This window comes from Arenibacter aquaticus, from assembly GCF_003957295.1.
In the GTDB taxonomy this organism is placed as follows: domain Bacteria; phylum Bacteroidota; class Bacteroidia; order Flavobacteriales; family Flavobacteriaceae; genus Arenibacter; species Arenibacter aquaticus.
The window spans coordinates 115,344-173,014 of record NZ_RQPJ01000002.1; the positions used below are offsets into that span (position 1 = coordinate 115,344).

At 39.3% G+C, this 57,671-nt stretch carries 41 protein-coding genes and 1 tRNA gene (2 of these 42 cut by a window edge); 5 read left to right on the plus strand and 37 right to left on the minus strand.

What is annotated here, in order from left to right; genetic code table 11:
- The 27 genes from EHW67_RS03560 to EHW67_RS03685 form a co-directional block, all read right to left on the minus strand.
- Positions 1-344, minus strand: the beginning of a protein-coding gene (locus tag EHW67_RS03560) for a phosphoadenosine phosphosulfate reductase family protein (protein ID WP_126160989.1). The gene continues 760 nt to the left of window position 1, outside the view; 344 of the gene's 1,104 nt are visible here — the first part of the coding sequence; it begins with the start codon at positions 342-344; its stop codon lies beyond the left edge, outside the window.
- Positions 341-3,559 carry a hypothetical protein gene (locus tag EHW67_RS03565; protein WP_126160990.1) on the minus strand — a complete coding sequence of 1,073 codons (3,219 nt, stop codon included), beginning with the start codon at positions 3,557-3,559 and terminating at the stop codon, positions 341-343. Before EHW67_RS03565 ends, EHW67_RS03560 begins: the two co-directional genes overlap by 4 nt.
- Positions 3,549-4,424: a DUF4007 family protein gene (locus tag EHW67_RS03570; RefSeq protein WP_126160991.1), complete on the minus strand. Its 876-nt coding sequence runs from the start codon at positions 4,422-4,424 to the stop codon at positions 3,549-3,551. The genes EHW67_RS03565 and EHW67_RS03570 overlap by 11 nt, the downstream gene beginning before the upstream one ends.
- A 406-nt stretch (positions 4,425-4,830) precedes the next feature.
- Positions 4,831-6,417 carry a type IV secretory system conjugative DNA transfer family protein gene (locus tag EHW67_RS03575; RefSeq protein WP_126160992.1) on the minus strand — a complete coding sequence of 529 codons (1,587 nt, stop codon included), beginning with the start codon at positions 6,415-6,417 and terminating at the stop codon, positions 4,831-4,833.
- Positions 6,418-6,422: 5 nt separating this feature from the next.
- A complete protein-coding gene (gene mobB / locus EHW67_RS03580; RefSeq protein ID WP_126160993.1) occupies positions 6,423-7,454 on the minus strand; it encodes a MobB family relaxase in 1,032 nt (343 codons plus the stop codon).
- A gap of 11 nt (positions 7,455-7,465) precedes the next feature.
- Positions 7,466-7,846, minus strand: coding sequence for a BfmA/BtgA family mobilization protein (locus tag EHW67_RS03585; RefSeq protein WP_202911907.1), 381 nt, complete (start codon positions 7,844-7,846; stop codon positions 7,466-7,468).
- A 445-nt stretch (positions 7,847-8,291) separates the two neighbouring features.
- Positions 8,292-8,489, minus strand: coding sequence for a hypothetical protein (locus tag EHW67_RS03590; protein WP_009779478.1), 198 nt, complete (start codon positions 8,487-8,489; stop codon positions 8,292-8,294).
- An 11-nt stretch (positions 8,490-8,500) separates the two neighbouring features.
- A complete protein-coding gene (locus tag EHW67_RS03595) occupies positions 8,501-8,881 on the minus strand; it encodes a DUF6876 family protein (RefSeq protein WP_126160995.1) in 381 nt (126 codons plus the stop codon).
- Positions 8,882-8,959: 78 nt separating this feature from the next.
- Positions 8,960-9,304, minus strand: coding sequence for a single-stranded DNA-binding protein (locus tag EHW67_RS03600; RefSeq protein WP_126160996.1), 345 nt, complete (start codon positions 9,302-9,304; stop codon positions 8,960-8,962).
- A gap of 775 nt (positions 9,305-10,079) precedes the next feature.
- Positions 10,080-10,916: a DUF932 domain-containing protein gene (locus EHW67_RS03605; protein WP_126160997.1), complete on the minus strand. Its 837-nt coding sequence runs from the start codon at positions 10,914-10,916 to the stop codon at positions 10,080-10,082.
- Between the two features lie 17 nt (positions 10,917-10,933).
- Positions 10,934-11,095: a hypothetical protein gene (locus EHW67_RS20325; protein ID WP_158285064.1), complete on the minus strand. Its 162-nt coding sequence runs from the start codon at positions 11,093-11,095 to the stop codon at positions 10,934-10,936.
- A 260-nt stretch (positions 11,096-11,355) separates the two neighbouring features.
- Entirely contained in the window at positions 11,356-13,143 is a 1,788-nt protein-coding gene (locus EHW67_RS03610; RefSeq protein ID WP_126160998.1) for a ParB/RepB/Spo0J family partition protein, read from the minus strand.
- Positions 13,144-13,406: 263 nt separating this feature from the next.
- Positions 13,407-15,149, minus strand: coding sequence for an efflux RND transporter periplasmic adaptor subunit (locus EHW67_RS03615; protein WP_126160999.1), 1,743 nt, complete (start codon positions 15,147-15,149; stop codon positions 13,407-13,409).
- Between the two features lies 1 nt (position 15,150).
- Positions 15,151-15,633 carry a DUF305 domain-containing protein gene (locus EHW67_RS03620; RefSeq protein WP_126161000.1) on the minus strand — a complete coding sequence of 161 codons (483 nt, stop codon included), beginning with the start codon at positions 15,631-15,633 and terminating at the stop codon, positions 15,151-15,153.
- A gap of 20 nt (positions 15,634-15,653) precedes the next feature.
- Positions 15,654-16,364 carry a PepSY domain-containing protein gene (locus tag EHW67_RS03625; protein WP_126161001.1) on the minus strand — a complete coding sequence of 237 codons (711 nt, stop codon included), beginning with the start codon at positions 16,362-16,364 and terminating at the stop codon, positions 15,654-15,656.
- 1 nt (position 16,365) lies between these two features.
- Positions 16,366-16,953 carry a DUF2911 domain-containing protein gene (locus EHW67_RS03630; protein WP_126161002.1) on the minus strand — a complete coding sequence of 196 codons (588 nt, stop codon included), beginning with the start codon at positions 16,951-16,953 and terminating at the stop codon, positions 16,366-16,368.
- A 13-nt stretch (positions 16,954-16,966) separates the two neighbouring features.
- Positions 16,967-19,480 (minus strand): heavy metal translocating P-type ATPase, encoded by a 2,514-nt coding sequence (locus EHW67_RS03635; RefSeq protein ID WP_126161003.1) that lies wholly within the window; start codon positions 19,478-19,480, stop codon positions 16,967-16,969.
- Positions 19,481-19,482: 2 nt separating this feature from the next.
- A complete protein-coding gene (locus EHW67_RS03640) occupies positions 19,483-20,709 on the minus strand; it encodes a permease (RefSeq protein ID WP_126161004.1) in 1,227 nt (408 codons plus the stop codon).
- An 84-nt stretch (positions 20,710-20,793) separates the two neighbouring features.
- Entirely contained in the window at positions 20,794-21,249 is a 456-nt protein-coding gene (locus EHW67_RS03645) for a heme-binding domain-containing protein (RefSeq protein ID WP_126161005.1), read from the minus strand.
- Positions 21,250-21,846, minus strand: a complete 597-nt coding sequence (locus EHW67_RS03650; protein ID WP_126161006.1) for a DUF3347 domain-containing protein — start codon at positions 21,844-21,846, stop codon at positions 21,250-21,252. It abuts the gene before it with no gap.
- A 32-nt stretch (positions 21,847-21,878) separates the two neighbouring features.
- Positions 21,879-24,251 (minus strand): multicopper oxidase domain-containing protein, encoded by a 2,373-nt coding sequence (locus tag EHW67_RS03655; RefSeq protein WP_126161007.1) that lies wholly within the window; start codon positions 24,249-24,251, stop codon positions 21,879-21,881.
- A 60-nt stretch (positions 24,252-24,311) separates the two neighbouring features.
- The gene (locus tag EHW67_RS03660; protein WP_126161687.1) at positions 24,312-24,632 is read right to left on the minus strand and encodes a four-helix bundle copper-binding protein; all 321 of its coding nucleotides are present in this window, start codon (positions 24,630-24,632) and stop codon (positions 24,312-24,314) included.
- A gap of 86 nt (positions 24,633-24,718) precedes the next feature.
- Positions 24,719-25,285: a helix-turn-helix domain-containing protein gene (locus tag EHW67_RS03665; protein WP_126161008.1), complete on the minus strand. Its 567-nt coding sequence runs from the start codon at positions 25,283-25,285 to the stop codon at positions 24,719-24,721.
- 2 nt (positions 25,286-25,287) lie between these two features.
- The gene (locus EHW67_RS03670; RefSeq protein WP_126161009.1) at positions 25,288-26,505 is read right to left on the minus strand and encodes a TolC family protein; all 1,218 of its coding nucleotides are present in this window, start codon (positions 26,503-26,505) and stop codon (positions 25,288-25,290) included.
- Complete coding sequence (locus tag EHW67_RS03675) at positions 26,502-30,254, minus strand: efflux RND transporter permease subunit (RefSeq protein WP_126161010.1); 3,753 nt, start codon at positions 30,252-30,254, stop codon at positions 26,502-26,504. Before EHW67_RS03675 ends, EHW67_RS03670 begins: the two co-directional genes overlap by 4 nt.
- Positions 30,255-30,362: 108 nt before the next feature.
- Positions 30,363-30,782, minus strand: coding sequence for an HYC_CC_PP family protein (locus EHW67_RS03680; RefSeq protein ID WP_126161011.1), 420 nt, complete (start codon positions 30,780-30,782; stop codon positions 30,363-30,365).
- A gap of 268 nt (positions 30,783-31,050) precedes the next feature.
- A tRNA-Met gene (locus tag EHW67_RS03685) sits at positions 31,051-31,123 on the minus strand.
- A gap of 274 nt (positions 31,124-31,397) precedes the next feature.
- Here EHW67_RS03685 and EHW67_RS03690 point away from each other — a divergent pair.
- The gene (locus EHW67_RS03690; protein WP_126161012.1) at positions 31,398-32,726 is read left to right on the plus strand and encodes an MBL fold metallo-hydrolase; all 1,329 of its coding nucleotides are present in this window, start codon (positions 31,398-31,400) and stop codon (positions 32,724-32,726) included.
- Positions 32,727-32,852: 126 nt separating this feature from the next.
- Here EHW67_RS03690 and EHW67_RS03695 read toward each other — a convergent pair whose 3' ends face one another.
- The 4 genes from EHW67_RS03695 to EHW67_RS03710 all read right to left on the minus strand — a co-directional run bounded on the left by EHW67_RS03695 (position 32,853) and on the right by EHW67_RS03710 (position 40,902).
- Complete coding sequence (locus EHW67_RS03695; protein WP_126161013.1) at positions 32,853-34,583, minus strand: FAD-dependent oxidoreductase; 1,731 nt, start codon at positions 34,581-34,583, stop codon at positions 32,853-32,855.
- 118 nt (positions 34,584-34,701) lie between these two features.
- Positions 34,702-36,099: a sulfatase family protein gene (locus EHW67_RS03700; protein WP_126161014.1), complete on the minus strand. Its 1,398-nt coding sequence runs from the start codon at positions 36,097-36,099 to the stop codon at positions 34,702-34,704.
- A 213-nt stretch (positions 36,100-36,312) separates the two neighbouring features.
- Positions 36,313-37,722: a RagB/SusD family nutrient uptake outer membrane protein gene (locus tag EHW67_RS03705; protein WP_158285065.1), complete on the minus strand. Its 1,410-nt coding sequence runs from the start codon at positions 37,720-37,722 to the stop codon at positions 36,313-36,315.
- A gap of 48 nt (positions 37,723-37,770) precedes the next feature.
- On the minus strand, positions 37,771-40,902 hold the full coding sequence (locus EHW67_RS03710; protein WP_126161016.1) for a SusC/RagA family TonB-linked outer membrane protein: 3,132 nt from the start codon (positions 40,900-40,902) through the stop codon (positions 37,771-37,773).
- A 406-nt stretch (positions 40,903-41,308) separates the two neighbouring features.
- On the opposite strand from EHW67_RS03710, the gene EHW67_RS03715 reads away from it, so the two are divergent.
- From EHW67_RS03715 to EHW67_RS03725, 3 genes are all read left to right on the plus strand, one after another.
- Positions 41,309-41,512 carry a sigma factor-like helix-turn-helix DNA-binding protein gene (locus EHW67_RS03715; RefSeq protein ID WP_238389836.1) on the plus strand — a complete coding sequence of 68 codons (204 nt, stop codon included), beginning with the start codon at positions 41,309-41,311 and terminating at the stop codon, positions 41,510-41,512.
- A 211-nt stretch (positions 41,513-41,723) separates the two neighbouring features.
- The gene (locus tag EHW67_RS03720; RefSeq protein ID WP_126161018.1) at positions 41,724-43,520 is read left to right on the plus strand and encodes a tetratricopeptide repeat-containing sensor histidine kinase; all 1,797 of its coding nucleotides are present in this window, start codon (positions 41,724-41,726) and stop codon (positions 43,518-43,520) included.
- An 8-nt stretch (positions 43,521-43,528) separates the two neighbouring features.
- On the plus strand, positions 43,529-44,197 hold the full coding sequence (locus EHW67_RS03725) for a DNA-binding response regulator (RefSeq protein WP_126161019.1): 669 nt from the start codon (positions 43,529-43,531) through the stop codon (positions 44,195-44,197).
- A 154-nt stretch (positions 44,198-44,351) separates the two neighbouring features.
- On the opposite strand, the gene EHW67_RS03730 is transcribed toward EHW67_RS03725, so the two are convergent.
- Positions 44,352-44,579 carry a hypothetical protein gene (locus tag EHW67_RS03730; protein WP_126161020.1) on the minus strand — a complete coding sequence of 76 codons (228 nt, stop codon included), beginning with the start codon at positions 44,577-44,579 and terminating at the stop codon, positions 44,352-44,354.
- Between the two features lie 178 nt (positions 44,580-44,757).
- On the opposite strand from EHW67_RS03730, the gene EHW67_RS03735 reads away from it, so the two are divergent.
- Entirely contained in the window at positions 44,758-48,060 is a 3,303-nt protein-coding gene (locus tag EHW67_RS03735) for an amidohydrolase family protein (RefSeq protein WP_126161021.1), read from the plus strand.
- Between the two features lie 302 nt (positions 48,061-48,362).
- Here EHW67_RS03735 and EHW67_RS03740 read toward each other — a convergent pair whose 3' ends face one another.
- The 5 genes from EHW67_RS03740 to EHW67_RS03760 form a co-directional block, all read right to left on the minus strand.
- Positions 48,363-49,976, minus strand: coding sequence for a sulfatase family protein (locus tag EHW67_RS03740; RefSeq protein WP_126161022.1), 1,614 nt, complete (start codon positions 49,974-49,976; stop codon positions 48,363-48,365).
- A 401-nt stretch (positions 49,977-50,377) separates the two neighbouring features.
- Positions 50,378-52,489, minus strand: a complete 2,112-nt coding sequence (locus EHW67_RS03745) for a c-type cytochrome domain-containing protein (protein WP_158285066.1) — start codon at positions 52,487-52,489, stop codon at positions 50,378-50,380.
- Between the two features lie 4 nt (positions 52,490-52,493).
- Positions 52,494-53,948: a DUF1501 domain-containing protein gene (locus EHW67_RS03750; RefSeq protein WP_126161024.1), complete on the minus strand. Its 1,455-nt coding sequence runs from the start codon at positions 53,946-53,948 to the stop codon at positions 52,494-52,496.
- Positions 53,949-53,972: 24 nt separating this feature from the next.
- Positions 53,973-56,282, minus strand: a complete 2,310-nt coding sequence (locus EHW67_RS03755) for a PSD1 and planctomycete cytochrome C domain-containing protein (protein ID WP_126161025.1) — start codon at positions 56,280-56,282, stop codon at positions 53,973-53,975.
- Positions 56,283-56,408: 126 nt separating this feature from the next.
- Positions 56,409-57,671, minus strand: partial view of a hybrid sensor histidine kinase/response regulator transcription factor gene (locus tag EHW67_RS03760; protein ID WP_126161026.1) — the final stretch only. The gene runs 2,652 nt beyond the window's last position; the window shows 1,263 of its 3,915 coding nt (coding positions 2,653-3,915); the start codon falls outside the window, past its right edge; the stop codon is at positions 56,409-56,411.

Below are 57,671 nucleotides of genomic sequence, written 5' to 3' on the forward strand. Positions count from 1 at the left end.
TATGAAACCACTGGATCGTCACCAACATAGTTTTCAAAAGGGGCTAACTTCAATTTTTTAGTACACCAACGCGCATTAGAAGAAGGCAAAAATCCTCCATACATTTTTAAAAAATGGTCGAATGGGTCCTCTGAACTTTTTTCTGCTCCTTGTAACAGATTAATTTTTATCCCGAGATATACTTCTAAATTTCTAATTAATTGGTACGTTTCTTCCAATTCCTTTCCTGTGTCGCAAGAGTAAAATTCTAGCTCTATGGATGGATATTTGGTCTTGACGTAAATTGCTAGGGCAGCACTGTCTTTTCCTCCTGATATACCTAATACGTGTCTTATTTTGCTCATTTTAATAATTCTTTCAACAGATTCAATACTGCTGCTATATTCGAAGTATTGTCTTCGCCAAGTTTATTTTTTAACTCCTCTTTCAATTGCTCAATCTCTTTGCTCTTACTTTTAGGCATCCTGACTACCTTGGGGTCAATTTTACTGAAGAACGAATCAATTTTAACGCCAATTACTTCCTCTTTACTCTCATCTATATTAGTTTCGGAAATTTTCGTCAAACTATCTAAATCTAAAATCATTGACTTAAACTTCTCATATAGTAAAACTTCATCTTCATCGGAAAATCTTTCAAGGGTTTTTCCCATTATTGACTGTCCTATAGAATTTAACCAAGCCTTTTTGTCATCTAATGGCGAGTCAAGGCGTTGAATGAATGATTTTTGATTATTTAAAAGCATATGCTTTTTTAAACCTGAAAATCGTTTTTGAAGATATTCTCTATATTCCTCAAACTCAATTTTCTCACCAACAAACTCATTTATAATGAACTCCTCGAATCTATTAAGAAGACCGTCATAGGCTGTTCTTAACTCTTTAACTGCATTTTGAAGATTTACCGTGTAATTTTGAAGTTTTGACTTGTCTTTTTGCAAAGTGTTTAGAGTAATTCCTAAAGCACCAGGAAAGGCTTCAAAGAAAGTTATCTCAGGATCTTTACTATTCGCAATGGCTTTACGTATCTTCTTTGCCGAAGAAGATAATCTCTTGGTGTTTTTACTGTATTCCGGTAATTGTTTGTAGAAAACAATGAATGGCTTAATAGTTTCGATAAAAGATTCGTTATCAAACCTTTCTTGAGTACTAATATTTAGAAAAGTTCGGTAGCTATTGAAAATATCCAACTTTACACCTTCTATATCAAAGGATTTTATTGAATATTTGTCTGGGTATTTGGCAATTAACTCAAGATTTTCTTCGGAAAGATCTGGTATATAGCTATCATCGTTAAAAATTGCAAAATCATCTCGTTTTAGAAAGAGAAAAGTAGGAATCCAAAAGTCAATAAATCCTTGTTTAAGTTTAAATGGTCTTTTACCGAGCATATCGACCAATTCGGAAATTTTGAGTTGTTCAGATTTGGCGCTTTCTAAAAAGTCTTCGGAAGCTCTCCATAGTTTATTGAACGAAGAGTTTTCATCGACTTGCACAACACCTGTTTTGTTTTCTCTTATCGGTGATATTCCATTTTCTTTTAAAAGTGAAAGATAAATGGTTTTTTCCGGCGGAAATTTAGAATCTTCAAAACCTAAGTTATCCTGATCCCAGCAATTCGTTAAAGCCCTAAAATAGTTTCTTTTGGCTGTATGAATAGATGAAGAAATTTTATGCTTATTAACCAATTCATTTTTAAAGAGAGGCGTTGCGCCATAGACCAAACTGCAAATTTGAGAAAGTAGTTTGTTAAAGTCCTTTTTATCGGCAATAGTTTTTTCCTCGCCGTTGAAGTACCATTTAACGTCTTTGCCTCCTGAATATATACTGTCCGTTATATAGTGGTTAAGCAATCTTATTTGTGATTCTACAATGTTTTCAAGCTCCCTCTTTGCAACCTTATCATCTTTGTTTTCTTCTATTACTTTCTGAATTTTTTCAATCTCAAATAACAAGTTTTTTATCTCGCCAGAATTATTGAAAAAACAGTAAATTATAGCTTCTTCTTGAAGCTTAGATTTATTTTTAACATCATTTTCTTTCAGCTTATTATTAAAAACAAGATTTACAAAACCATCAACTTCTCCCAAGGGTATTTCTTGAATAGGGTAATCTGAAATAACAAACTCAAAATATCTTGGGGTGCCAGTTGTAAAAGAATACTGCTTTGCGAATACAGGACTAAAATGGAAATGCTTGTTTAAAAGCGTGGTTATGTCGACCACTTCTGAAATTTTATTTCCTGCTTCAATCAGTGCATTTTGAATATCCAAATCCGTCCCCTCGAACAAAATAAATCTTTTCGAATGCTCACGATAACGTATAATATTCTTCGTTTCTAGATTTTGAATCAAGGTTTTTGAATCCGTTATGCCACAGGCAATTTTCAAGTAATCAATTAAAAAATTAAAATCTAAAATTGACCCGCTAGCCGAAAAGATGTTCAAAAGCCCTATAACTTTAACGGTCTTGATATAATTGTTTATGTCGAAATCAAATGCTCTTTCTACTTCTTCAATTGCAGAACGGATAGAGCCCCAAGAAGAAAAGTCTGGGTTATACCTTGATATTAGAAATGAATAAAAATTAAAATTCAAATAGTCATAAACATTTGACAAATTGTAAAATGGATTTTCACGTTTATCAAATTTTGATAGACCGGTATGGTCTGAGGATTCAAGAAAGGAAAATAATGATCTTTCGTTTTGACCATATCTTTGTAGAGAAAGTGTCAGAATGTTTGCTGAAAGAATATCCAAAGGATATAACTTTGAAGCAATATCCTTGAGGAAATCCTTATTGAAGTTGAAAGCTTTCGTTTTGGTTGTCAACGTCAAGCACTTCTCAATATCTTTAACCGATGAATCGGTATCGAATTTTTCAACAAGATATTCTGATGCTAAAAACAACAATTGTTCAACTGGCTCATTAAAAGTGATTTCACGAAAACGACCTTTAATCTTAGTCCATTCTTGTTGTTGTGTTTTACTTAGCGAATAAGCATAGGATTCTAAACTTTGGTGAACTGTAGTAATAAGAACAATATTGTGTTCTGGATTGTTACAAAATTCAGCAAGTTGTTGAACAAAATACAATTCCCTCTCGGGATTATTTCTAGTAGCATATTCCAAAAATTTCCCGAACTCATCAATCAAAATAAATAAGACCTTATTTTGATCACCTAATGAATGATATCTATTGAATATTTCAGAAAGAATATTTTCTTGCTGATTTTTTCGAGGCGCAACATCAAATACGTCTTCAAATCGTTCTATGATAGACGAGTAAGTGCCAATTATTTTAACAAAATCTATATTAGGATTACTAATAAAATTAGGGTCAAAATAACGTCTTTCTCCTTTTATACTTTGTTCAAACGCTAAAAGAAAAGATGACTTCCCTGTACCATAAGTTCCCACTATATTAAAAGAACGAATACCTTTTTTAAAATCATTAACTACCTGGCTAACAACTTGTTTTGCATTTGGTGTTGGGATATAATTAAAATCCCTGTCAGTATCTCTAATGATATTAACTGATGTCGTGAAATTATTTGCCATAATATTTATCTAATACCTTGAATGCTTCAACCTTATTTTTGAACTGCAACTCTTTTATTCCCGCTTGATCTGTAAAAGTTATTCCATTAAATTCACTAACTATTTCGGAAATTTTATTCATCAAACCCAAACGATTCAGTGCAAAAATTGAACCTGGGCTATTGATATTAAACTCTAAGGAATTTAAACTGATGGAATCTCCATAATCTGCATTTTCTAGAATTGCATACAGAACAACGTATTCAGAGAGGTTATCTCTTTCGCTGTTCTCGATATAAAATTGTTCATCTTTTCCTTTTCCTGCTGTGCTCAGCAGTTCGATTTCTGATAGTATTCCTGAAAAGCTATCTTCTATATTCTTTCCTCTAGATTCATTTTTATACAAATTCGTAAAGACATTAAAATCTTTAGCGACAGTATTTTCATTGAAATTCAAATCATTATCACTTTCAGCAATCCTCTTCAAATAATTAACATATGTTTCTTTGTTAAAGAAAAGTTTTTCTTTTCTGAACTCATTGAAAATAATGCTATATATAGAAGCAAATCCAGTTTTTACTAGATTAAAGTGTAAAAGCCATAAACTTGCTTCATCTTCTAAAAATGGGTCATAGCCAATATCATCGTCAAAAAGTCTCTTTCCAAATTCCGTCGGCAAATCATTATTATCCACAATGTTGAATGCCTTTAGCCAAAAACGAATTGAAGAAACCATATTTTTACCAACTCCAAGCTGAACAACTGCGTCTTCATCGTTAAAGTTTCTATTCTCAATTACGTAATCGTAACCTTTTTTCAACCACAGCTGTCGACACTGAAAAGAATCGTGTCCTGAAAAAGTATATTTTGTATTTTGTAAACCCAAATTATTATATTCGTTTTGTATTGGCTATTGGCCATATGATTTTGATCTGATTACCCAGTAAATTCAAAAAAAGCCAGAAACCCTTAGTTTTCTAGCTAATTTATATCTTCAAACCATTAAAATCTTGTACTCATTTGATTGATTGGCTTAGGTAAATTTCATACCGTTGAATCTGAAACTCTAACTAAAATCAATCCATTCAATGAATTTTTATCCCGATAATAAAAGAATTTTGAAGTGTTAAATTTAACTTAAATTACAAATCTGTAAAGCTACAAAGAATCGATTCTGTTACCAAGTTTTTAAGGTTCAACTTTGACCAAAAAATATACTTCTTATTGAAATAAATCTAAAAATATTTTGGAATAGGTTAGTAAGCCTATAATCTACTTATTAAATAAGTATATCAGGAATTTTTAAATATCGACCGCACTTCTGCATAAACCCGCTCAAAATTTGCATTCATATCTGCACTTGAATATTGCTTGGCTTCTTTTGGTAGTTGCCTGTTGATTTTAGGTAGTTTGAATTGCACTTTCTTATCCTTCCCATCCGCATAGGTAATGAATTCGCCCTGCTTCAATCTAAAAAACACATCTGCTCTTATCTTTGGAATTTCCTTTTCGCCTGTTGTAATCCTTGTGTCAAAATCCAGATTATGTCCTCGACTTATACTTTTTGTAGGATCCTTGATAATTTCGAAAAAGCGTTCGTAATATTTGGCGGTGTCCGGGTCGTTGACCTTTCCGAAAAACTGGTAGGATAAATTGCTTAATATGGCTTTACTGGCTTTATCGCCATACATCATATCGTTTTGGATTTTGTCCTGCATTACGTAAATCGTAGCAATGTCATAACTTCTAAGAGTTGCTGGAATACGGTGCATATTTAACAATCGGATGGTTGGCGCTTCTTCCATCAGCAGAAAAGATGGTTTTGAACTACGCACACTCATCTGTTTTGTGATGGTGTGGATAATGGTAGCAATAACAGGCGAATATGATGTTTCAAATTTCGGGTTATTGACTATTGAAATGACCGCTGGATTTTCCTCATTATTTATATTGAGTGGCACTTCATCTGCGGATAACGCCATAAAAATGCGTTGTGTACTAATTCGCTTTAGCGCATTGGCCAGCGTGCTTTTGACACCTGCTGTCTGTCTGTCGGAATCCTTTCCACTTACAAAAGCATCTGCCATCGCCCTTGATGTCGTATTGGTTTCCAAAAATTGGATAAGACTGTCCGTGTCCAGATATTGGTAGATGGCAATTAAATGTGGAAGTGTGCAGAATTGTGGATAGGTGGTTTTCAGTTTCCAAATCAATCCGCCAATCAAACCCTCAGCTGCATCATTGAAAAATTTTGTCGTGCCGGTCGTACCACTTTCTCTTTGCTCTAATAGGTTCTCGATTAACACCCTTGACACTTCGTTTACGCTTTCCTCATTCTCTAAATAGCGTGGTGCAATAGGATTTACCCTGTGGATGATTTTGTCGAAGGAAATAACTTTAAACGGGATATCACTATCTCTGAAAAGCGGGTACGCCATTTCGGTCAGTTCAAAATCCTTATAGTCGTGGATAATTCCACAAAACCCTTCTTTCCGGAAGTGTTTCAAAAATCCATAGACAACGCTTTCGGTCTTTCCGCTTCCGGCAGAACCGATGATGGATGCACCACGTTTGATGTTGTCCAGTTTGAAATTGCCCTTGGTAGTCGAAAAGTTGACCCGATATTTGCTATCGCCATTTGTCGGTTTGTCAGTTTTATGCAGGAACACATACATTCCTATGTTAATTAATATGAGAGGGCAAACCAGATAGAGAGAAATCAGATTCAGTCGGTTTCCCTCGTCAAAATAAAACACCATCGCACCAAGCACGAGAAAATTGATGATAAAAGCATACCGACTTATCCGAAAAACTGCATAGAAAATACAACTGGTCAGACTAATAATTGAAAGTGTCGTTATGAAATTGTCTATCTGCATAACTATTAGATTCCTATGGAACTTGATTTGATGGCTATTTCAGCACCACGTCTTAACCGTTTAAGAACCCGAAGTGCAATCTGTGTTTGACTAACTGGAATATTTGGCACTATCGGCAATCCTGTTTTTGCTATCATTTTAAAAGCCAAGGCTTTTTCGTTAGCTGGTAGTTTCATCAAAGCAGCGAAATAGAGATTGGGATTTTTTACAAAATCCTTTCGGGCTTTGTAGGTCTCAGCAAAGTTTCGTTTATAGCCAAAAGTCTTATCAAAAGTTTTTTCTGCATTCTTAAAGAATTTATCTCGGTCAAAACCACGTTTCACGGTTTCCCCATTCAACTTCACGTCGGATGCTCTGTATTTGCTTCCTGGCGATAAACTGAATCTGTTGGACGCATCCTTACGGCTCACGATAATATGAATGTGACTTTGGTTTCCATCTTTTGCCATTCCTTGGACTATCCGTTTTCCGTTTAGTTGGTGTGGTGCTTGTCCTTCTAATTTGGTAATTTCTCTTTTCATTTTTTTAATATTTCCTTCAGCTCTTCCTGCTTCAATATTTCGGATATCCGTTTTTAGCTGCAATATTTTTGTAGCGAAAGGTTGGTTTTCTTTTATCTGAAAATCTGTTCCCTTAAAGGTGCGTTGATGTTCAATTTTCGCATAATATTTTATATCATCTATGTTAACCGGTCGCCCTTTGATTTCCCTATTGAAGGATGCCACATAATCCTTCATCAGCTCGCGAGTATATTTCTTTAAATCTTCGCTATTGTTCTGAAGGTTTCGCAATTCATATTTTGAAGGACTGACGGTAATTGAGTAAAATCTCGGTTCGTGTTTTTCCAATTTTGCGGTATTCCCATCGATTTCCCTAATGACTTCCTCAGCAGAAATCTCATCGCCGTATTGATTGAAAAAATGTTCCATATCCTGCTGTTCCAAACCTTGATTTTCTTTCTCTAAATACCCGACAAAATCTGCCGAACTTTTGGAAAAATTACCGCCCATTTTTTGAGGTGTTATTATGATATACATAGCTGAAAAAATTATAGTTCGTTCTTAATGTTCCGCCTTTCGCGGAAGCGTACTTCTTTCTTTTCTTCGGCGTATTTCTTTTCAACTATCAATGGCTTTTTGTTGGGTTCGTCCATCACAAAAAGGGATTGCAACATTGCCACCGTAGGCTTGGTTTGGGTTTTTTCTACATCACGCATTATGGCGATGACCGCATTGATTCTTTTCAAGAGCTTGGCTTCAATAGTTCTACCTGTAGGACCAAATTTTTCTCGTGGGGAAATCTCGTTATAGAGAAAGAAATCAAGGATGTTTTCCATCGCTTCGGTGTGCGTTTTAAAGTGCATTTTGGAAAATTCCTGAAACCGCTTGGCAGTTTTTCGTTTGAACCTGATAGTGATGAATGAATCCATTTCCTTTCGCTTTTTTTAAAGATTTGACGTAAATCCATCCCTGTTTACTGGTGTTTCAAGACCATTTGACGCAAATTGCTGGAATTTTTAAATCCTGATTGTTTTTAACTAATTAAAAATCAATGGATTAAAACGAAGATAGAATATGTAACGCGGCGCAGCCCGTTACCCTCTTGCTATTCCTTTTCGTCACGCGCAAGCGTGACAAAAATCCATACAATCCGGCTAAAAAGCCAATTGCCATTTTCAGGGAAAATGATTTTCCGATATGTTATTTTTCGATGTGTAAGGCTATCGGCGAAAGTCGAAAAGTGGATAACCTTACTTTAATTTGAATGCTGAATTTCAGCAAAATAAAGATAGTGATTTTTTCTTGATGTAGGTTTAATTACATACAAAAACACCTCTAAAATTTTAGAGGTGCTTGGTTCAATTTTGCTGAAAACTATATATTGAAAACGTAGGTATAGGAATATAAATTACGAAGTGCTTCCTCTTCAATCAACGTTTCAAAACAGCCATAATTTTCTTTTACGTATTTGCGAATGCTATCCCCAAATTTTCGTTTCACATCTTCTTTGGACGTTTCCAAAAGTCGGTTTTGAGCTTCCTCGCTCAAGTCTGTAAAATTGAGATATACCATAGCGATAGATTTTAATATTCACTTGGTAACATCAGCGTATCATTTACAAAAAACAACCGCAGTTCATCGAGCGGAAAATCGGTGGCACGATAGCCGTGTTTTTCTAAAATGTTATCGTTGCCATCGCTGTAAATGATTTCGGCTTCATAACCCGAATAATCCTGTTTTTCCTCGGGCAACCTTTTAAAGTCGATTGTGATAAATTCGCTTCGGTTCATCAGACTTTTTGCAATTACGGAAGTATCCGTAATGAGCCAAAAACATTCTGCTACTTCCGATAGATATTTCAACCCGTCTGTAAATCGTGTTTTCAATAGAGGGATTTGATAGAACATTTCTGTTCCCGTAAAATAATGCAACCGCTCTTTTATTTCGTTAACTTGTGCTTTCATTGTGATTTCTGTTTTATGGAATTAATAATGAAAAAGAGGGCGCAACTTCTCACGGGAACGCCCTCTTTAATTTTAAGATTACTTATCGCTTTTACTTCCAAGCAAAAGGATTTCATCGGCTACCACTTCGGTAACATAGCGTTGGTTTCCATCGTCGGTGGTGTAGGTTCGGGTCTTTAGTTTTCCCGTTATTCCTACTTCTTTGCCTTTTTCGACATATTTCTCGACGATTTCTGCGGTCTTGCCCCAAGCAACAACGGTATGCCAGTTGGTGTCCGTTTGCTTTTCGCCTTTGCTGTCTTTGTAATACTCGTTTGTAGCGAGTGAGAAGCGGGCTACTTTCTTACCGCTTTCAAGGTTCGTGATTGTTGGCTCCCCGCCAACGTTTCCAATCAACTGTACGTGATTTCTAATAGTACTCATAACTAAATGGTTTTAAATGCCCTTTACAGGCTTGATTAATATTTCCCTTTTCAATTCAGATTAAATTTTAAGGGGTGTTTGTTCTTTTCTTTCGTGCATCGCACAATGGATAGAGTGGGTTTTGTCAAGACTTTTAGGGAATAAATCAGGTGTGTTTGCGACGTAGTAATCCCGCCTTATTTTGCGGGATTCAAGGAAGTAGATACCTTATTTTTCACTAAAACTTTGTACAGTCTTGACAAGTTCCATAAGGGCATTAGCAATTCTTTTGAATCCGGTTACGATTTGAGCGTACCGACAGTTAAGCGAAATGAGTAGCTGGGTTTAATGTAGAATTGGTTATGTCGTGCCTGTTTTTCGATGCCCCGAAAAACAACAAAGGCTTTATCCATTATAAACCCCTTAAAATGTGTAAGACAGCGGTTCGGTTTTTAGGGATTTTCGAGTGAGGGCTCAAGAAGACCGCGCCGAAAATCCTGTTAAGAAAACCGAAGTGATGGCTTTCCGATGAGAAAAGCGGACTCTATTCACAATTTTGGCTCGGGAATGTAGTGTTCCTTCCCAGAGCAGCGGGAAGGGTTAACGGAATGGAAAGCTGAAATTGGGGATTGTGTCCAAGATATTTGTAGTGAAGCTCTTTTCCCGGAATGAAGTGGTTGCCTGCTTTTTTCGGCAGGTAAGCGTGGAATGTAGGGGAATGTGCTGAGTGGGAAAGTAAATGCTTGTGATATATTTAGTCATCCAGTTTAAGGTACTGGACAAACCGTTATTTAATTTATGCCATAGCATAGACTTCATCAAACAGCTTTTTATCCAACCGTTCTTGTTGGCCGAAGCTTTTCTTTAATACATTATGAAGTACAGAATTGAATGCATTGTAACCCAGCCAAAGATTTGGTTCTTCATTGAGCAACAAGGCTTCGTAGTTCAATATCTCAATGACTTCACGAGACTTTTTTGAAGGGTCGCTGTTCTTGTCGCTACATTCGTATCTGAAGAGTTTGGTTTTGTCGAGAATGGCTTTCACAAACTCTTGTGTGTCGATGATTTTAAATTCCTTCATCTTATCGAATTTCTTAGTAATGGTATAGAATTCATTATCCAGAAATTTATCGAACAGATTATTCAGCCTTGGCATTATAAGATGCGTGTTGTTTTTACTGTGCTTTATCGAAAACTCAATTTCCGCCTGAGAAACGTGTAAGCCATTGGAACATATTTCTCTATAAAACCCGAAGTGGCCAGAGGTCTTTTCACTACCGTCATACGAGTTCTTGAACCGAAGCATCGGCAGTATCAAATCCTTATCGTTCTTGACCGTAAACTGGCTTTTATCGTCGATGATAAAGTCAGTTATAAATGACCTGTCATTTTTATTGATGGTGCGCTTGTGAAAGTTCAGTTGGGCATCGGTCAGCATTTCCTCAGCTTTCTTGAAGAACAGTTGATTTGGAATGTGGCCATAGCTGTTCGATACCACATTAACGATTTTGCCATTCGAAATTATGGCATTTTCAAGCCCTCGTCGGGATTCCATCTGTGTCAGACTCTTTAAGGATTTCATTTCTGATGGAACGAAGATTTCATCCTGTTGCAAATTTTGTAAATACATAGCTTTTGAATTTTAGGTTAAACATTTTGTAATAGCAGAGAGTAGTACATCGGATGCTTTTCTCTGTAATAAGCCAAATGGCTTTCAGCACTTTCAATGGTGTAGTTTTCTTTACTCGATTGATAATGTATTTCAGCCTCTTGTGGTGAAATTTTAGGTGTTTCGGATACTCGTTTCATAATGATATATTTTGATTAAACAATATTTGAGCAGTACCCAAACGAAAGCTAAAATCACAGCTCAAAAGGAAACGGAATAAATAAGCGTAGGGTAAAGCGATGGCTTTATGCCGTAGTCTTTTGATGGGTGTATTTTACGAGTTTACCTTTGCGCCAACTATTGATTGATAACCCCTTCCTGATAAATACATTTTTTAAGCATTATCATAAAAAAGAAGAAGGACCAGCACGAATGCCGACCCTTCTTCAAACAACAAAAGTTAATCGTTGAGTTCTTGAATTTTCTTTTCAAGAACTGTGATGCGCTCTTTTAAACGTTCTTCACGTTTCTCTCGTTTTTCGGCATATTCTCTTCCAATGCTGGCAATCTTGGTTTTGTAATATCCTTGTATCGCATTGTAGAATGAAATATTCGTCAAATTATTTATGTGATTGCTTTCGCCAAAATGCACTTGCTTGGTAAGCATATAGCGTATCAGCTTGTGAAAGGTTTCCTTTTTAAATTTCTTCTTGAAATTCTCAACCATTTCAACTTTGGTCATCTTTGACGTGTCGCCCAAGAACTTTGAGAAATACTTTTGTTGGCTCAAATAATCTACATTATTTTCAAAAAGCGATATCGAGAATGCCACCATTTCGTCTGTGGAAAGTGTCTTCTTCGTATCGATGTATTTGGTCTCACGAATCATCTGAACAACTTCCTCAAACTGCTTGTTGTTCTCGATGTGCTTTTTACGAATTTCTCTTTCGTTGATTTTGATGATTTGTTCTTCAGGTGTACAATCCGCCATTTTTCTGTTGGCCAATGGTGCTGAATATTTCGTGGATTCATCCTTTGAGTTCTCAACGACCTTGACAAAAACTTCATTGTTTTGGTAAGTCTCAGGATGAAAAACGATACCATTTACAAATCCATTGTCCGAAGCTGAATTGTAATTTTTCAATTCTTCTTCATACTTCTCAATGGCTTCCTTAAGCTCAGCATTCAATTCGTCTTCAGAATAATCGTAATGTTGATATTCTATTTTGATGGCTTCTATTGTCGGCTTAATTGGATTTTCAATGATTTCAACATCATCCAGCAGATAGACCTTCAAGCCACTTTTTTCCAACTGCGAAATAACAAGCTGGTTGTTTTCGTCATCTGCCCAGTACTGTCGTATTTCAGGAATCAGAAGTATATTCTCTTTCTTGGAATTTTCAATCAAGTTCGAGAATGATTTTGTTTTCTTCGTTTCAAAACAAGCTGCTTTAGTACAGACCATTTTATCCTCGCCAAACAGATTACCTTGATTGGCCGCATTGAACGGACATTCTATACAAGACCCAGCTTTTGGCACTAATTTCTTATCAGCTACATCGAAAGATGCTTTTTCCAAATCATAGGTCTGGTCTTTAATCATTCTGTTGATTTGATGTGCATTAAAATCTTCGCCCATCGTTTCCAACATCATTTGTTGTTCCTCTGGTTCAAAAAGTGCGACACCTACACCTAGCGAAATTGTCATTTCGCCGTTGCGGACAAAGTGCTTAAAGCCTTCTATCAAACCTGCCAATTTTAGGCGTTGCCTGATAAAGTTGTCCGTTCTGCCCAGTCGCTTTGCAATTTCGGTAGGTGCATATTTCTCGCTTAGGTAAGCAATCGCCTCAGCTTCTTCGGTAGGCTCAACATCCTGTCGTTGTAGATTCTCGATGATTTGAACTTCCAAAACGTCATTATTCTTGTAAGTTCTCTCGATACAGGGTATGGTCTTTTTTCCTGCCAGTTTGCTTGCACGATATCGGCGTTCGCCCATCACGATGACATAATGACCATTTAGTTGCCTTACCGTGATTGGCTGCAATACACCGTGCTCTTTGATACTTTCTGAAAGTTGGTTCAACAACTTTTCATCAAAAGTCTTTCTAGGTTGGTCCGGGTCAGGCTTGATTTTGGCCAATGGTAAGTTCTGAATTTGAAGTACGGATGATTTCTTTCCATTCACTTCTTTTTTGGCAATTGCTTTTGCTCTACTGCGCTTCTTTGTGGTACTCGCTTTTGTTGTCATAATACTCAAATTTTTGATTAAACAATATTTGAGCAGAAACCAAACGGAAGATAAAATCTTGGCTCAAAAGGAAACGGAATAAATGAGTAGTGGAAGAAGCGTTGGCTTTATGCCGTAGTCTTTTGATGGAAGTATTTTACGAGTTTACCTTGCGGGTATATTGTATGATAATAAACCCCTCTCTATCGAAAGGGGTTATAAAAAAATTGAAAAGTATCTTAAAGGTTTTCGGTATTTAGCTTTTTAGAAGGCTAAAAATAAAATTACTCAATTTCCTCAATCACACTGCCACAAGTAAGCATCGCATCGCCATAATAAGGATTGCGGATTTCTTCTTCCGTGCTCAGCCAAACCGCGCCTTTATTATTATTTGCCATTGGGCATTTTTGAACGTACAGCATCGCATCGGTTCCATTTACACTCATCGCAATGGGCACCATATTTTCATTTAATATCACGAAATGGTCGCGTTGATTTTCCAGGTTGTCGTTCGCTGCAATGGCATCGAGCATTTCGATACTTTTCTTAATATGTGATTGTTCCATACTACCGAGACTTTTAATATCTGCGGATTTTAAGGATACTGATGTCGCTTTCGCGAAAGCGGAAACCAGATTTGCATCGCTCGCTACCAAAGCATCTTTCATCTGTAAATAAGGCTTGAGCGCTTGTTTAAATTGCCTTTGAAAATTCTCTGAAAATTCCATTTCCATTTCAGACATTGGCATCATAGCATCCTCTTTCTTTCCTTGATTCATCATAGAATTTTTCCCTTGTAGCTGTGCTGCTGCGTCTACTGTGAAAGTTCCATTAGTTACAATCTCATCGCCTTTTTGTAAGCCCTCTGTTATAGCATAATTTTCGCCATTACGATTTCCGATGGTTACTTCACGCATTTCAAAAACGGGTTCGTTGGGATTGGTTTTTATATAGACCAATGAGCGTTCGCCTGTCCACATTACGGCACTTGCAGGAACTGTTATCACTTCGTTAGTCATCATCATTTCCCCTTTGAGTTTACCCGTTACAAACATTCCTGGTTTAAAGAGGTCATCTGTGTTTTTTAGTGTTGCTCTTACGGTAACCGTTCTCGTTGCATTATTAAGTATAGGGTCAATAAATGAAACCGTGGCGTCAAATTCTTTATTGGCGTAGGCATTGGTTACTACCTTTATTTTCTGACCTACTTTTAAATCTGAAATTTGATTTTCATAGGCATCAAATTCTGCCCAAACCGAATTCAAATTGCTCACTTTCAAAATAGGCTGACCTTGTTTTACATAGTCGCCTTCACGTGCCATCACTTCTGAAACCGTTCCTGAAACGGTGGCATATACAGGAAAATTATCGCGCACGTTTCCAGAGGATTCTATTGCATCAATTTGGTTATCGGAAAGCTTCCAATTTTTCAATTTGTTTCGCACTGCCTTGTACAGTTCAGGTTGCGATTCTTTTAATGAAGCTGTTGTGAGCAATTCTTGCTGTGCAGCGACCAAATTTGGCGCATAAATGGTAGCCAATGTTTGACCACGATTTACTTTTTGGCCTTCATAATTGACATTCAAACGTTCGATACGCCCATCAAAATAGCTTGCTTGTACGGCATTGTTTTCTTCGTTGGTGGCGATTTTGCCCGAAAGCGAAATTATTCCATCATCTTCTGACATAGTGCCATTACCCACAATAGTAGTTTGAATGTTGGCCAGCGCCATTGCATTATCTGTCATTTTAATCTCATTCATTGCAAGGCCATCAGCACCAGATTCAGCAGGTATCAAGTCCATTCCACATATAGGGCAGTCGCCTGGTTCAGGTTGCATAATCTGTGGGTGCATTGAGCAGGTCCACATTTGGTTTGCAGATTCGCCAGAATGGTCGTGGGTATCTGACATTTCAGTAACGTCCTTGTTTGCATTTGCTTCGCTACCGGAATTGCCAAAAATGAGCCAACCCGCCAGTAGTCCCACGATTACTGCAATTGCTATATATAAAATGTTCTTGTTCATACTATTTTTCGTTTTGTAACCTATCAATCATTTGCTTCATTTCTTCAATTTCCTTTCGTTGTGCTTTGATGATATCTTCGGCTAATTTTTTTACTTCTGGGTCTTTGATGTCTGCACGCTCGCTTGTTAAAATTGCTATGGAATGATGCGGTATCATTGCTTTCATCCAAAGCACATCGCCTACAGTTGATTTTTGGTCACGTACCAGTCCCAACGCACCTACAAATAGAACGATACTTCCCAAAACAATGGCGATATTCTTCTTTTTATTTTGATACATCCCACGCATTGCTACAAACATTATAATGGCCATTGCCGCAATCCCTAAGCAGACCATATAAAAGCGAGTTAGACTGAACCATACGTGGTCCCACTCATAAGTGTTCAGGTACATTGTGATGTACATAGCTACGAAGGACGCTGCGAGCATTCCTACAAATTTTGTGTATTGATTTTTCTTTTTGTGTTCATTTGAATTTTCCATAATAGTCGGTTTTTTGTTACTTATTTACGTTTGTTTTTAATCAATTTTCTCACAGTAGGTGAACTTGTGTACCAAAGTAGAAATCCACTAAACACCGTTATCAAGCCTAAAAGCGAAAAAGCCCTTAGCACAATTGTATTAAAATTGTCTCGACCTTGATAGTCCATAGTGTGCGTCATCCAAAGAAAATCGAACCAACGCCAATCGCGATGACGTACGGTTTGAAAAGCTCCATTCTCAATCGCCACGTAGGCTTTTAAATTTTCATCGGTTTTATATGAAATCTCATAAGCCGGTAATGGTCTTCCACGGTACTCGTGGTGGTCGCCTACAGATTCAATCCGTTGTATTTGGTCAAATTCTAAATCGGCCAACATATAGCGTTCTGCTACTTTGATTGCTTCTTGTTCTGTGAGCTCGTCTTTCTTTGTTCCTGTAAGTGCATTATAAAGCACAGTCTCATTAATCCAATAATAGGGCTCATCCGCTATTTCAAGTAATTCTAATGATTGAATCGGTTCCTGAATATTTAGTTGAGAACTTCCCAGTAAATCTGAAAATGCAGTTTGTTCAGGAATCTCTTTTTTGAAATGGTCGCCGTGAATCTCATCAATATCTGTCCAGCTGAAATACATTCCACTAATCGTCCACATCAAGAACTGAATACCTAAAAAGATACCCAGATAGCGATGCGCTTTTCTTATTTTAAGTGCTGTTTTTCTTTTGACCATTTTATTTTACTTCAAAAGGAAATTCAACAAGAACCTTTTCCCAACTCAAGCTAATTGTTCCTGAATCATTGGTAGTCTTTGTTACCTTGTATTCTAAATGTTCCTTGATTTCTTCGGAAATTTTTGGGGTTACTTTAAATCTCATCACATCATCTTTCTCATTATATTCATCTTTACCGTGCTGGTTCCAGTTGGAATTAAAAATAATTGTCCATTCCTCTTGATTCGGAATAACAAAGAACCCGTATTTCCCTGCCTTCAACTCTTTACCATCAATGGTCAAATCCTTATTGGTTTCTATCCAAGTGGCCATATGTGCGCCCGCTTGCCAAACGGTATTATAAGGAAGTAAACCGCCAAAAATGATACGTTTACGAACTCCTGGGGATGAATAATCAATATGAATATGCGCATCGCCCACCATCGCCATTGCGCTTGTATGCGGACTCAATGATTTTTTTTTATTAGGTTCTGCACTTGTTGAATTTTGCTCTGTTCTGTCGGTAATTGGCACTTCTTGAGCTTCCTTTGAAGCTTCTTTACAAGAAGCTAAAAGGATAATACATAATAGAATGATACTTTTTTTCATTATATAGGATGGTTTAGTTAATTGATTTTGTTCTGAGCCTAAGTGCGTTTGCTATTACTGAAACTGAACTAAAACTCATTGCCAGCGCCGCAATCATAGGCGATAACAGAATTCCGAAAAATGGGAATAATACACCTGCCGCAATCGGTACACCCAGCGTGTTGTATATCATAGCAAAAAATAGATTTTGTTTTATGTTACGCATAACTTTGTGGCTAAGGTTTCTTGCTTTTACGATACCGTGCAAATCGCCCTTTACCAAGGTTATCATAGCGCTTTCTATAGCGACATCAGTTCCTGTGCCCATTGCAATACCCACATCACTTTTTGCCAGTGCTGGTGCATCATTGATACCATCGCCTGCCATTGCGACTACTTTGCCTTGCTGTTGTAGTTTTTTAACCTCATCCAGTTTGTTTTCAGGTAACATTCCTGCTTTGAAGTCAGCGAGATTGAGTTCGCTCGCCACAGCTTGGGCGGTGTCGTGATTATCTCCTGTGAGCATTATTACTTCGATGCCTTTGTCCTGTAATTCTTTGATTGCCTTAGCACTCGTTTCTTTTATTTTATCGCCTATGACCACGTAGCCTGAAACTTCGCCATCAATGGATAAGTAGGAAACCGTTTTTCCCTGTTTCTGAAAGGATTGTGCTTCGGTTTCCATTTCAGGTGATAGCTTGGCATTTGCATACTCCATCATTTTGGCATTTCCCAAATCGAGCTTCTTGCCATCAACTGTTCCTTCTACGCCTTTTCCGGTTACTGCGCTAAAGTTTTCGGTTTTTGATATTTCGACCTTCTGCTCCTTTCCATATTTCACGGTGGCTTCGGCAAGTGGATGCTCGCTGGAACTGTTTAGGGATGCGATAAGATGTAGAATTTCGCTTTCGCGAAAGCGAGATTCATCAAACGACCCAATTTTCTCAACCGTTGGTTTCCCTTCCGTAATGGTTCCTGTTTTATCAACGATAAGGGTGTCCACTTTGTCCATTTTCTCTAAGGCTTCGGCATTCTTAATTAGGACACCATTTTGGGCACCTTTACCAACACCTACCATAACGGACATCGGTGTTGCCAATCCCAATGCACAAGGACAGGCTATAATCAATACGGCAATGGCATTTACAAGAGCAAATACATAAACTGGTTCTGGTCCCCAAATCGCCCAGACAATGAAAGTGATGACCGCAATGATAACCACGACAGGCACGAAATAGCCTGAAACCGTATCTGCCAATTTCTGAATAGGGGCACGACTGCGACTGGCATCGTTTACCATATGTATGATTTGGGAAAGCAAGGTGTCGCTACCTACTTTTTCGGCTTCCATCAAGAAAGATTGATTCCCATTAATGGTACCGCTACTTACTTTATCATCTACAGATTTATTGACTGGAATCGGTTCTCCTGAAATCATTGACTCATCTACGGTAGTTTCGCCTTCGGTAATTTTGCCATCCACAGGGATTTTATCTCCTGGCTTTACTCGTAGGATATCTCCTTTTTCAATCTGGTCGATGGAAACTTCTTCTTCGTTTCCATCCACTACGCGTACTGCTTTGTTAGGTGCAAGCTTTAATAATTCTTTCACTGCTGAATTGGTTTTACTATGTGCACGGGCTTCTAAAACTTGACCCATCAATACCAATGTGAGGATAACCGTAGCGGCTTCAAAATACACGTGAACCGCACCGGATTCTGTTTTAAATTGTTCCGGAAAAAAGTCTGGAAACAACATCCCAAAAACACTAAAGAGCCAAGCCACGCCCGCACCTATACCGATTAAGGTGAACATATTGAGATTCCAGGTTTTAATACTTCGATAAGCACGTTCAAAGAACATCCAAGTGGCATAAAACACCACAGGAATGGAAAGCCCAAATTGAATCCAGTTCCACCATTTCTGCTCCATTACATCATAAAGTGGATTGTTGGGAATCATCTCGCTCATAGCGATTATGAAAATAGGAAGCGTAAAGGCTACTGCTATCCAAAATTTCTTAATCAGCTTATTATATGTTTTTTCTTCGGCAGATAAATCAGGTTCCATCGGCACCAAATCCATACCACAAATAGGGCAACTACCAGATTCATCCTTAATGACTTCTGGGTGCATTGGGCACGTCCATTGCTCTGAAGTCGTTGCTGACAAATTTTGCTCTTCGACTAAATCCATTCCGCAGACAGGGCAGTCTCCCGGCTTGTTATAAGTTTTATCGCCTTCGCAATGCATTGGGCAGTAAAAGGTGCCAGTTCCTTTGCCTTTAGGTTTTTGCTTTTTCGTGTAAGCGGAATCATCTTTATGATGATGCTCGCCTGGTTTGTGAATACTGTACGTACCGCCATCTTCTTTCAATGCTTTCTGAAATGTTTCGATGGGAATATGAGATTCCATTTCAATAGTAGCCTCTTCTTTTTCTAAATTAACCGAAGCATTGGTCACACCTTTCACTTTAGAAAGTGTTTGCTCAACGTGATTTCGGCAACCGTTGCAGGTCATTCCTTGTATTTGATAGGTGTGTTTCATTTTTATTGAATTATGAATTTTATAATCAAACCTCCTGCAAGCCATACATAACAAATGAATGCTGCATATTTTAAGATGGTTTCCAGCAATTGGCTTTTTGGTGCCATCTCGCTCATAGAATGCTCAACGTCTTTTTTCTTGTAAAAGCCCAAGTAAATCAGGAAAGCGGATATAGCAAGAAAGGCAATGTTCAAAAAGAAGGTGTAGTCAATCTTAAAATGTTCTTTATCCTGAATTTTTACCTGCGATGGGTCTGGCAGTATACTAAGCAAGTCGAAACTATAGTGTAGTGCCAGTGATGTACCAATCAAAGCCGTAAACAGCAGGAATAATATGAACAATGACATCTTCCATCCGTAGTATTTTGCATTGATTCGCAATACGGGAAAAACGACCAAATCGCTAAAAATAAATGCCATAACCCCTGCAAAACTTACGCCCTTACCAAAGAGTAAAGCTGCCAAAGGAATATTACCCATTGAACCGATAAACGTCAAAAACGCAGCAACAGGTCCGACTACGATATGTTCCAGAATTTCGAAAAAAGTAAACTCTGTATTGCCTTGACCACTATTGATAAACAAGGTCTGAAAAAAGGAATCGGGAACGAATGCCGCTACGATTCCAGCGATGGTAAAGCCTACGGTTACGTCCTTCCAGACCATCTGCCATTCCATCTTATATTTTTTAGCCACACGCGCCCAGCTCTCTTCCTTTTTAATCTGTTTTTTCCAATCCTTGGAATCGTCCATCGCATCATCGTCTTCGCTCTCAAGATTTTTTCTTGCTTTCTCAATGAGCTTTTTAGGATTGATAATGCGTATTAGAATCCAGCAAATGAGGATTAGCAATATGCCACCTACATACTCGCCCACAACAAATTGCCATCCCAGAAAAATGGAAATGATGATTCCCAGTTCTATAACCAAATTTGTAGATGCCAGTAGATACGCTATGGAAGATGAAAAACTTGCTCCTTTCTTGAAGATGGATTTAGTTCCTGCCAGCGCGGCAAAGCTGCACGAGCTACTTATAAAGCCAAAAAATGTACCCAAGAGCATACTTTTGCCTTCCTTTTCTCCCATTGCTTTTTGCATCCGCTTTTCGGTTACAAAAATCTGTATCATACTACTGATGATGTAACCCAATATGAACGCCCATAATGCCATCCAGAAGAATCCAGTGGTGGTATAGGCTGCTTCGCCCCATTGTTTTAAAAAATCATTCATACCTCTTAATATTTGTGCCTGAAATGGGAAGGGGTTCTAACTAACCAACCATCAATGAAAAAATTCCCTTCCCGTATCAGGACTTTACTCTAAGTCATCTTTTAAAGTTTTCATATAGTTCAATACTGCTTCCTTTTCCTCTTTTGAAAAAATAGCATCCCTATGAATAAGCGTGTAGCTATCTAAGGGCATCTCGCCGTTTTCTATCTGCTTAATGATAGAGCGCAGTTTACTGTTCTTTCTTCTGTTTGAATAGTTGGCCCATTCGTTAAAATTCAATTCTTCTTTTCCTTCTTTAATATGGTCTTCCAAAAACCAAGCAACAGGTTGCACCTTATTGTACCAAGGGTACTTTGTATTGTTGCTATGGCAATCATAGCAGGAAACCTGCAACGATTTCTCGACCGTTGCAGGCACTATATTGACAAGCATAAAATCCGTTTGCGGTACGGCCTCACTCTTGTTATAATCCATCGGAAACAACTGAATGACCACAAACGCAATTAATGCTATCCACGCTATGATTTTTAAAACTTTCAATTAGTTTATTTCTCGTTGTACTTTGCCACATTTCAACATTTGACTACCGAAATATGGATTTCTAATTTCTTCATTCATACTCAGCCAAGCTCCGCCTTCGTTATTATTGTACATAGGGCAGAACTGCTCATAGAGTTTTTTATCGGTTCCGGTAATGGCTACCATATCGGTAACGTCTTTGCTCAACGTCTTAAAATGCTCGCGTTGATGCTTGATATCGCTCTCTCCAATATGCTCTGCGTGTTCTGTGGCATCTTCAATTATGTCTTTTAATTCAGTTTGTTCATTATCGGAATAGTTGGATACATCAAAAGCTTTTAGTGATTTCGCTAATGTGTTACCAAGCTCCTTCGCTTTGCCATTGTCATCGCTTACAAGCGCATCTTTTAAGTTGAAATAATCATTCAGGATTGCTTCTGCTTTTGCATCTTGGTTGTCACTCATCGCCATATCGTCCTTGTCATCCATAGATTCTTGGTGCATCTCATTGCTCATCGGCGCAGCAGCCTCTTCTTTGTTTCCGTCTTTACAGGAAACTGTTAAAATCATTGTGGCAGCCAGTGCCATTGTACTCATTGTTCTTTTTACTGTTTTCATTTTGTATTGTATTTAGGTTAATAATTATTTTTTTAAAATCTAACTGATAGTCCACCACCTGCACCGAAACGGTTGTCATAACTCCCCATTAATGAGAAGTTTCTACCAAGGACATATTCAAGTCCTACCTGCCAAGTGGTCTCTTCTTCAAAATCCTGACCTTCTGGTAATTTACCATCCCAGCCAAAATCCATTTGGTATTCATACTCGCCATAGATTCCCAAGCGTGGGAAAATCATAAAGCCCGTACTAAAAGCAATTTGAGGACGTAATTTGCTATCTATCCTAAAATCTGAATTAATTAGCATTGGCATCAGCCATCTAACACCAGCGATTGCTGTGGTATTGATTTCTTTAAGGCTATCTTCTCCCTCGTTCTCCACATTAACACCACCAAAGACACGGAAATAATCATTGAGGTAGCGTTCATAGGTAAACTCAGCTTCCAGATTTTTGTTCCAGCCATATTCGCCCCTTACGGCAAACTGATTTCGGATATTGGTGGCAGTCGCATACAGTTCCGTCATATGGCTTGCGCCTGTGATTTCGCCCCACGTAAATATGTGGTCTGCTTCATTTGTGAGATTGGTTAACGGATAACCTTCTAAGCGGTCATCTCGTGGTGTATCATAGCTAAAAACCCTTGCCATACCACTCATCATATGGTATAAAATGTGGCAATGAAAAAACCAATCTCCAGATTCATCGGCTGCAAATTCAAAAACCACCTTTTGCATTGGCGCTACGTTTACTGTATGCTTTAAAGGCGAGTACTCGCCATTTTCATTCAGTACCCTAAAGAAGTGCCCGTGCAGGTGCATTGGGTGGTGCATCATCGTAAGGTTGTTGAGTGTGACACGAACCACTTCGCCTTGTTTGATTTTTATCTTATCGGTTTCAGAAAGGGGAACACCATTTATAGACCAGACATAGCGGTTCATATTTCCGGTAAGGTTGAAGAGCATTTCTTTTACTGGTTTATCATTTTCAAACTCAGTTTTTTCGGGCGACTTTAGATAATTGTAATTGAATTCTGGGTTACCGCCAGTTTTCATATTGTCGCCCACGACTTTATCTTTAGGTATCATATAGCCCATTTTCATTGCTCCCATTTCCTCATCTTTACCCTTCGACATCTGCATCTTATCGTGATTCATTTTACCGTGGTCCATTTGGGCAGAATCTTTCTTCATATCCATTCCATCCATCTTCATCTTATCATCTTTCATTGACATTCCGTCCATCTGCATACCGCCCATATCCATCTTGTATTTTTCCATCACTTGAATGGAATCGTTTTTAGAAGGATTGAATTTTGAAGCTGGCGCACCCATTTTCATTCCCATAGACATCATCTGTTTCATACTTTTTATAAGGTTTGGTTCTGGAATGCTCGGTGCTTCGAGTGTTGAACCAGTACCTATATATGCTGAAGCTTCGCCTGAACCATCTTGTGCAGTAGCTCTCACTTGAAGTTTACCATTTTCGGGAACCGTAACAATGAAATCATAGGTTTCTGCTACGCCAATCAAGGTTTTATTGTGGGCGACAGGAACCACGTCAAGGCCATCTGCTGAAACGAGCATAGGATCTTCTCCGCCAAAAGTCAACCAGAAATAAGAGGCTGCGGCAGCATTAACAAATCGTAAGCGCACACGTTCTCCAGCTTGGAAATCGGGATAATTTTGCTCAGAGCCACCATTGATGAAGAATTTATCGTAGTAGTTGTCTGAAATTGCCATATCAGGCATACGTTGCCAAGCCATTTTTAACTTTGCGCCTACTGCATTTTGAGCAATTAATTTATCGAGACTTTGTACTTGACCTTTTTTAATCAAGTACCATTCGTTTCCTCGTTTAAGATTTTTTAGTTGGGATTGTGGATTCTCGTCCACCCAATCGGATAACACCAAAACCAAATCTTTGTCATATTCCAAATCAGTTTCTTTTGGATTGATTTGGATGGAACCATAAACACCACGCTGCTCCTGAAGCCCTGTGTGAGAATGATACCAATATGTACCGGATTGTTTTAGCGCAAACTTGTATTGAAGGGTTTCGCCTGGTTTTATAGGCGGTGTTGTGAGATAAGGAACACCATCAAAAAAGTTGGGCAGTATCAAGCCGTGCCAATGTACCGATGTTTCTTCATCCATTTTATTGGTCACATTGATAATGGCAAATTCTCCTTCATTAAATTCAAGATTTGGGCCAGGAATACCACCATTAATGGTCATCGCTTGCACATCTTTGCCTGTGAAATTGACCGTCTCGTAAGTAATGGTTAGGTCGTAGACGCGCTCTGGCCAATTGTCCACATTTTCTTCGGACTCATTTGCAATTAACTGTGCATTTGCTCCCATTGAAATTAAAAGCATTGCGATCAGTAGTATCCTAATTTTCATAAATAATCGTTTTTTAAATTTTAAGGTAGCCCTTCCCTTTCGAGAAGGGCAATGAACTTCTTAAGCCAAATATGCCTCACAAGCCTCAGCACATTTTCTACAAGCTTCTGCACAATCTTGACAGTGTTTGTGGTCGTGTCCTCCGCACTCGTCGGCACAAGCGTTACAAACTTTTTGACAGTAGCGTACCAAATCATCTACATCTTCAAATTTGGTTGCCAACACCTGAGCCAAAGTGCTACATACTTCTGCACAGACACGGTCTGTGCGAATGCAGTTGACCATCATTTTTACATTTTCTTCTTCTAAGCAGGCATCTGCACAATAGTTGCAATGGTTGATACAATTGCCAAGGGCGCTAATTAATTCTGAGTTTCTCATCATTTTTTATTTTTAATTAAACATTTAATTTCCAAGGGAAATTACTGCTGAAAATCAATGTTTTGTGTTATAATTTTGGTTCATATCTATACAATCTTGTCTAAAGGATTTCTAAAATTTTTCTGTCCATCCCTATAATCGCTCAGGCTCATTCCTGTCTCACTTTTAAATTGTTTACTTAGATGATTCACGTTGCTGTAATCGAGCAATTGACTTATTTCTGTGAAATTATAATCAGGTGTTTGGATAAGTTCCTTGACCTTTTCTATCTTCAGTTTGATAAAATATTTTTCAATAGTGATGCCCTCGGTAATGGAAAACACTTTGCTGATTTTCGAATAGTCCCTTTGTAATTTATCCGCAAGAAAATCGGATAACTTTCCTTCAATCTCAAGGGGCGTTACATTCAATAACTTTATCAATTCAATTTTAACTTGCTCGGTTAATTTATCTTCGGTAGAAGTGATGAGTGCAAATCCATTTCTTTCTAAAATTTCGTTAAGTATGTTCAGTTGTTCTTTTTCATTCATATCCAATCGAAGCCTTCCCAACTCAATATCCAACAGACTAATATTTGCCTTATACAATTCATCTTTTAAGACCTTGATGCAACGGTCGCAAACCATATTTTTTATGTAAAAATCTTTTACCATTGCTATTGAATTAAATAATTGATTATGGATTGTTGCACGTAATACATCTGAACCGATTCTATCTGATTAATCTGAAATTTTAATTGCAATTCCTGTATATCGAGCACATCGTTGAAATCTATCGTTCCCGTTTCATAATTCTTGATTAGAATTTGCTCGGCATCTTTGGCCTGCTTTAAATTCTTTGCTTGGGTATTAAATTTAATTCGGGCCTGATTGCGTTGAGATATCGCTTTCGCGAAAGCGGATTCCAAAACATTCAATCGTTGTGATTTCTGCGTCTCAATTTCCTGTTGGCGTAGTTCATTTTGCCTTGAAATTGACTTGTACCTATTATTAAAAATTGGAATAGAAACCGAAACCATAGGCATCAATACATCTTTTCCATTGTCTATAGGGTTCATATCGGTACGCTCGCTTACCGGTAGATAATCCACACCAAAGCCAACCATAGGTAGGCTCTCGCGTTGATTGAGCAATTCTGATTGTGCTACGGATTCGTACAATTTATCGTATTTGAGCAGTTCGGGATTGAGCGATAGTGCGTCTGTTCCGTATGTGGGGTCATCCTCTGGAATTTCCATCGTTGCAACTATTTCAACCGTGCTATTTTCATCCCGATTGAGAAGATTATTGAAGGTTGTTTGTTCTGCGCCAAATTCCTCTTCCAATACCTCTCTTTGCTGCTGTAATTCATTTTGACGAATCTGTAATCGCAATACATCTACCGCAGATGCCTTTCCTACTTCTACCGAAGTCAGTGCAAGACGCTCATAAGTTTTTAATAGTTGGATGTTCTCGTCGAGTACCTTTTGCTTTGCTCTTGTTTCATACAACCTGTAATAGGATTGCGCTACTGAAAGCGCCAATTTTCGTTTGGCGATTGTGATTTCCACGTATTCAGCTTCGGCCATTGAAGTCGCATAATTTTCACGTGCGGTAACGGTACCAAACCAGGGCAACATCTGTTTTACGCCTATCCGTGCTCGTTGTGCGCCCACCCTTGTTTCTGGCTCACTTACAAAATAGCCTGCGCTTACTTCAGTATTGGGTAACCAGTTTGCTTCATTGACCTTTTCTTCGGCAATATTGTAGCGCAATTCAAAAGCCTGAATCTCTGGATTATTATTTTCTGCTTCATCAATATAGGATTGTAATTGTTGCGCTTTCGCGAAAGCGGAAACAAACAAAAGACAGATTATGATTTTTATATTTTTCATTTGTTTGCTCTTTTAAGTTGGTATTCTTTTTTCCAGCTATATAATACTGGTAAGAGGAAATAGGATGTGACGTCGATTATCATTCCGCCAAAAATGGGGATGGCCATCGGTATCATAATGTCGCTTCCTTTTCCTGTAGATGTGAGTACTGGCAACAATGCCAAAACTGTGGTCACGGTGGTCATCAAGCAAGGACGTATTCTTTTTCCTGCGGCTTCTAATGTGGCGAGACGTATGCCTTTTTTACTGTCTGGCTCGTTGCTTTTAAATGATTGGTCTAAATAGGTTGCCATTACAACACCATCATCAGTCGCAATACCGAAAAGGGCAATAAAACCGACCCAAACGGCCACACTTAAATTGATGGTTTTCATATTGAACAAGTCCCGTAGGTTCTCTCCAAAAAAGCTGAAATTGAAAAACCAATCCTGACCGTATAACCATATCATTATAAAACCACCTGCAAAGGCTACAGCGATGGCAGTAAAAACCATTAGCGACGTAGAAACCGACCTGAACTGGAAATACAAAATCAAGAAAATGACCAGCAAGCAAAGTGGCACAACTACCGATAACGTTTTTTCTGCTCGCAATTGATTTTCGTATGTTCCTGTAAATCGGTAACTGATTCCTTGTGGCACGACCAAATCGCCATTATCGATTTTCTGTTGAATGAGCGCTTGTGCATTTTCCACCACATCGACTTCGGCAAAGCCATCGAGCTTATCAAACAGCACAAACCCAATCAAGAAGGTGTCTTCACTTTTAATGACCTGTGGGCCTTGCTCGTAACGAATATCGACCAGTTCGCCCAAAGGAACCGGACTTCCAGTTGACACAGGAACATAGATACTTTTTAAGTCTTCTGGATTTGCACGCAGCTCACGTGGATAGCGTACACGCACACCATAGCGCTCACGTCCTTCTACTGTTTGGGTAAGTGGCATACCGCCCACAGCTACTTGAAGAACTTCCTGAACATCCATAATAGAGATTCCGTAGCGTGCCAGCTGGTCTCGTTTAATATCAATCAGCAAATAAGGTTTACCCACTATGCGGTCTGCAAAAACGGCTTGTTCTTTAACACCTTCGGCTTTTTTTAGAATGTCTTCCAGTTGTAGTCCAAAGTTTTCTATGGTTTTTAAATCTGGCCCTTTCACTTTTATTCCCATAGGTGCGCGCATTCCCGTTTGTAGCATCACGAGTCGCGTCTCGATGGGTTGTAGCTTGGGCGCAGAAGTCACGCCTGGGAATTTGGTCACTTTTACGATTTCATTCCAAATGTCATCTGGACTACTGATTTCTGGTCGCCAGTTTCGATAATATTCCCCATCGTTATCTTTAATCAAATCATTGCGTGTTGCACTTGTTTTGAGTTGTGACGCTTCATAATTTGCATCATCATCGATTTCATTATTGGGGTTAATAATGAACTTGTCATTTTTCAGCACAAATAGACCATCGTCGTTTACACGGTAGCGTTGTCTCTCGCCATTTTCATTTCGCATATATTCAGACTTGTACTGAATTACATTTTCATACATCGAGAGTGGCGCAGGGTCGAGAGCAGATTCTGTTCTACCCGCTTTTCCTACTACCGTTTCAATTTCAGGAATGCTCGCCACAGCCATATCCAGTTGTTGTAGCACCCGTTTATTTTCTTCCACACCGGCGTGCGGTAAGGATGTAGGCATTAATAAGAATGAACCTTCATTAAGTGCTGGCATAAATTCCTTTCCCGTGTTTCGCATTATGACCACACCTAAAATCAGCACCGTGGTTGGAATGATTAAAAACAGGTATCGGTTTTGAAGTGCCCAACGCAAAATGCTGTCATAGTATCTTCGGAAAACTGTAAACACACCAAGCAGTCCAAAGCAGATAATCGCTACAAAAATCAAATTCATTAGAATGCTGCGGTCAAAACCAAGTGGTCGCCAGTATTCGGCGAGTAGGAAAACAATAGCAACACAGGAAATAATAATATGGATGAGATTAGCTCGTTTTTCTGTAATTCTATCCCTTACGCTCAAAAGCGCAACAACACCGTAGGCAATCAAAATGAGACCAAGCCAATAGCCATAAAAGATGGCTGTGATACCAAGGACAATGAGAACACCATTAATAATGTACTTTGAGCGTTCCATTAGGTTACTTTTCTTAAAAAGAAACGCGGCAAAAGGCGGTATTAAAAACAGCGCGATTACAAGCGATGCAGCAAGTGCCATTGTTTTTGTAAAGGCGAGTGGTCTGAATAGTTTTCCCTCAGCACCTATCATTGTAAACACAGGTAGAAAACTGATAATCGTTGTGAGAACTGCGGTCAAAATTGCACCAGAAACTTCCGCAGTTGCGTTGTAGATAATTTCGTTTGTGGTGTATTCTATTCCGCTTTCGCGAAAGCGTAATTTTTTATCTTCCAGATGCCTAATCATATTCTCGGCGAGTATGACGCCCACGTCAACCATTGTACCGATAGCAATGGCAATTCCTGACAAGGCAACAATGTTAGCATCTACATTAAAGAGCTTCATTGTTATGAAAACCATTAAAACGGCAACAGGCAACAGACCAGAGATTAGAATGGATGCACGTAGGTTAAACACCATTACAATGATGACCAAAATGGTTATCAGGATTTCAAGTGTAAGGGCTTCATTGAGCGTGTGAAGTGTTTCCTGAATAAGTTGCGTGCGGTCGTAAAAGGGAACGATAGTCACTTGTGAAGTACGACCATCTGCCAAGGTTTTTGTGGGTAGTCCAGATGATAATTCAGCTATTTGGTCTTTTACATTATTGATGACTTCCAATGGGTTAGCACCATAACGAGCTACCACGACTCCGCCAACCACTTCGGCACCTTCTTTATCTAAAATACCGCGGCGGGTCTGTGGTCCCAAATGAACATTAGCGATGTCTTTGATTCGTATAGAAGTAAAATTTTCAGAAGCGACTACTGCATTTTCAATATCTGCAACAGATTTTACATACCCTAAACCACGAACAAGGTATTCGGCTTGATTAATTTCCAAAGTCTGCGCACCGATGTCTTGATTACTTTCCTTGACAGCTTTTACAATATCGGTCAAGCCGATGTTGTATTGTCGCATTTTTTCAGGGTCAACATCCACTTGGTATTCTTGGACGTAACCACCGATTGATGCTACTTCAGAAACACCGCTTGCCGAAGACAGACCATATTTTACGTAGTAATCCTGTATGCTTCGTAATTCCTGTAGATCCCAACCGCCAGTTACGTTGCCATCTTTATCACGACCTTCCAGCGTGTACCAAAAAATTTGACCTAATCCCGTAGCATCCGGACCCAATGCAGGGTTTACACCATCGGGCAATAAGTTTGCGGGAAGGGAATTGAGTTTTTCGAGAATACGGCTACGTGACCAATAGAATTCTACATCTTCTTCAAAAATGATATAGATACTTGAAAAACCGAACATTGAAGAGCTTCGGATGGTCTTGACCCCAGGAATTCCCAACAATGAAGTTGTAAGTGGATAGGTAATCTGGTCTTCGATATCCTGCGGTGAACGCCCTTGCCACTTTGTGAAAACGATTTGCTGGTTTTCGCCGATGTCTGGAATGGCATCAACCGCTACAGGATCAGTTGGTAAAATGCTTGTTTCCCAATTGAAGGGTGCATTGACAATGCCCCAACCTACGAATAGGGCGAGTAGTATAACGGCAACAAGTTTATTTTCTATGAGAAATTTTATGCTCTTATTTAGCATACGATATGATTATTAGATATTTGAAATTGTGCAAAGTAGAAAATACTGTACACGAGATTTAGCCCACTACAGCGTAACTGTTGGGCTTTGTTTCAAAAGTCTAATAAATCAAATTAAAAAAGTCTGGTGCAACACTTGCACATCCCGTTTGACAAAGGGGGGCGGGTAATCGATGAAAGGAACATCGTTAGATTCAATTCCTTCAAAAAGACTTAAATACGAATATGTAAATGAGGCAACAAAGAATTGTTGCTCTAAGGTAAGTTGATCAAATGAAACTTTTAAATCATCCTTTCCTTCTTTAACGACTTGCTTATCCGTACAACACGTTTTTTCTGAAAGGGTTGGGTTCTCACAACTGGTAGTAGCCTGAGCTTTTTCCATTCCACAAGTTTTCACTTTCTGAACGAATGAAAAATCTACCAAAGAATCTCCGCAATAATGCATATCAATAGTAAATGACATCGTAGTCATAAGAACTACGGCTGCCATAAAAATTGCCATTGATTTGTGAATAAATTGCTTCATTTAAATGCAAAATTACAAAAATTTAACAATTATTATTAAGATTAACATTTATTTGTTTTGCTAATGTAGGGCAAGAAAACGCTTTTATTCTTTATTAGAAGCTATAAATGCTATGGAAATAAGGCATAAAAAATGTTCTTTATATTCATTTGATACCGTATAGTATCATTATGAATTAGGGACTGGAAAACTGTAAAATGTTGTACCTATGTTGTACCCAAGGCATAAAAAAAGGCTTCCGATTTCTCGAAAGCCTTACTCTGCTTAGTAGCGGGAACTGGACTCGAACCAGTGACCTTCGGGTTATGAGCCCGACGAGCTACCTACTGCTCTATCCCGCGATGTGCGTTTCCAAAAAATTCAACTTGGCTGCAAACCCTCAGTTCATAATGCTGACTGAATTATTTCGGACTGCAAAGATACATGCTTTTTACGATTTCCCAAATCTATTTCAAGAAATTAAATAAATATATGTAATAAGTATGATAAAAAAGTTGATTTCGTTCCAATAGGTCCAAACTCCCACTCATTTGATTCAATTCTTATATTACTAGAGATCATGTTATTGCATATTTTTTTTGAAATTATATGGCTGTTCAACTAAAGAAAACCATCATGAAAATAAAACAGTTTAAATACGAGCCTTTAGCGCATTATTCCTATGCCTTGGTCAGTGAGGGAAAAATGGCCATTATTGACCCAGAGCGCAACCCCATGCAGTATTATGCTTTTGCCAAGGCAAATAAAGCCGAGATAATTGCAGTAATAGAGACCCATCCGCATGCCGACTTTGTAAGTTCGCATTTGCAAATCCATCAAGAAACAGGGGCTACCATTTACAACAGTGAAAAATTGGGAGCAGATTATCCGTACAAACCTTTTGATGAAGGGGATAGCCTTACTATTGGCAAAGCCACATTAAGCGCCCTTAACACCCCCGGTCATTCGCCAGACAGTATTACCATAGTTGCTACAGAAGAAAATGAGACCGTATTGTTTACGGGCGACACCTTGCTCATTGGTGATGTAGGCCGACCAGACCTACGTGAAAAAGCCGGCAATATGAAGGCTAAACGCCAAGAATTGGCCGAAGCCATGTATCATACCGTACAGCATAAATTTAATAAATTGCCCGATGAGGCCATCGTGTATCCCGCTCATGGGGCCGGTTCTCTATGTGGAAAGAGTCAGTCCGATGCCAGCAGTAGTACCCTAGGAAATGAGCGCAGGGACAATTGGGCATTTCAGGAGCAAACCCAAGAACAATTTGTAAATGAACTGTTGGACAGTCAACCCTTTATTCCTTCTTATTTTGGGTATAATGTCGATTTAAATAAGCAGGGAGCAGCAGGGCTTCGCAATGCTATGGCCAAAGTGCCATTTAAATTAAATAGCACCACGAAAGGATTGATAGTGGATGTGCGGCAGGAATCCGATTTCAAAAAAGGACACCTAGAAGGAAGTATCAACATTCAGGCCTCCGCTGAAGATGCCCCTTTTGAAACATGGTTGGGTGCCATCATAAAACCTGAGGAAAATTTTAGCTTGGTCATAGAGGCCCCGGAAGATTTAGAAACGATCCTGCACCGCGTAAGCAAAATTGGATACGAAAAGCAACTGCAGCTGGTTTTGACCCTTCCCGAAAATGAGCTGGTTAAAACCCCGGCATTGGATTTGGAAGATTTTAAAAACAACCCTGACCACTATACCATCGTAGACATTCGCAACAAGAGCGAGGTGGATGAGGGCAAAATCTTTGACAATGCATTGACACACCCTTTAAATGATTTGCGGGAAACGGTAGCTAAAATCCCGTCTGCCAAGCCTATTGTGGTACACTGTGGCGGTGGGTATCGCAGTGCGGCCGGAAGCAGCATTCTTGAAAGCCAATTGGATGGCGCTACCGTATTTGATCTGAGTGATGATGTGACCAAATTTAAGTAATGAGCTAAAAAACAACCTGTTGCCACACAATGATTGTGGTGACCCGGTTAAACAGCAGAGGAAAATATACTGCAAAAGGTTCTTCCCTATGAAGGCCGGAATACACAAAAGCACTAGTTACTTCCCTTACATTCTTTCGTATGGCCAATGGGTATCTACCCCTTGACTACGAATAAGACCTTGGAACTTGCGGACTGCAGCGGTGTCTTGGTATATCTCTTGTGGACTTCTACCTGTTTCCATTAAAAAGGGAACAAACATACCTATGGCCTCCCCTATGCTCCATTCTACAGGATGAAGTCGGTAACAGCCATTGGTAAGGTGGGTAGTGCCAATATTTTTGCTCACTGGAAATATATTTTCCATACGTTGTGGAATTAATGCGCCCAAGGGTATTTGAAAGGGAAGGGAAGAAAAATCGATATAATTGTCTCCGCCACTACTGGGGTGCAGGTCTATATGATAATACCCTATACCAACACTATCCTCAAAGTTTTGGGCATGGGCTTCCGATTCAGGTACACCCTGGATACTTGCCCTTTGGGTTCTTCCCACATGGTGTTCGGTGATTCTAAACAATGGCTTTATTCTCCTGGACTCCCGTATATAGGGATACTTTGCCAATCCGTCTGTCGTCCCCATTACATCATGTCTTAATCTAATTCCCGGCCAGCCTTTTCCTCCATCGGCCCTTGGTGCTTCTGTTTGCAACCAGTACAATAAAGACAGACTTAATTGCTTGGCCCTACTAACATGATGTTTTAGTTCCTTCTCACCAACATCCACTATATTCCCTAAAAAATAATCGTTTTGGGGGTAATTTACCAAGGTAATATCTCCTGTTAGAAAACCCTCTTCAAAATTATCCTTGGCCAATATTCTACGATAAATCCACAGGTTCAATACATCCTTCATGGGATTTCCCCTGGGATCAAAACCTAAGTTCTTGGGCGCTAGTGTGCGGGGATTGGAGTAGTTAAGCTCCAACAATTTTCCTGCCCAAGGCGATTTCATTTCAGGTCTATAGTTGCGCCAAAATCCATATTCCTCGGGTCTTTCTATAGTCCAATCCTCATTGGGTCTGTAATCCATAGCAAAGCAGACCGTAAAGGCCTGATTATTGGTTGGGTCGGCTATTGCCGCGGCGTGCAACTCCCCTGTATCCGATTTAGCTTCAGCTCCGGTAACATACTCGGCCCCGGTTAAGGGCAGTAAATCGCCCAATTCCGTAGCATCTGCAAAATAGGGGGCCACCAAATTCCTGGTCTCCCCTGTGGAAAGGTTTTTAACTCTAACCGATTGAACCTTGTTCCCCTGGGTTGAGGCGTCCACGGCCACCGTTTCTTTTAAAAGGACCAGTTTCCCGGCACTGATATAGGGGTCGAACATGGTTTCCAACACCCGTAATGAAATTTTTGGCTCATGGCTAATTTCCGAAACACTGGCATTACCGGGATTAAACCTTTCTTTTTTTGCCAGCTCCGCCTTTAAAGGGTAGTTATTGCGATAATAGGCCCTTACTTTCTTTCTAAATTCCCGATATAAGGCCGTAGCTCCTATGTCGTTGATCCATTTATGCTCATCTGGCGGCACCCCTTGCTGCGTTAATTGTCCCCCTATCCAATCTGTTTCCTCGGTCATAATAACGGTGAGACCATTGCGAAGTGCCCCCAAGGCAGTGGCACAGCCACCAGTTCCGCCGCCAATTATTACAAGATCTGCCTTTATGGTCCGCTCCCCTATATGAATTGTATTTACTTTTCCGGTATTAGTTTTACCATGGGAGGCATAAATAGGGTTTAATAGCAGCAACCCACTACCTGCGGCCAAATTCCCAAAAAAATTTCTTCTTTTCATAAGTATTATATTATAATAACAGCCAACTTGTAATAGGATGGACGGATACCGGTATCAACAGAAAACTAAACGATCTATAATTAATTTAAAACTATCCAAGATCAATTAATACAATTGCCTACTGCTTCATTTCAGAGCGAACCGATTTTAACCAAGAGGTATGCAATTGCAATAGTTGGTTCAACTTTTTTGGATTGGATTTAGCCAAATTGTTTTTTTCACTAATATCGTTTTCCAAATTGACCAAGTACAGTTTATCTAAATCTACTTTCTTCCCTTTGCCTGTAGGTTCCCTTACATTTCCTATAAGTTTCCAAGGACCTTTCCGTACTGCCCACTGGGCCAATTTGTCATCATAATCACCTAACTGCCAATGCACCTCCTCATGAAGGGATTCCTTTTTGTTATCAAGAATAATGGGCATAAGACTTTTCCCGTCCAAATTATCGGACACTTTGGAATTGGTCAATTCTGCTAGGGTAGGAAACCAATCCATTTCCATACTAAGCTGATCCCTAACTTCATTTGCGGGGATTACTCCTGGATAGCGAATAATGGCCGGCACACGGATTCCTCCTTCAAAAAGACTGAATTTGCTTCCCCTATAGGGTCCTGCATTACCACCACCCCAAAAGGCCCTTTCCTCTAGTGAATGTCCATGATCGGATTGAAAAACAACTATAGTATTATTCGCTATACCCATTTCGTCCAAATAATCCAGTACTTGGCCAATTTTTTCATCGGTATTGGACACAAAGGCGGCATATTCTTTTCTAGGTGTTGGAAGATCCTTGTAATATTCCAACCACTTTGTAGTTCCTTGGTAGGGATAATGCGGTGCATTAAATGCCCAATATATAAAAAACGGCCTGTCCTGTCTGTGGTTGATTACCTGCTTGACTTCTTCCACCATAAGATCGGAAAAATGTTGGCCATCATAATAAACCTCTTCTGCATTTCTATACAAGTCGTGCTTGTTTGGACCGGCCCAATAAAAGGTATGGGAATAATTATCGATACACCCCCGCTGATGACCAAAGAAATAATCGAACCCCTGTCCATTGGGCAAGTTTTGTTTCCTATGCCCAAGATGCCATTTACCAATTAAAGCGGTGTAGTATCCTTGGGGTTTAAGCATCTCTGCCATAGTAATCTGTTCTGTGGGCAGGCCGTATTCTCCACTCATTTCAGCGTGTTCCGGTATAGGGACATTGCCTTCCAGACCGGCACGTAAATTGGTCTTACCGGTCATAAGGGCAGCGCGTGATGGCGAACAGACCGGCGCTCCTGCATAGAATTGGGTAAACCTTACCCCCTCATTGGCCAACCTATCCATATTTGGAGTGTACAGATCCGTTGCCCCGTAAGAATTAAGATCTATGGAACCTTGATCATCGGTCATAATAACAATGACGTTGGGCAGACTTTTTTCGGGGGTTTGGGAAAAAACCCCTTGGTAAAAAATTAGAAAAAGCAATGGCAATTCAAAACCTATAGATTTTTTAATTACGCTCATTTGGTGGTTTTGGTTATTTTAATTTTTAGCTGATGCATAAAGATTGTAAAAAATAAATAAAATTCTATAAAGAAATTAAGGATTTCTTATGGTGTTCATTACCTGTTTAAATAATCTGGAAATTGGTTAGTAAAAAAAAGGGTTCCTGTACATTAGGAACCCTTTTTCAACAACTAACATAATTGTAAAATGTCTGTTATTTACATACATAATCTAATATCCATCGTTCTGGGTTAGACTTGGATTACGTTCAATCTCTGTCTGTGGAATAGGAAATCGAACACGAAAATCTTCAGCGGACTTACCTCTTTCATTTGCAGACTCAATAAATTTACCGTGTCTTATTAAATCTTGTCTCCTTAAGGCCTCTGTATGGAATTCCCTTCCTCTTTCATCCAGAATAAAGTCCCTAAATGCTTCTTTAGTAGAAAAATCATCAACAACAAAAGTGTCTACCCCTGCAGCATCCCTTACCAAATTTAAGAGATCTACAGACACTTGATTTGGCCCATTAAGCTCATTTAAAGCCTCAGCTCTAGATAAAAGTATGTCTGCATATCGTAAAAAAGGAAAATCATCGGATGCTCTACTGATATCTTGATTTGGGTATTCTGGAAATTTTAAACTTCGGGCATCATCTTCTCCGAGTATAATAGTTTCTCCATCTCCATTTACAAACTCAAATAGAAATGCGTCCAATCTTTCGTCTTCAGGTTCAAAAAGTTCAAGAAATTCTGATCTAATTTTAAATTCTGCCGCGAATATCGCTCTTGGAGGATATTGCCATTGATAGCCTCTTGGAACCACATGACTCAACCAACCGTTACCTGTAACATCGTTTGGAGTATCGGACATGTTGGCAACAAAAATAAATTCGTTATCACGCTGATTTTCAGGACTAAACAATTCAATTCTATTTCCATCCGTAAAAAGGTCGTACACGCCAAGATCCATCACATCCAAGGCAGTATCAGCTGCCTCATTCCATTTTTTATTCATCATATAAAATTTTGACAGGATCCCAAGTGCAGCTCCTTTTGTAGGTCTTCCATATTGATTTCTCGGAGGGCTCACAGGAAGAATATCGCTGACAGCGATAAGTTCATTTTCTATAAAAGAAACCATTTCTTCTTCCGTGGCACGTGCAGGACGATCCGTTACGGCTGTTTCACTTGAGACAATTAATGGAACTGGTCCAAAGAAGTCATACAATAAATAATAGGAAAAGGCTCTTAAAAATCTAGCTTCCGCCAACACTTCCTGTTTCCTAGTTTCGTCCATCTCAACATCAGGAACATTATCCAACACTACATTTGCATTGTAAATTGTTCTATACCGACGTTCCCAAGAGGACTGCAAATAACTATGAGAGGACGTCCAAATAAACTCCTCCATAAGCTCATTGGCCGCAAAAATACCTCCATTCCTCTCTATATGTATATCTGTATTAACCTCATTTAGAGTAATTGCGTCACGGGTTATGTCACTGTATCTTAATTCTCCATAGACTGAATTAAGCAGCACTTCCACATCTTCTGCATTCGTCAAAAAATCGTTCGGACTTAAGGTAGTATATGTTTTTTCATCCAACCCATCTTCGCATCCTACCAAAGCTAGCCACACGAAAACAAATGAAAGGAGTGTACAAAAATTTAATATTTTTTTCATCTTTTAAAATTTTACGTTGATTCCTAGTGAATAAATGGTTGCAAGAGGATATGCATTATAGTCGATTCTTACATTGGACGTTCCCAACGCGTTTACGTTTGGATTAAATCCTTTATAATTAGTAAACATTGCCAAGTTCTGGCCCGAAACATACACTAATAATGAAGAAATATTATTCATTTTTAAATTAGGAAAAGAATAACCTAACCTAACATTCTTCAATTGAACAAAAGACGCATCTTCCACTATTCTGCTGTTAAAATCAAAAGTTCGGGATGGACTAATAAATGATGGGGTAACATTTGATGGATTTTCTGGCGTCCATCTGTCCAAAACATAGCGTTGTCTATTCCTTAAATTATCAATCGGATTTTCAGAATCGATGTTGGTGAAATTTGCCAATTCAAAACCTAACTTACCTTCCATAAAGACATCCAATGAAATTCCTTTATAGCTAAAACTATTGTTAAGTCCGAAGGTAAAATCTGGGAATGGATCTCCCAATACGGTTCTATCCTTGTCATCAATTACCCCATCCTCATTAATATCCTTAAATTTTCTACTGCCAGGAGCGGCATTTGCCTGGCTAGGATTATTATCTATTTCGTCTTGAGATTGAAAAACCCCGTCAAAAACATATCCGTAATACGAATTGATAGGCTGCCCTACCTCAAGTAAGGTAAATTCTTGAATAAACCTTGTGCCCCCTTGTAATATCCTAGGCAGTTCCCCCAGATTTAACACCTCATTACGTACCGTGGCCATATTAAAGTCCGTTGTCCAAGAGAATTCATCCACAAAATTATTAGATGACACATTAAACTCAACGCCACTATTCTTAGTATCACCAACATTTTGTAAAGAGCTAGAAAAACCTGTTGTAGTTGGCACGGGCAATTCAAGCAATAAATCCCTTGTCTTATTATGAAAATACTCTAACGAACCGGAAATGCGCCCATTAAGAATCCCAAAATCCAACCCAAAATTAAGTGATTCTGTAGTCTCCCATTTAAGGTTTGGATTCGCCAATTGAATGGGTGCAATGGATTGAAATTCTTGACCATCCATAACAGCGATTGGTCCACTTCCCAACAAAACTAAAGATCTTGCGTTGTTAATTTCCTGGTTTCCACTTAATCCATAACTAGCCCTTAGCTTTAAATTAGAAACGAGGCTTTCATTAGAATAAAACGATTCATTGGAAACATTCCAACCAAAAGCAGCCGATGGAAAGTAGGCTACCTTGTTATTTTCCCCAAACCTTGAAGAACCATCTGCCCTCAATGAGCCGGTTAACAGGTATCTGTTGTCATAATTATAATTCAACCTACCGAAACCAGATATAATTGTATTCTCATTCCTCGAAGACCCTACGATATTTTGACTCGTATCTCCAGCCCCAAGATTATTGGAACCAAAAGAAGAACTTGGGAAATTTTGTGCCGACGCTCTAAAACTAGAATTTTCAAATTTTTGATACGAATAGCCCAATAGTGCATTAAACCTATGTTTATCGCTGAATGTTTTGCTATACTCATTGATAAATTCGAAAAGGTAGCTATTGTTTTCTGTAGAACTTCTTGTGGCCCTGCCTTCAAAAAGAAGGCCTCTTTGTGTCTCCTTGTTTAACACCTCATCATATTCAGTGATCATATGATCATACCCCAAATTTACTCTTGACTTGAAATCCTTGGTAATTTGATAATCAATGAATGTATTGCCAAACATACGTGTGCTCTTTGAAAATTGTTCAATTGTCCTCGCTTGTGCCACAGAATTACTCAAATCCTGTAAGCTAAAAGCATAGTCACCGTTGTCATCATAAATTGGCATCGTAGGAGGCAATTGAATGGCCGTGGCAATTACACCAGCATCCCTGTTTGTACCTGTCCCGGAGGGCACGCGATCTTCCGTAAGTAAACTATTGCTAAAGTTTATACCTACCTTTAATTTATCCCCTATAGAATGGGTTAAGTTTACCCTTCCCGTTATTCTCTCAAAACCAGAATCTATAACAATTCCATCCTGATCAAAATAATTTAGAGACAAATAAAATTGTGTATCAGCTGAACCTCCGGAAAATGAAAGGCGATGTTCCTGCATAGGAGCTGTGCGCAAAATTTCATCCTGCCAATTAGTCCCCGCCCCTATAGTATTTATATAATCTTGACTAAACGGAGCCTCATCTCCACGGTCCAGACTTAGGGCATTGTAAAATGCCATGTATTCACTGGTTGTCATTAAATCCAAGGTTTTGGATGCCTGCTGAAGTCCAGTTGTTAAATTATAATTTATCTCTAGAGCCGTATCCTTCCTACCTTGTTTTGTAGTAATAAGCACTACACCATTGGACCCTCGTGCTCCATATATTGCAGTAGCTGAAGCATCTTTTAAAACTTCAATTGATTGCACATCTGCTGGGTTTAATGAGCTACCTGGGTTTGCTCCAGGTAGACCATCTATTACATATAAGGGTTCATTGCCAGCGGTAATTGAATTTGTCCCTCTAATTCTAATTGAAAAGGCGCCCCCCGGTTCGGCACTGGTTTGAGTAACCTGTACACCTGCAATTCTACCTTGAATTATCTCATCAATCGATGCCTGCGAATCCGTATTTAAATCTTCTCCCTTTACTGAACTAACGGCACCCGTTAAATCGCTCTTTTTTACTGTACCATAACCAATTACTACAACTTCCTCCAATCCGGCAGCACTTTCCTCCAATACAATTTTTATGTTCTCCTTTCCTTCAACGGCAATCTCCTTAGTAGCAAATCCTAAATAAGAAACCACTAGAATAGCATTTTCATCACTTAAAGAAATAGTAAAATTTCCATCAAAATCGGCAATTACCCCGTTTGAAGTTCCTTTTTCTAAAATGCTAGCCCCAGATAATGGCTGTCCATTGGAGTCTTGTACTACCCCATTAATTTCTGTTTGAAGCTTAGATTGTTCCACCATCGTATCTAAAGTCTCGTAGCTCGCAATTTTGCTGCCTACTTTTAATTCCGAAGCGTAATTTCCACTCGGAAAAGCAACCATAGCACTTAGCAAGAGTGTTAACGGCGGTTTCAGGACCTTGTCAAATTTAAACTTCCGGGGTAATTCTTGCTTAAGCATGTTTTTTTTCGTCATTCCGTAAAGTGTTTAATGTTAATCTATATTCCATTTTTGTCTAATTATTTATTAGCATCTAAGCGAATACTCAGGATTAATGAATTACCATTTTCCCTATATGGCCGGTTATATCGTGGATTTTTTTTGTGGTTCTTTTAGGAAGAAAGGAATTTAACCTTCATAATTTGAAAAGGAACAGGCAGATTTAACTTCAAGTCCCTATTCTAGATATTGAAGATTTAAGTCTTAAAAATCCATTATTAAATAGTGAGGGTAAATTTAATTTTTATTGAGGGCTTTTAGGATTCTATAATTAGCACAATCATATACAATATTAACAAATGGTTAAGTTTAGGTTATGAGAAAAATAAACATGTACGGAATTGAGCGTTGATAAAAAGTCATGCTAAATAAAATCATAAAAATGAAACAGGTCATTGATTCCCTTCCCCCAAAATGCCGGGAAATTATCATTATGAATAAACTTCAAGGGGTAAAGTATAAGGATATTGCGGAACATAGGGGGATTTCGGTAAAAACCGTGGAATCTCAAATGCGAATCGCTTTCAACAAGATAAGGGAAGCCTTTAAGGAAGACTATGCCCTTATGTTTTTAATGTTCGGTTAAACTGTATTAGCTTCTTTTTCTGCATAGGCTTTAGACAGACCATCTATAATTTCAACTTACCTTTTCCCTTCTAGCAACGGTAACTAAATAAAAAGGCTTCCTTTAATGTAAACACTTTTTGTATTTTGGAGGGATGAAAATAACATTTCGTCTTCCTCTCCTATTGGTCCTAGCTACCAATTGTTGCCTAGCCGTTGCCTTCCATAAAAATGTGAAATTAATTAAGGATATCCCACTTTCCCCTTCTCTAGTACAAACTACAGATTCATTAGAGCTGATTAAAAAACAGATTGGTGGTTATGCAAAGAAGAAGGACTACAAAAATGCTATTATTCTTTCCAAAAAATTACTTCAGAGAGCGCAACAGCAATTAGACAGCAACTATATTTCCAATGCCCATTGGCGACAGGGCTATTACTTTAAAAAAATGGATCTATTGGATTCCGCCTACTTCTATTATGATAAATCCTATGCCATCAATTTAAAATTAAAGGATAGCATTGCAGCCGGGGACCGACTTATGGATATGGCCAATATTCAAAAAAGCCTAGGGGATTACAACGGCGGCATGATTACGGCCACCGAGGGTTTAAAATATTTAGAAGGTTCCATGGAAGTGGAATCTATCAGCGGACTGTATCAAACCATTTCGGTTTGTCAAAAAGAACTGGGTCACTATGATGAGGCCCTACGTTGGAGCAACAAAATTTTCGACCTTTTAAAAAAACACTCCACCGCTAACATCACCATGGCAAATCTCTATGTTCTAAAAAATACCAGGGCCAATATCCTGGCTCTGCTTGAAAAATACCCAAAAAGCTTTGACATTTTAAAAAGCATTGCCCAGGACACCCAGAATAGTGACCCCACTCAATATGCACGGGCCATTTGTAATTTGGGCCATTATAAGTGGATGCAAAACCCAAATAACCCTGAAAGCGAGTCCCTCTTACTAAACTCCTTACAAATACGACAAGATCTTAATACGGCAACAGGTCTCATCTCCAGCAATGTGCACTTGGCGGAATACTATTTTGAGACCAACAAGTCCAAGGCTTTGGACTACGCAGCACAAGCACTTGATAATTCGATTAAAATAAATAATTCAGTCGCCATTTTGGAATCCTTGGATCTCCTGCTGCCCCTTAAAAAAGCCTTGGGCCAAGATGTTTCCGATGAGGCCATTTTATATTCCAAGGTGCAGAATAACCTAGAAAAAACGAAACAGACCGTACGGGCCATATATGCAGCTACAAAATATGACAACGACAACTTGGAAAAAAAGAACCTTACCCTACTGGCCCAAGTGGCCATAAAAGAAAAACAAAATATACTGGCCTTATCCACTGCGCTTATTTTAATGATCCTCATCGTCTTTGTAATATATTTTAAGAACCAACAGAAAAAAAGGGAACGGTTGGAAACGGCCTATAAAACCGAGCTACGCCTATCCAAAAAATTACATGACGAACTAGGGAACGATATTTTCTATCTTATGACCCAGCTACAAAAAGAAAATCCGAATATCACAGATACACAAGACACCCAAATCTTGGAAGGCTTGGATCATATATATAAAAGGGTAAGGGATATTTCCAAAGAATATACTGCCATTGATACCGGAAAAAACTATGGCAAGGAATTTTTTACCCTGTTAAATTCCTATGGCAACCATAAAACCAAAATAATAACCAAAGAATTGCCCCCTGACTTTTGGGAGGATGTAACTGCAGAAGCCAAAATAGAAATCTATAGGGTTCTACAGGAGTTACTGGTAAATATGAAAAAACATAGCCAGGCTACCTTAGTGGCTATCAGCTGTAGCAAAAATCAGAAACAGCTCTCTATTAAGTATGTAGACAATGGGGTAGGTTTTTCCAAAAAGGAACATCATTTAGGAAACGGACTTAAGAATGCGGAAAACCGCATGAAAGGTATAAAAGGAAATATTACTTTAGATTCTAAACCGAACAAAGGGGTTACTGCTATCATAACCTTTGCTATGTAATAAATGATATGAATTTTAATAGGATATTCGTTTCCGAAGATATAGACAGTAATAATCTTGGGGTCATCACCATGCTGGAAGCTGCAGGACACTGCAATATTGGACATTCCCAATACTGTGACGAGGCATATTTAAAACTTAAAAAAGCCGTTGTGCAAAGAGAATCATATGACCTATTGATAACGGATCTGTCCTTTGAAAACCCTAGGAGCAAAGTAAATATTGAGAACGGTCAAGAGCTTATTTCGGCCACCAAGGCAATCCAACCAACAATTAAAGTGATTGTTTTTTCGGTGGAAGATGACCCTGGCACCATTAAAACCTTATTTGAGGATCAAAATATTGATGGTTATGTCTGTAAGGGATTAAACGGACTCAAGGAACTTAAGAATAGTATAGAGGCGGTTGCCAATGACCTAACTTATACCTGTCCCATTGCAACCGAGGCCCTTAACCACAGGAACACTTTGGCATTAAATGAATATGACCAACGGCTGCTGACCCTCTTGGCCAAGGGCCATAAACAGAACGAGATCAGCAGGCTATTGAAAGGAGAAGGGATTTCTCCCAATAGCATACGATCAGTGGAGGCCAATATAAGTAAGCTTAAGGATTATTTTGATGCCTCCAACACCACCCAGTTGGTATACTTGGCCACCAGTATGGGACTTATTTAAATACCCTATCACGATACGGATTCCTGCCAAAGAAGTCTCCTCACCCGCTGCCAGGGTGAGCCCACTATAGTCTGAAGACAAGCATCACCTTTCTATAGGGTATACAAGCGGATACCCCCAAACCATTTGATTCCTACAAAGGATGGTCTCCAATTTATAGCGTATTCAAAAACTGGTTCAGATTAGTCTCCTTATCCAGTCCCAAGTTCTTCTTAAGGCGGTATTTGGATTTTAGGATAATATCTGTCAACACATTTAAGGTGGCTGCAATTTCTTTGGTGTTCAGTTTCATTCGCAAAAAGGCAGTTAGGCGTATCTTCTTTTCCGAAACATTTGATGTTAGGGTCTTCTGTTTTTGATCAAAGTCGTTATGCACTTCCATAAAATAGGTTTTAAATAACCACTTCACGAAATCTCCCAACTACCTGAACCACACTCAAATCGAGCCGGGCCTACCCTTCAAAGTCACATTTCCATAGTGCAATTTAATCCAAAATGCTATCTTTAAATTTTTATTTTTAATCTAGGCGCTTAACCTTATTGAACAAGCAGCACTTCTTATGAAAAATCGCATCCTTTTTGCCCTATTATCACTTATTTGCTACACCTCCTTCTGCCAGGAAAAGAAAGAAACCAAAAAAGAAAAATGGGAAGTTTCCAATCCTGCACTACCCTATAAAACCGTTACCATTACCACGGATGAAGGCTCGTGGATGAGCCTTGACGTGAGTCCAGATGGCAAGCAGATTGTTTTTGATATGCTGGGCGATATTTATACCCTGCCCATCAGTGGAGGCACCGCCACTCTAATACGGGGGGGACATGCTTTTGAGGTACAGCCCAGGTACAGCCCTGATGGCAAGCACATTAGCTTTACCAGCGATGCCGGTGGGGGCGATAATATTTGGATTATGAATACCGACGGTACGGAAGCCAGGCAAATTACCAAAGAAGATTTTAGATTGGTAAACAATGCTGTATGGTCTGTAGATGGAAACTATATTTATTGTCGCAAACACTTTACTGCCACACGTTCTTTGGGCGCTGGTGAAATTTGGATGTATCACAAATCGGGCGGAAAGGGCATACAACTAACCAAAAAGAAAAACGACCAACAAGACGTTGGGGAACCTTGGGCATCGCCAGATGGTAAATATGTGTACTACAGTGAGGATGTTTATCCTGGAGGCTCCTTTGAATACAACAAGGACCCCAATAGTCAGATCTATGCCATAAAACGTTATAATCTGGAAAATGGGAAAACCGAAAAGGTAACCGGGGGCCCTGGTGGGGCCATTCGCCCCGTTATTTCCCACAATGGTGAGATCATGGCCTTTGTTAAACGGGTAAGGGAAAAAACCGTGCTATATCTGCACGACCTCAACACTGGTAGGGAATGGCCTATATACGACAAACTCAGTAAAGACCAACAAGAGGCATGGGCCATTTTTGGACCCTATACCGGCTTCAACTTTACACCAGACGATAAACATATTATTATCTGGGTAGAGGGGAAAATCAAAAAAATTGATATCAATTCCTTAAGCACTACAGACATCCCTTTTGAGGCTTCTGCAGAGCATAAAATTGTTAACGCCCTAAAATTTAAGAATAACCCAGCACCGGATAGCTTCACCGCAAAGGCTGTTCGCCACGCGGTTACCTCCCCTGATGGTAAAACTTTAATATTCAACGCTGCTGGTTATTTGTGGAAGAAATCACTGCCCAATGGAAAACCTACTCGACTAACTAATGGAACCGATCTAGAATTTGAGCCCTCCTTTTCCAAAGACGGCAAATATCTGGTATACGTAAGCTGGAACGATAAAAATATGGGTGCCATACAACGATTAGACCTAACCTCTTATAAAAACAAACCTGTTAAACTCACCTCGGAAAAAGCCATTTACAGAGAACCTTCATTTTCGCCCTTGGATAACAACCTTATTGTATACCGTGAAGAGAGCGGAAATGGACATCAGGGTTATGTACATACAAAAGAGGCCGGGATATATACCTTGAAAGTAAAATATTCCAGAAAAGCAGGCTACAGCTCCACAAAAAAATTGCTAAGCAAGGAGGGCGAATTTCCTGCCTTTAACAAGGATGCCAGTAGGGTCTATTACCAAACTGGAGGATACCTTTTTGGAAAACTGACCAAAACCTTAAAATCGGTCAACCTGGATGGTAAGGAGCCTAGGGAACTGGTAAAGTCCAAATATGCCCAACGACTGATTCCCAGCCCAGACGACAACTGGGTTGCCTTTACCAATTTATACAAGGTGTATATTGCAGCCCTGCCCAAAACGGGGAACACCATTGCATTGGATGGTAAGGCCACCAATGTACCAGTGGCCCAAGTGGCTCGCGATGCCGGAATTAATCTACACTGGTCCAACGATAGTAAAAAAATTAACTGGACCTTAGGCGATGCCTATTTTAGCACACCTATCAATCAACGTTTCTCCTTTTTGGAAGGCGCTCCGGATAGCATTCCTGAGATAGATACCTTGGGCCTTAAAATTGATCTTGACCTTAAATCGGACAAGCCAAAAGGAAATATTGCCTTTACAGGAGCCAGGATCATTACCATGGATGGAGACAAAGTTCTGGAGAATGCCACCATTTTGATCCAGGACAACAAAATTGCCGGTATTGGTTCCGAGGATGCTGTAAGCATACCCGACGATGCCAAAGTATACGATATGAACGGGAAGACCATAATGCCCGGATTAGTAGATGTCCATGCCCACCTAGGCCATTTTAGATTTGGTATCAGTCCGCAAAAACACTGGCAATATTACACCAACTTGGCCTATGGGGTCACCACCACCCACGATCCTTCTGCCAATACCGAGATGGTATTCTCCCAATCGGAAATGGTAAAGACCGGAACAATGGTGGGACCTAGAATTTTTTCCACTGGGATAATCCTATATGGAGCAGATGGAGATTTTAAGGCCACTGTAAACAATTTAGAAGACGCCCGTTCGGCCATTAATAGGACCAAGGCGTTTGGGGCTTTTTCCGTTAAAAGTTACAATCAACCTAGACGGGACCAAAGACAGCAAATTATTAAAGCCGCCCACGAAAAGCAAATAGAAGTAGTACCGGAAGGGGGATCCACCTTTTTCCACAACCTCTCCATGATCTTGGACGGACATACAGGAATTGAGCACAATATCCCTGTTGCCAATTTACATAAGGACGTTGTGCAATTGTGGGCAGCCAGCAAAACAGGATACACCCCAACCTTGATTGTTAATTACGGCGGATTGAACGGAGAATACTATTGGTACCAGACTACCAATGTGTGGGAAGACAAAAAACTCCTTAAGTATACCCCTAGAGGTATTATAGACTCCCGATCCAGGCACCGCACCATGGCTCCAATGAAAGAATATGAAAATGGTCATATCCTGGTCTCCAAAAGTGGCAAGAAATTGGCAGACGCCGGAGTAAAGGTAAACTTAGGTGCACATGGACAAATACAAGGTATTGGAGCCCATTGGGAACTCTGGATGCTGGCCCAAGGGGGAATGAGCAATATGGAGGCCCTAAGAGCCGCCACTATTAACGGGGCCAATTATCTGGGAATGGAAGATCAGCTGGGCTCCCTGGAAGTTGGAAAATTGGCCGACCTAATTGTTTTGGACAAAAATCCTTTGGAGGATATCCAAAATTCCAATTCGGTTAGCTATACCATGATCAATGGAAGATTATATGACACTGAAACCATGAACGAGATTGGAAACTATGACAACCCTAGAAGTGAATTCTATTGGGAAATGAACGAATACGCCCCCGGGTTCGACTGGCATGGGGAAACCCGTACGGGGTGCTCCTGTGAAACGAGTCATTAATTTAGGAGTTCATAGAAAATAGATGACACTAGGAACCCCTTGGTTGTATAGTGCCACTTATAGACTGGCCTTACCGACTTTTCTGCCATTAGCTGAGAAGACGGTAGGGATTAGTTACCCGCCTCTTAAAAAGTCAATAGATCTTAAAAATCAGCTCATGCAGAAGTGAGTGGAGAAATCATAGATTCAGCACAACTATAAAAAAGGTTAACGAATATATTTTTAATAGAAATGAATGGGTTAAATGGAACAAATAGCTCAAACCAAACATAAATTGTATTCCCAATACTATTCGATTGATCCTATTCAGCCTGATCATGAGGTACATAAACCACTTTACCGGCATCTATGTCAAAAACTGGAATCCCAACTACAGTTGAGTCCACCAGTATGCTTGATTCGCCCTTTAAATAATTCAAGGAGCCCCCAAGATCAGGATGTTTTTTTCTAAGCGCATCATATTCAGGGTTTACACATGCTTCACCCCAGATTCCCAACATAAATTTTAGGCCTGCTTCAGGCTCACCATACTGCCCTTGGTCATCGGTATCAAGAATCCATTGCTGCAACACGGAGCGGTAATTTTCCAATACTGTTAAATATTTCGGATTGTCAGCCAAATTATTCAATTCAAAGGGATCGGTCTTCAGATCGTACAGTTCTTCGGAGGGGCGTTCCGCCAACATAAATTGGTCCTGCACTGGGTTAAGCTTGTTTTCTGCTTGTAATTGCTTCATTACCTTAACAAAGGGCACCCCATCGTAATCCATATAGGTTGGCTGGGTATAGGGTCTGTCCGTCATAAAATTACGAATATACTTGTACTCTTTGGAACGTACCGATCTAATACGATCTATGGTAAAATCACATCGATCCCGGGTAGAGACGACATATTCCCGTGCGGCCATAGTATGGTCCAAAAAATTTTTGCCCTCCATATAATCAGGGATAGGAATACCCGCCAGACCCAGGGCAGTGGTTCCCAAGTCCAGACCGGCGATAAGATCGGTATTGACACTTCCAGGTATAAAAATATTGTGATCCTTCCTAAAATCGGCAATGATCAAGGGCACCTGCAGCCCCCCGTCATAAAGAAACTGTTTATTTCGTGTTAGACGCATCCCGTGGTCCGAAAAGAAAAAAACAACGGTATTGTTAAGCAAATTATTTTGTTTTAGTTCTTTTATGATACCTCCAACTTTGTCATCCGTAATTTGAATGGCATCCAAGTGATTGGCATATTCCTCAAGGATAACAGGATGATTGGGCAAATAAGGTGGCAGTTCTATTCTAGATCTATCTACAGGATGAACGACATTATTTTTGAATTTGGAATTAAAAATCTCCTTGCCCCCGTATAATTGAATTTGACCAAAAAATGGCTGTTTTCTTGGCAGGTCTGCTAGCAGTAATCGCACCCCGCCTTTACCATATAAGGGATGATAGGAATAATCCTGGTCATACAGCTCCCTCCTATCATACATAAAATTATAGTCGTCCTTCCCATTGTTAAAGGTAAAATAGCCTTCCTCTTTAAACAGTTCCGGGACAGTCTTTATATTCCCTGGTAAATATATTGCTCCTTCCGCATTGCGGGAACTATGATGGTTATGAGCCCCAATAGTAGTAGACATCATCCCGGTAATAACACTAGATCTACTGGCAGAACAGACCGGAGCAGGCATAATTACATTGGTAAACAAGACACCCTTCATGGCCAAGCTATCTATATGTGGGGTAGCAACAACCGAATTCCCATAGCAGCCCATTAGTGGGGCAGTATCCTCTAAATATATCCACAGAATATTGGGTTTATCGCCAATGCCTAATCCTTCTTTTTTATTGGTGGTTCTATCTTTACAGGAAAAAAGTAATGCAATAGAAAATACAATCAGCAACAAGTATTTATTCATCATAATAGCGGTATGGTCTATTTATTGTTCATGTTGGAAACATTTTACCATTTATCCCACGCAAAGGAAAACTGCCCAATGCACTGGGCCTGCCGCCCTTACTAAAAAGAAAAAATCGATTTCCAACATATCACTAAGGTACGGAAATCTGTATTAGGAATTGAGCTCAATATCCCAGTTGCCAATTCACACAAGGACTTTGTGCAATTGTGGGCAGCCGGCAAAACGGGATACACCCCTACCTTAATTGCTAATTACGGCGTATAGATTAGGAAATGGAAGATTATAAGACATGGAAATCTTGAACGAGATTGGGAATTATTATTAACCTGGTACAACAACCTCTTGTTAACTTTTTTACCCTTCCTTTAAAAAAGCTTTAAGGTGCCATCTATTGAAGAGCCCTAATAGAAAAACAACTGATTTACCCGCAATGTGCTTTCCGTATTGGGCTGCCCAACTACCTTATAGTATTTTGCGGTTGACTCCGGGAACTTTACAGAGATATCTTTAAGCTTATCCATGTTAAGCTCGGTGGCAAGGTTCAACTTTTTTAATAAAGTCCAATTTTCCTTATTATTGGAAGACCAAATTTCAACATACTTCAATGATGATTTCTTAGCTCTTCTAGGAATACCACAACTTAGGACCACTTCCTTAATTTTGGGATTTGACTTACTAAAATCGGCAATGGCTATGAGAGGCTTACTATTGAAAGAAGCATAAAATTTCGAATAATAATAAGTATTGGCGTCATATTTGGCACCGTCGTTCAATATTCTTGCTGCCTCCCCGGTGTAAGAACTTAAAATTCCGGGATGCACCACTTCCAGTCCGTCGGGAACAAGGCCTTTATCATAAAATATAAAGGTTGAAACCTCACTTGGCAGCCAATTATCCTTATAAGCTATTGCCCTTACTGTTTTAGATCTTTCTCCCTGCAAATCCATAGTAATTTCTGATTTATAAAGTTCAGATTTTTCATTGGGTTCGGTTTCATCCAAGGTATATCTAATACTAACTCCATTCATTTTATGCCCTAATGAAATACGGTCTCCGGATTTAATTATATTCCTCTCCCCTATTAAGGTTGGTGGTGTCAGGTTCATTTTTTCTTCCGGGTCTGGAATATACCCCTCATTTATGGTTGCGCTGGGCAATTCCTTAACCAATTGCGAAATATCGGCGTCGGACATTTGGGTGTTCCAGACGAACAACTCCTTCAAACTTTTAATCTCCTTTAAATACTTTAGAGCGGCTATATCAACCGAGGTACCTGCCAAAGAAAGTGACTGTAATTTGGTGTTGGCCACAAGAGCGGCCAAAGCCTCATTGGTAACCTCTGTAAAATTCAATACTAAATGCTCTAAATTTTTAAGCTCCCCAACAAATTTTAGGCTATTGTCATCCAGAGGCAAATTCGCGAGATTTAGGTATATCACCTGCTCCTTAATTTTAGCCAAATCGGTCAAAAATTCAGCTTTGTAACTACTTCTGCCATAAATGGTGACTTCAATAGCCGGCGAAGTGGGGGATTTTTGAACTACCGTCCTATAGGGGTTATTTAGATCATCTATAAGTTTAGTGTCCACAAAATCAAACGTATATGCCTCTTTTTCACTATCCCCTTTAAGCCAATTTTCAGCTACGAGTTGTTTTAAACGGTCTTCATTCTTTAATAGGGCATACGAAATTTCAGTATCCGCACCATGGGCAATCCAGCTTTCTATAAGCTCAATTTCCCTACTGGTTAATTGCAATTTACCTTCTGGAGGCATGTGCTCTTCATGTTCCAACGGTAGTGCTACGCGCTGCAGCAACAGACTTTCTTCAGGATTATGTGCCAACCAAACCTCACCATTCTCTCCGCCCCTAGTTATGGATTCAGCATTTGTTAGGTCCAACTCCCCCTTGCTTTTCTGTGGATTGTGACAACTGGTGCACTTTTTTTCTAAAATAGGTGCAACATAGGCTGTATATATTGGCGTATTTTCATCCATTTTTTTAACCGCTGCACTGGTTATGGGTTCCATTAAAAAATGACTTCCATGTGTTAGCCCGGCCCCAAAATGTCCACCAAAAACCACTCCCACAAAGCTGGTGTACAACAAGATTTGGTACACTTTTTTGTGTAGATACGTCAAAACCATTGCATACACCGCAAAACTGATCCCTATTCCAATCCATTTATGCAAGGTCATGAGTTCGGACTCATACCCTTCCAGGGAGAGCAATAGGCCCATTATTGTTGCCAGTACGGTTGTAAAAGCAGTTAGCAATAATAAAAAGTAATTGATCTTTTCAAAGGAGGTGGTATCTATTTGTTTTCTAAAGAGGTTTAGCAGTACCATAAGCGCAATAAAGGCTACTGGAAAATGTAACAGCAACGGATGCATTCTGCCTAGCGGCTGTAACCAAAATGGAATTTCCAAATAACTTTCAAAAACCACTAAAAAGGCTAAAAAAATATGCAGAAAGAACAGTGTGTTCAAAAAGAAGGGAACGGATTTTTTCATGCTTTTATGCCAAAATATCATTTACTACATGGCCATGTACATCGGTCAGGCGAAACCTTCTGCCCAAGTGTTTATAGGTCAACTTCTCATGATCTAGGCCCATTAAATGCATAATGGTGGCATGTAAGTCATGAATGTGTACCGGATTTTCGGTAATATTATAGCCCAATTCGTCGGTTTTGCCATAGGAGATGCCCGATTTTACACCGCCTCCGGCCATAAAAATACTAAAGCATCTAGGATGATGGTCCCTTCCATAATTATCCTTGGTCAATTTACCTTGACAGTAATTTGTTCTGCCAAATTCCCCGCTCCAAATGACAAGCGTTTCATCTAATAACCCCCTTTGTTTTAAGTCGGTAATCAATGCTGCCGAAGCCATATCCACATCTTTGGCCTGACCTTGCATTTCACCCACCAAATTTGAATGCTGATCCCAACCTTGGTGATATAATTGTACAAAACGAACCCCGGACTCCGACAACTTTCGGGCCAACAAGCAATTTGCGGCATAGGTGCCGGGAACCATGCAATCCGGGCCATACATTTTTTTTATATGGTCAGGTTCTTTGGACACGTCGGTAATTTCAGGTACGGCGGTCTGCATTCTATATGCCATTTCATACTGTTTTATTTTTGCCGGGATTTCTGGATCTCCAAACTCCTCATACCCCAGCTGGTTCAAGGAAGCTAAATGATCCAACATGGTACGGCGGGTTTTGCTATCCATCCCATTGGGATTATTCAGATATAAAATAGGGTCTTCACTGGCACTTAATTGTACTCCCTGATGTGAACTATCCAAAAAGCCGTTGGACCATAATTTTGAATATACACCTTGTCCGTTACCTTTTCCTTTTGACAACAATACGCAATAGGCAGGTAAGTTTTTATTTTCACTACCCAGACCATAGCTGAACCAAGAACCTATGCTGGGCCTGTTACCTACCTGTGCACCCGTTTGCATAAATGTCAAGGCGGGATCGTGGTTAATCGCATCGGTATGCATACTTTTTATGACACAGATATCATCGGTAATCTTGGCAATGTTCGGAAACAGATCACTCACCCAGGTCCCTGCGTTGCCATATTGCTTAAACCCGAACTTTGACCCTACCAAGGGAAATGATTTTTGGCCTGCAGTCATACCCGTCAACTTCTGGTCTCCTCGTACGGAGGGAGGCAGGTCTTGTCCGAACATATCATTCAACTTTGGTTTATAGTCAAAACTTTCCAATTGGGAAGGAGCTCCATTCTGAACCAACAGTATAATCCTCTTTGCCTTGGCGGCAAAATGTTTTAAACCTAAGGGCAATTGGTTTTCTGCAACTTTTTTCCCAGATAACAAATCTGGCATTAACAATGATCCCAAAGCCACACCTCCAAATCCCAATGCCATTTTACCTAAAAAATGCCTACGGTTAGTATTTAGATGGTGTTCAAATATTTCCTTTTCCATTGGTGTCGTATTTTTTGAAGGTGGTTAACTTTTTACTATAGTTTCTTCCAGATTATATATCGTATGAATAATTTGCATTAGGGCGGCTACCTTTACGACATCCCTATTTTTAGAGGCCGGAAATTCCCCGACATCAATAAATGCTTTGGCCCGTTCCGTTTCTTTCATGAACGCAGATTCTTGATCGTTGTAGTAGCTCAACAACATTTCCTTTTCTTGGGGCTTAATGGTCCTACCGACTATTGTGTTAAATGCCTTTTCAATTTTTGCGGAAACCGAGTTATCCTCTTGCATTAATTTTTCGGAAAACACTCGTGCTGACTCTAAAATAGTAGGATCATTTAGGGTTATCAAAGCTTGCAAGGGAGTCATGGTAGATTGCCTTTGTACCTCGCACTGATCACGTGTAGCAGCATCAAAAGTAAGCTGCACTGGAGGTAAAGTAGTACGCTTTATAAGAATATATATACCTCTTCGGTACAGATCCTTACCGTGATCCTGTACATAATTGGCCAGTACCCCTCTGCCCGAACTGGCAGCTTCCCACAATCCGTCTGGCTGGTACACTTTAACACTTCGTCCACCTATTTCAGGATTTAGCAAGCCACTGGTTGCCAAAGCATGGTCTCTTACCATTTCCGCATTAAATCGCAAGCGCGACATTCTTGACAAATATTTATTCTCTGGGTCGATAGCCAGTTTATCCTTACTTATAACCGATGATTGCTTATATGTGGCAGACATGACAATTTTCTTGATCATGTGTTTCATGTCCCAGCCGTTCTCCATAAAATCTGCCGACAACCAATTTAACAAATGAACATTGGTAGGCAAATCCCCTTGCATGCCAAAATCACCAGATGACTTTACGATTCCTGCCCCAAAAATCTCTTGCCACATACGATTTACAAATACCCTGCTGGTCAATGGATTTTTTGCATCGAACAACCACTTTGTCAAACCCAATCGGTTACGCTCATAACTGCTATCATCGAATTCCAGAACCGATTTCGGTGTGTTAGCCCTTACTTCCTCGCCAACATCGTCATATACGCCTCTATTTAAAATATGTGTGGTTCTAACATCCGGCCTTTCTTCAATGACCATGACGTCAACATCCTCTTCTTCCTTTTTATTAATAAATGGAAGTTCCTTCTCAACAACCTCATCGCTAATGGTTATAAAAGGTGCCTCTGCCAACACTTCACCCTTGTTTTGTCTAGGCGGCATCCTATCGAAGAATGCAAAAGTGCTGAAATAATCCTTCTGCGATATGGGATCGTATTTATGGTCGTGACACTTAGCACATTCCAAGGTCAGCCCCAAAAAGGCCTTTCCGAATGTATTGGTTCTATCGGTAACGTTTTCCACCCTAAATTCTTCTTCGATTATTCCCGCTTCTTGGTTAATTTTATGATTTCTATTGAACCCTGTAGCCAAAATTGTCTCCATATTCTTCTGGGGAACCAGATCGCCGGCCAATTGGTAGGTAACAAATTTCTCATAGCTGTAATTTTCATTAAAGGCGTAAATCACCCAATCTCTCCAAGGCCACATGGTTCTTAATTGATCGTTTTGAAACCCGTGGGAATCAGCGTACCTGGCAACATCCAACCAGTGGCTAGCCATCTTTTCACCATAATGATCGCTGGCCAATAGCTCGTCGACAATTTTTTCATAGGCATTGGCAGCATCATCCTGGATAAATCTTTTCTGCATTTCGGGTGATGGAGGAAGTCCTGTAATATCCAAGGAAACTCTTTTTAACAGTCGCTCTTTATCTGCCTTTTGATTCGGAGTCAACCCTATATCTTCTAATTTTTGTAGAATAAAATAATCAATTTCATTATTTGCCCAATCTGCATTTTTCAACTCGGGCAGCTTAGGCTTGTCTACTGCCATAAAGGCCCAATGCGGTTCATAGGAGGCCCCTTGTTCTATCCACTTTTTTAAAATTTTTATTTCGTAGGAAGACAATTTTAAATTGGAATCCAAAGGAGGCATAAGCTCGGTACTGTCTTTTGCCGTTATTTTTTGATAGAGCACCGACTTTTCTAAATTATTGGGAACTATGGCGAATTCGTTTTTCCTGTCCTTGAGGGCCTTATATGCGCCTTCAGGAGTGTCTAACCGCAAATCTTCGGCTCTTTTATTTACATCTGGCCCATGGCAGGCAAAACATTTATCGGATAGTATGGGACGAACATCAAAATTATAGTCCACTACCTCGGGAATTTTTTTCGATGGAATTGCTGCATATTCACCTTTTTGTTTGCAAGAGGTGAATACAGTGCACAAAAGAAGAAAAAGAAGGTATATTACTTTATTTTTCATACGGATAATACGCTTAATGATGCAATGACATAAACAAAACATGTGTAAATATACTTGCTGCGTACCCATCACATGTAGATTAATTGTGCAATTAGGTGCATTTTTTGAATACCCAACCTACTATTTCTATTTTTTGGAAAAATAGGAAGATGGCGGACACCCAAACTCCTTTCTAAATACACGGCTGAAATAACGATTGTCATTGTATCCCACTTTGAAGGCTATTTCTTTAATGCTTAATTGTCCTTCTTTCAACAGCTGCATCGCCTTTGATAATTTATAAGTATTGACATACTCAATAATGGTCTTACCTGTCAGTGCCTGAATTTTTCTATATAGTTGTGAACGTCCTATGGCCAATTCCTGACATAAAAGGTCGATTGAAAACTCTGTATTGTCTATTTGTTGGTCAATAACATCATTGATCTTAACCAAATAATTATCTAAAGTAGTAGGTGTATCGGACACTAAAGATTCTTTTTGATATTTTTTAACCAACTGCCTTCTACTCTTCAATCTATTTTGGATCTTTAGCTTTATTTCGGATAAACTGAAAGGTTTCTGGATATAATCTTCCGCTCCGGTTTCCAACCCTTTCAATACATTCTCCAATCCTGTTTTTGCCGTCAAAAATATCAATGGTATATGGGAAGTCAGTTCGTTGGTCTTTAGTTGGTTGGCTACCTGAATTCCATCCAACTTAGACATCATGATGTCACTGATGATAAGATCAGGTATGCTTTCGACTGCCATTTTAAAACCTTGCTCACCGTTTTCCGCTTGCAGGATCTTATAATCATCTTCGAGTTCCAGACACAAATAGCTTCTTATATCCTCATTATCCTCAATGATAAGCACTACCGTTTTCCCATCCTCCTTATTTTTGGTCGATTCCAAAGTAGGGGTTACATCAATGCCATGGTCCTTATACCCTATCGGAATGCTAACTTTAAAGAGAGAGCCTTTATCCTCTTCACTCTTTAGTTGGATATTTCCGCCATGAAGTTTTACTAGCTCTGATATTAATGATAAACCTATTCCCGTGCTATACCCCTTGTTTGGAGTTTCATCTAACTGATAATACCTTTCAAAAACTTTTTCTTGATATTTTTTGGGAATGCCCATGCCGTTGTCTACTACCTCTATATTTAAATAACCTTTTGAAACCCTAGCTTGCGAATCAACATCAACACAGGAATAAGCCACGTTTAATTCTATTTTTCCATTCTTAGGGGTAAACTTAAATGCATTGGAAATTAAATTGGAAATTATTTTCTCCAAGATATCCGAATCAAAATAAACACCATAATTCACATTAGGCTGCTTGCAACTAAACTCAATACCCTTCTCTTTTGACCAATACGCATAGGCATCATGAATGTTGTTACA

Coding starts and splice junctions, on each gene's coding strand:
- EHW67_RS03605 (WP_126160997.1), bottom strand. CDS start 10,916: ATGTATTTACAAAATTTGCAACAGGATGAAATCTTCGTTCCATCAGAA.
- EHW67_RS03600 (WP_126160996.1), bottom strand. CDS start 9,304: ATGAGTACTATTAGAAATCACGTACAGTTGATTGGAAACGTTGGCGGG.
- EHW67_RS03655 (WP_126161007.1), bottom strand. CDS start 24,251: ATGAAAATTAGGATACTACTGATCGCAATGCTTTTAATTTCAATGGGA.
- EHW67_RS03640 (WP_126161004.1), bottom strand. CDS start 20,709: ATGAATGATTTTTTAAAACAATGGGGCGAAGCAGCCTATACCACCACT.
- EHW67_RS03650 (WP_126161006.1), bottom strand. CDS start 21,846: ATGAAAACAGTAAAAAGAACAATGAGTACAATGGCACTGGCTGCCACA.
- EHW67_RS03755 (WP_126161025.1), bottom strand. CDS start 56,282: ATGAAAAATAAAGTAATATACCTTCTTTTTCTTCTTTTGTGCACTGTA.
- EHW67_RS03610 (WP_126160998.1), bottom strand. CDS start 13,143: ATGACAACAAAAGCGAGTACCACAAAGAAGCGCAGTAGAGCAAAAGCA.
- EHW67_RS03715 (WP_238389836.1), top strand. CDS start 41,309: ATGAAACAGGTCATTGATTCCCTTCCCCCAAAATGCCGGGAAATTATC.
- EHW67_RS03725 (WP_126161019.1), top strand. CDS start 43,529: ATGAATTTTAATAGGATATTCGTTTCCGAAGATATAGACAGTAATAAT.
- EHW67_RS03565 (WP_126160990.1), bottom strand. CDS start 3,559: ATGGCAAATAATTTCACGACATCAGTTAATATCATTAGAGATACTGAC.
- EHW67_RS03660 (WP_126161687.1), bottom strand. CDS start 24,632: ATGAGAAACTCAGAATTAATTAGCGCCCTTGGCAATTGTATCAACCAT.
- EHW67_RS03690 (WP_126161012.1), top strand. CDS start 31,398: ATGAAAATAAAACAGTTTAAATACGAGCCTTTAGCGCATTATTCCTAT.
- EHW67_RS03630 (WP_126161002.1), bottom strand. CDS start 16,953: ATGAAAAAAAGTATCATTCTATTATGTATTATCCTTTTAGCTTCTTGT.
- EHW67_RS03750 (WP_126161024.1), bottom strand. CDS start 53,948: ATGGAAAAGGAAATATTTGAACACCATCTAAATACTAACCGTAGGCAT.
- EHW67_RS03675 (WP_126161010.1), bottom strand. CDS start 30,254: ATGCTAAATAAGAGCATAAAATTTCTCATAGAAAATAAACTTGTTGCC.
- EHW67_RS03710 (WP_126161016.1), bottom strand. CDS start 40,902: ATGACGAAAAAAAACATGCTTAAGCAAGAATTACCCCGGAAGTTTAAA.
- EHW67_RS03670 (WP_126161009.1), bottom strand. CDS start 26,505: ATGAAAAATATAAAAATCATAATCTGTCTTTTGTTTGTTTCCGCTTTC.
- mobB (WP_126160993.1), bottom strand. CDS start 7,454: ATGTATATCATAATAACACCTCAAAAAATGGGCGGTAATTTTTCCAAA.
- EHW67_RS20325 (WP_158285064.1), bottom strand. CDS start 11,095: ATGAAACGAGTATCCGAAACACCTAAAATTTCACCACAAGAGGCTGAA.
- EHW67_RS03620 (WP_126161000.1), bottom strand. CDS start 15,633: ATGGAAAATTCAAATGAACACAAAAAGAAAAATCAATACACAAAATTT.
- EHW67_RS03740 (WP_126161022.1), bottom strand. CDS start 49,976: ATGATGAATAAATACTTGTTGCTGATTGTATTTTCTATTGCATTACTT.
- EHW67_RS03695 (WP_126161013.1), bottom strand. CDS start 34,583: ATGAAAAGAAGAAATTTTTTTGGGAATTTGGCCGCAGGTAGTGGGTTG.
- EHW67_RS03595 (WP_126160995.1), bottom strand. CDS start 8,881: ATGAAAGCACAAGTTAACGAAATAAAAGAGCGGTTGCATTATTTTACG.
- EHW67_RS03615 (WP_126160999.1), bottom strand. CDS start 15,149: ATGAACAAGAACATTTTATATATAGCAATTGCAGTAATCGTGGGACTA.
- EHW67_RS03730 (WP_126161020.1), bottom strand. CDS start 44,579: ATGGAAGTGCATAACGACTTTGATCAAAAACAGAAGACCCTAACATCA.
- EHW67_RS03585 (WP_202911907.1), bottom strand. CDS start 7,846: ATGGATTCATTCATCACTATCAGGTTCAAACGAAAAACTGCCAAGCGG.
- EHW67_RS03635 (WP_126161003.1), bottom strand. CDS start 19,480: ATGAAACACACCTATCAAATACAAGGAATGACCTGCAACGGTTGCCGA.
- EHW67_RS03745 (WP_158285066.1), bottom strand. CDS start 52,489: ATGAAAAAATCCGTTCCCTTCTTTTTGAACACACTGTTCTTTCTGCAT.
- EHW67_RS03665 (WP_126161008.1), bottom strand. CDS start 25,285: ATGGTAAAAGATTTTTACATAAAAAATATGGTTTGCGACCGTTGCATC.
- EHW67_RS03680 (WP_126161011.1), bottom strand. CDS start 30,782: ATGAAGCAATTTATTCACAAATCAATGGCAATTTTTATGGCAGCCGTA.
- EHW67_RS03625 (WP_126161001.1), bottom strand. CDS start 16,364: ATGGTCAAAAGAAAAACAGCACTTAAAATAAGAAAAGCGCATCGCTAT.
- EHW67_RS03575 (WP_126160992.1), bottom strand. CDS start 6,417: ATGCAGATAGACAATTTCATAACGACACTTTCAATTATTAGTCTGACC.
- EHW67_RS03700 (WP_126161014.1), bottom strand. CDS start 36,099: ATGAGCGTAATTAAAAAATCTATAGGTTTTGAATTGCCATTGCTTTTT.
- EHW67_RS03590 (WP_009779478.1), bottom strand. CDS start 8,489: ATGGTATATCTCAATTTTACAGACTTGAGCGAGGAAGCTCAAAACCGA.
- EHW67_RS03735 (WP_126161021.1), top strand. CDS start 44,758: ATGAAAAATCGCATCCTTTTTGCCCTATTATCACTTATTTGCTACACC.